This is a genomic window from Chryseobacterium sp. 1B4 (genome assembly GCF_036631475.1).
In the GTDB taxonomy this organism is placed as follows: Bacteria; Bacteroidota; Bacteroidia; order Flavobacteriales; family Weeksellaceae; genus Chryseobacterium.
In genome coordinates this window covers 288,358-346,028 of sequence record NZ_JAPNUF010000006.1, presented here as the reverse complement: position 1 = coordinate 346,028, position 57,671 = coordinate 288,358, and the positions used below count along the sequence as shown (strand labels likewise).

Here is a 57,671-nt window from a genome sequence, read left to right as displayed (position 1 = left end):
GGGAAATATTGTTTCCTTTTGAAGCTGCCTGCGTTACAAAAATACTCAGATAAGCATTTCTTGCAAAGTCTCCGGAACCTCCGATTCCGTTCATAATTTTTGTTCCACCGATATGGGTAGAATTTACATTTCCATAGATATCAAATTCAATAGCAGTATTGATGGCAATTACTCCCAATCTTCTGATTAATCCGGGAGTATTGGAAATGTTCTGAGGTCTTAAAACAAACTTTTCCTTATATTTTGAGAGGTTTCCTAAAACTCTTTCGTAGCATTCCTGGGAAACGGTAATGGAAGATGCTGAGGCAAAGCTTAGCTTACCGGAATCGATCAGATCAAAGGTACTGTCCTGAAGTACTTCGGAAAACATGGTAAGATCATAAAAATTACTGTCTTTGAAACCTGTGAGAACAGCATTGGCTACTTTACCAATACCTGCCTGAAGGGGAAGTAATCTGTCTGTAAGACGCCCCAAACGTACTTCATTTTCAAAGAATGCAAGAAGATGTTTAGCGATAGCGGTAGTTTTTTCATCCGGTTCTGCAATATCTGCCGGGCTGTCTTTGCGGTTAGTAAAAACAATGGCTTCAATTTTATTGGGGTCAACGGGAATGCTTTTTCTTCCGATTTTATTCCATGGAGCTACAATAGGAATGACATTTCTGTAAGGATAATCTTCTGCCTGGTAAATGTCATGGATTCCGTAGACTTCTTCCGGAACTTCTGTATTGATTTCAATGATGATTTTTTTAGCCAAAGCCCCAAAGGTTACCGAATTTCCTACCGATGTAGTAGGGACAATACTTCCGTCTCTTTCAATATAGGCCGCTTCAATAATCGCTACGTCAATACTTTGAAGATTTTTAGTGTGAAGAAGTTCGGCACTTTCGCTCAAATGCTGGTCGATGAAGAGAATTTCACCATTGTTGATTTTGTTTCTTAATACAGGATCTACCTGGAAGGGCATTCTTTTTTCAGGACGTTGGCTTCTGCCAGTTTTCCGTCGGTACCGTGGCCTAGTGAAGCTCCTGTCATTAAAGTAACTTTAAGGTCTTCGGTTTTTCCTCTTTCCGCCAGTGCCGGCAAAACGGCTTTGCTGTCACCTGCTTTTGTAAAGCCGCTGGACCCAATGGTCATGCCGTCTTTGATAATCTTTACTGCATTTTCCGCGGTGGTTACTTTGTCGCGTAGGCTTTCTAATCTGATTCTTTCTAACATGTAATATTGATTTTGTTTTAAACCACCATTACTTAGGATGCGTCATGAAAAATAATGATGGTCAATATGTTAACCATACCTCACAAATTTACGAAAAAAGACGCTTTAAATAAAGGATTTAAAGCGTCTTTTGTATGTATTCAGCAATACTTTTCTGATGATTGTACTGTTTTATTCCAGCCAAGAAGTTTTATAAGAAGGATCTTCCACTTTTAAAGCTTCTTCTGTAATTTTCAAAGGACGGAAAGGGTCAACCATAACAGCATATTCTTCCGTGAACTTTTTACCGATACTTCTTTCCATAGCACCTGGGTGTGGTCCGTGTACAATTCCTCCGGGGTGAAGCGTAAAATCCATCAAATCAATATGATTACGGCTCATGAAATCACCTTCCGTGTAGAATAATACCTCATCAGAGTCAATATTGGAGTGGTTATAAGGTGCCGGGATCGCCTGTGGATGGTAATCATACATTCTTGCACAGAATGAGCAGACTACGAAATTGTGTCCCTCGAAATTCTGGTGAACCGGCGGCGGTTGATGAATTCTTCCTGTAATCGGTTCAAAGTTTTTAATATTGAATTTATAAGGATAAAAATATCCGTCCCAGCCCACAACATCAAACGGGTGTGTTGCGTAGATGAAATCTGTAATCTGGTTTTCTTTTTTTACTTTAATCAGGAATTCTCCTTTTTCATCAACGGGTTCTTTGAAAACAGGAGCCATCATATCTCTCTCACAGAATGGAGAATGCTCCAGAAGCTGCCCGAATTCATTTCTGTATCTTTTCGGAGTATAAATAGGAGAGTGGCTTTCCAGTACGAAAAATACAGTATCGTCAGATGTTAATTCTACCTGATAAATGGTTCCTCTCGGAATAATAAGATAATCTCCGGTTACGAATTCAAGGTCTCCTACAAATGTTTTCAGAATTCCGGCTCCCTGATGAACGTACAAAAGCTCATCACATTCTGCATTTTTGTAGAAATAATCCATCGAATTTCTTGGTTTTGCCAATCCCATTTTCAGGTCGTTGTTCATCAAGAGAATTTTCCGGCTGTCCAGGAAATCGTTTTCAGGAGTAACATTCATCCCCTTAAACATTCTGGGAGTAATGTTTTTTTCCACAGCTATCTTAGGAGTGACATCTTTCGGCTCACCGATCGATTTGATCTGTGTGGGGCGGTGGATATGATATAACAGAGAAGAAATACCATGGAAGCCTTCCGTACCGAAAAGCTGTTCATAGTAAAATTTATCTTCAGGAGACTTAAAGATCGTATGCCTTTTTGGTGGGATATTTCCCGATTGATGATATCTCATTTTACTTTCGTATGTAGTTTCTCAAATTTAATCATTTTTCATGAATTGACTCAATCTATATTTTTAAGCAAAGTTTTGTATTTGAAAAATAATTGTTAGATTTGTCTAACAATTTTAATTTCATGAAGCGAATATTATTTTCTATTACTTTTTTATCAACTTACTGTTTTGCACAGGAGGCAGATAGTTTGAGTCTCCAACAATTTAAAGATCCTGACTCTGCAGGCGTTACAAAAAGTGGAATCAAAACAAGTAATATAGAAGATGTAGTGGTTACAGGAACCATAAAACCAATGAGCAGATCGAAAAGTCCTGTGGCAGTAGAGATCTACAGTCAGAAATTTTTCCAGAAAAATCCTACGCCCAGCATTTTTGAGGCCATTGCCATGGTGAATGGAGTAAAACCTCAGCTGAACTGTTCGGTATGCAATACGGGAGACATCCACATCAACGGGCTGGAAGGACCTTACACGATGATTTTGATTGACGGAATGCCGATTGTAAGCTCACTTTCCACCGTATACGGATTAAGCGGAATCCCTAATAGCCTGGTGGATAGAATAGAGGTGGTAAAAGGTCCTGCGTCTTCTATATATGGTTCTGAAGCGATGGGAGGAGTGATCAATATTATTACCAAAAATGCTTTGACTGCCCCTAAACTGAGTGTTGATATGATGACCAGTACCTGGAGTGAAAATAATCTGGATCTTTCCACAAAATTCAATGTTGGAAAAAAGGCCGCTTCATTATTAAGTTTAAATTATTTCAGCTTTCAGGAAAGGATAGATCAGAATAAAGATAATTTTACGGACGCTACGCTGCAAAGCAGGATTTCGGTTTTCAACAAATGGAATTTTAAAAGAAAGGAAAACAGACAGGCAAGTTTTGCGATGAGGTACCTGTATGAAGACCGTTTTGGAGGTGAAATGCAATGGAATAAGTCTTTCCGTGGCAGTGATAACGTATACGGAGAAAGTATTTATACCAACAGGGCAGAGATTTTCGGTTTATATGAATGGCCCATGAAAGAGCATATTGTGACTCAGTTTTCTTATAACTATCATGACCAGAATTCATTTTACGGATCCAATCCGTTCAATGCCACGCAAAAGGTAGCTTTTGTGCAGACGTATTGGGACAGAAGCCTCGGGAAACATGATATTACTGCCGGACTTACATTTAAAAGAACATTTTATGATGATAATACTCCGGGAACATTAGCCGCAGACGGGATCACCAATGCACCGATGAAATCCCCGATCTGGGGTGCCTTTATCCAGGATCAGTGGGAGATCAATGATAAAAATACTTTGCTGCTTGGGTACAGATATGATTATGATAAAGTCCACCATTCGGTACATTCACCGAGATTTGCATGGAAATTCAATCCTAATCCATATCACACATTGCGTTTCAATTTTGGAACAGGGTTCAGAGTGGTTAATTTGTTTACGGAAGATCATGCAGCTTTGACAGGCTCAAGAGAAGTCGTGGTAAAATCAGACCTGAAGCCGGAAAGATCTGTTAACGGGAACCTGAATTATATCTGGAAAATTCCGGTAGGAAACCGTTTGCTGAATCTTGATGCTTCTGCATTTTATACCTATTTCAGCAATAAAATTGTAGGTGATTTCGATTCTGATCCGAATAAAATTATTTACGATAATCTTCACGGTTATGGAATTTCAAGAGGAGCTTCCCTGAATGTGGATTTTAGCTTTAATTTTCCTCTGAGTGTCAATCTGGGAGTAACGTATCTTGATGTTTATCAGAAATTTGATAATGAAAACCAGAAAACACAGCAGCTTCATGCTCCAAAATGGAGTGGTACTTATAACCTGACTTATAAGTTTCAGGCAATCTGACCATCGATTTTACAGGACAGTTCTATGGACCTATGAGGCTTCCTGTTCTGATAAACGATTACCGCCCTGAATATTCACCGTTTTATTCTCTGGCTAATATTCAGGTGTCTAAGAGCTTTACATCCGGATTTGAAGTGTATTGCGGAATAAAAAACCTATTCAATTTCAGACCCAAAGACCCTTTGATGAGACCGTTTGACCCGTTTGATAAATATGTTGATGATCCTGTTAACAATCCTAATCATTATACTTTTGATACGGCATACGGCTATGCACCGATGCAGGGAATCAGAGGTTTCCTGGGTGTAAAATATACTTTAAAATGAAAAAATTAGCTTTATTTTTAATGTTAGTGCCCTGTTTTTATCTGTCTCAGATGAAGGCAGGCACTTTTTCTGATCTTGAGATACGGCAGAAAGAAAATCCTAGACCAATTGTGATCCATCTATATACAGATTGGTGTGCGGTCTGTAAGATTGAGTCTTATCGTTTGAGCCAGGATAAAGAGCTGGTTCATTTGATGAATGATCATTTTTATTTTGTTAATTTTGAAGCAGAGAAGACGAAGGAAAAGATTTATTTCCAGAATCAGACATTTGAATATCTGCAGAATGGAAATTCCGGAATTCATGAATTGGCACTGGCATTATCAAAGAATAAAAATCAGCCGGTTTATCCTTTGTGGATATTTCTGGATAAACATCAGAATCTGGTGTATTATCAGGAAGGGCAGATGACGTCTGAAAAAATGAAGGACAAACTGAAGGAGGTTTCTGGTTTGTAAGTTGAGAAGTTTTTGTTGGAAAACCCAAAGGCGCTAAGGTATTTCTTTTTAATCTGTTTATAAGACGCAAGGGATTTTAACTGCGATAAAATTGTATGTTCCTAATACTATTAATCTTTGCTGAAAATCTTTGATTTTCTTGCACCACAAAACAACTTATTGTTTGTTTTTCTTGCGCCTTTGCGTTTTCCCAACTTTAAAAATCTTTTTATTTCCCACAGATCGCACAGATTACGCAGATCTCTGTAAAATTTGCTGCATCTACATGAATTTTTATCTGTGGGATTTGTGGGAAATTTTTTACTATTAAATTTTTGCATCAATCAAAACCGCCAGCTGAACACACGGCTCATCAGAACGGTTGCTCCATGCATGATTAGTTCCTCTCTGAATGACGATGTCTCCCGGTTTCAGAAGCGTTTCACCATCTTCCATGACGAGATAGAGCTCACCGGAAAGGATGATGATGTAATCCAGTGTAGGAGTCTGGTGCATCATCGGATGAGGTTCGTTCTTTTTCCATTCTATGCCTAAATTTTTATCCGGCGGAACTACTACATATCTGAAATAAGTACCGTTTTTAGGCGTTTGCGGAAATCCTGTATTGGGAATTCCGGTTTCAAAATCCAGACTTGCCGGCATTGTTTGCGTATTCCATACATCAGAAATAATAAGCCCCGGAAAATGTTCCACAGCGTTTTCTACTTGCTGATCCTCTATAATAACAGACTTTCCGTCTTTCAATCCTGTAACAATTCGTCTTGGTATTTTATTCATCATTTCTCATGATAAGTTTATGACCCTGGGTCTGATTATTTTTTAACATAGAGTGAGCTTTCATAACAGTTTCCAGAGAAAGATTTCCTATAATTTTGTGCTGAGGAGGAAGGATTGTTCCGTTTTCAATAAGTTTTTTTATTTCCAGTAAACTGTTTTTATAATAGTCATATTTTTTAGTCATACCATAAGTGTAATTGGAGATATTCATGATCAAAGTTCCTTTGTTGAACAATGTTTCATGGGCATCTTTTGTTACCAAAGCAGTAACATCTACATAGGTACCGTTGATTGTTAAAACTTCAGCCGTTACTTCTGACATATAGTTTCCTACGAGATCAATTCCATATTCGAAAGGCTGGTCATTATTGGCTTTCAGAATATTTTCAATAAGATTTTCCTCTCTGTAATTAACGATCTGATGACTTTTTTAATCCTAAACTGAGAAGCATCTGCCTGTTTTCTTCACTGCCAGCGGTTGCTGTGATCTGCCGGATATTATAGGCTAATAAAAGTTTAATCAGGAATGAACCCACCCCTCCGGCAGCGCCTGTCACAAGGACAGTATTTTCCGGATTTAATTTCAAACGGTTAAAGATCTGCAAAGAGGTAAGCCCTGCAGAAGGAATAGCAGCCGCCTGCTCAAATGAAATATTCTCAGGCTTAAAAGAAACAATGGCTTCAGGAACGCTTATGTATTCTGCATACGTGCCGTTGCTTCCCATAGAACCGCTGCCGCAGTACACTTCATCACCAATGTTGAATGCTGTAACTTCGGAGCCTTTATCCACAACAATTCCGGATAATTCTCTTCCTAATATCGGGGAACTGATCAGTTTTCGCTCCAGTTCATTTTCCAGCATCTGATGGTCGATGGGATTGAAACCGCTTGCTTTAATCTGAATCAAAACTTCATTACTTTGGGGCTGGGGCTGTTCTGCGAATCCGTCTTCCAGCTTTCCGTTTTTATTTAAAATAACTGCTTTCATATGATTAATTTGATATACAAATGTAAAGAGGGAATAGTTTATATTTGCTACCAGTTAACCAATGGTAACTAGTTACCTTCACGAAACTATTATGGCAAAAATTATTGAAAACGGCATCGAAAGAGAAGCGAGCTGTACAGAAGAATTGTTCGCGATGCGGGACAGTCTGGATGTTTTAGGAGGAAAATGGAAACTGATGATCCTGCGTTACCTTACGAACAGACCGGATCAGATGATTCATTTTAAAAAGCTGGAACGCAGTATTGAAGGAATCTCGGCCAAAATGCTGAGTAAAGAATTGAAAGAACTGGAAATGAATCTTCTGATCACCAGAACCATTCAGGATACAAAACCGATTACGGTGACCTATGCTGTGACAGAATATGGAAAATCTGTATTTCCGGTGACCGAAACGTTGGTGAATTGGGGAATCCTTCATCGTGAAAAAATCAAAGAATCAATGAGTTCTTCTGCATAATAGATCAAAAAATCCTCAGGCCCATATAGAGTTGAGGATTTTTAAATAATACCAAATTGATTATTAATTTTTGTTTAACCACGACCGTACCAGTTCCGGGTGATCTTTCACCCACGCTTTGGCAGTGGCTTCTTTGTTTTTAGTCTGTTCCATTTTCATTAAAAGATCAGACATGTTTTCATCATCAAAATGAAGCTTTGAAAAGAATCTGGCCAGCTCCGATGATCTTTTGAAAAGCTTTTCCTGGAATAAGTCTTAATCTGTTCCGCTTCACCATAAATCTTTTTGGGATCATCCAGAAACTTAAGCTTCATCTTACCAAACATCCAGTGGGGCTGCCATCCCGTTACCACAATCCATTGTTTGTGCTGTATGGCATTCTGTAATTCGGTGATCATAGCAATGGTAGAGGAGTTGATCTGCTGATAATCCAGTTTATACTCTATGATTGCTTTGTCTGTTCCGGTGGTTAATCCGGCTCCTTTTTCAATTCCTATAATTCTTTGATTGAATTGATTTTTATGCTGATTGAGTTCTTCAATGGAGTTCACAGGAACATATTCCGGAACGACCAAACCTATACGGCCGTTGTCATAATTGGTTCCAAGATGTATTAATCCCGGAAATTTAGCCAGCTTTTTTGCGTGGGTGTAAGGAAGCCATACTCCCATGAAAAGATCCGTATCTTCATTATTCATAGAAGCCAGAATCATATCCGTAGAGGCTTTTTGAATAATAACATGATATCCCTGCTCGTCCAGAATGGCTTTAGCCACGTGCGTCATCGCAACATCTTCTGCCCAGCCATCTACCATTCCGATGGTAATATACTTAGAGTTTTTTATGTTTTCGCACGAATGTAATGTGGAAAATACCAACATTAAAACGGGGAAAAACAGATATTTTAATTGTTTCATCTTATTGCTTTTTCTTTACAAATCCCTGGGTAATCCTGTCGAGGATAACGGCTAAAATCACCACGGATAATCCACTTTCAAATCCTAAACCGATATCCAGATTATTAATTCCTTCCAGTACTTTTTCCCCAAACCGCCTGCAGCAATCATTCCTGCAATCACAACCATGGATAAGGATAACAATATAGTTTGATTAATCCCTGTTAAAATTGTTTTTATCGCTAAAGGAAGCTCTACTTTGAACAAAATCTGCCGGCCGGTAGCTCCAAAAGCCCTGGCTGCTTCTACAATATCTTTCGGAACAGCTTCAATTCCTAATGACGTTAACCGTACTGCAGGAGGCATGGCAAAAATAATGGTGGCAAAAGCACCGGGTACTTTACCGATACTGAAAAACAGCACCGCAGGAATCAGGTAGACAAACGCCGGCATAGTCTGCATCAGATCCAGTAAAGGGCGGATGATTTTGTCCGCTATTTTGCTTTTCGCAGCCAGAATTCCCAGAGGAATAGAAAGTACAAGGGCTGTAATAGTAGAAACAAAAATAAGGGCCAGCGTTTCCATGGTTTCTGTCCATAATCCCATTAAAAATATTAAGCTTAATCCGGCTGCGGTTACTACAGCGATGGCTTTTCCGGCTTTCCACAGTGCCAAAAGGGTAAAAAAGAGAATGATTACATAAAAGGAGTGTTTGTTAATACCCATTCAATCCCCATAATAGAGGCATTTCCTAAGTGTTTGATAACATCGAATACAGGTTTTCCGTTTTCTGTGAGCCAATTGATTGCAGTTTCTACATATTGACCTATATCTATAGTTTTATTCATCTTATTGGTTGTTTGCGATTTCTTTTAATTCAATAATTTCTTCTTCGTTAAACTTTGTGGCTTCTATGACAAGAGATAACTGGGTAACAAGACCTAAAAATTTATTGTCTTCATCAATCACGGCAATGGACGATTTATTTTCGGAGATCAACGGCAGCATTTCCTCTACCGTCACTTCAGGATATACCGAAGGAACATTACTGTTGATAATGGATTCCACCGTAGGTTCTTTCTTTTTGGCAATTCTGACCACATCGTTAAGGGTAACAAATCCCAGGAATTTATTTTGAAAATCGACCACAGGTAAGTTTTCCAGACCTGTAGCTCTCATTTTTCTTAAAGCACCCTCGGGACCATCTTTTCTGAATCTTACCACTGTGGCTTTATCAAACATTAAAGATCTGGCGGTAATAATGGTTTTACGATCTACTTTTTCCACAAACGCTTTTACATAGTCGCTTGCAGGATTGGTTAAAATTTCTTCGGCTGTTCCTATCTGTTCTATGACACCATCTTTCATGATGACGATACGGTCTCCGATTTTAATGGCTTCGTCCAGGTCATGGGTAATAAAGACGATGGTTTTCTGTAAGGTATTCTGCAGTTCAAGCATCTGATCCTGCATTTCAGACTTTATCAGTGGGTCCAGAGCTGAGAAAGCTTCGTCCATCAGCAATACTTCGGGATCATTGGCCAAAGCTCTTGCCAATCCTACTCTCTGCTGCATTCCTCCTGAAAGTTGCGAAGGATATTGGTTTTCGAAACCGGTTAATCCTACGATATCCAGTGCTTTGCGCTTTTTTATCCCGGGAAGCCTTGCGTTCTCCTCTGATTTCCAGCCCGAATCCCGCATTGTCTAAAACGGTGTGATGTGGAAGCAATCCGAATTTCTGGAATACCATGCTCATTTCCGTTCTTCTTACTTCTAAAAGCTCCTTGTTGTTTTTACCAGTAATATCATCGTCATTGATATATACTTTTCCTGAAGTGGGTTCATTTAATCTGTTTAGGCAGCGCAGCAAAGTAGATTTTCCGCTTCCGGAAAGCCCCATGATCACAAAGAATTCTTCATAGATTTCAAAACTGGCCTTGTTGATTCCTATGGTACAGCCTGTTTTTTCAAGAATTTTTTTGGAAAAACCTTTGTCTAAAAGTTCCTGTGCTTTTTCTTTGTTTTTGCCAAAGATGATGGTCAGGTCTTCAACCTTAAGTTTTACTTTTCGAGTGTTTTCATTTTTTTCCATATTCAGAATTTTTCAATTAATAATTTGATATAAAAACTGTACACCGGTTTATATATACATTTAGCTTTAGTTGTTCTGCTGATGACGATAGAATAAAATAACTTGCCGGGCCTTTAGTGATAAAAGCTTCAAACAAAAAAATAACAGCATAAAGACCTGAAGGCCTTATGTTTATTTTAAATATTTCAATAGATTATACTCTAGAAAAGAGTGTATTATGCAAAAGAAATTAATCTTTTACATAGATTCTACAATTAAATTACTGATGAGGTAATTACAGATATGTGTACTGAACAACTTGAATGGCTACATTTAATCAAAATGCCTGCCAGCATCAAAAAACTGTATATCAATTTTTATGACGGTGCAAATTTACGAAATTTATATTAAATCGATTTCGTGTTGCATAAGCTGTTGATTTTCAAAAGTTTTTAAAGAAGTGTTTTTATGACGAATTTTCTCTTATCATTAATGTTAAGAGAATTGATTTGAAAGGTTTAGGAATAGTTTATAAAATTATTTCAGTAAAACGGCAATAATTGCAAGGATAGCGGGTAATGCCTGAACGAAAAATATTTTTTAGTAGCAGAAACAGCTCCATAGATTCCGGCTATGGCAACACATCCTAAGAAGAATAAAGCTACATTTGTCTGCCACTGAGAATCTTTAATTAAAAATGACCAGATCAGTCCGGCAGACAGAAAGCCGTTGTAAAGCCCCTGATTGGCAGCAAGTCCCTTGGTAGGCTTAAACATTTCCGGAGGCAGGGCTGCTTTAAACACTTCTTTCCCTTTGGTTTCCCAGGCAAACATTTCCATCCAGAGAATATAAAGGTGTTCCAGTGCAACGACAGCGATCAGAATTTTAGCAACGATTTCCATGATTCAATATTTTTCTCATTGTAAAACTAAAAATAAAGTTAAGTTTGAGCATTAATTCTTACAATGAACCCGTTCAAAGCACATTTAAATAAATTCATTACCGTAACCGATGAGGAATATCCTTCTATTGTATCATTTTTCAGGGTGATGGAGGTAAGGAAGAAGCAGAATCTGATGCTTGAAGGGGAGATATGCCGGAATATGTTTTTTGTGATAAAAGGCTGTCTGAGGAAGTTTTTTATCAATGAAAAAGGAGTGGAGAATACTACTCAGTTCGCCATAGAAAACTGGTGGATTACAGATACTTTTGCCTATGAAAGGCAGCTGCAGACGGATTTTAATATTCAGGCGGTGGAGCATTCTACTATTTTGGTGATTGATTTTAAAAGTCTGGAATTATTGTTTGCAAAACATCCTGTAATGGAGCGTTATTTCCGGATTATTTATCAAAGGGCTTATGCTGCTTCAGAAAGAAAACTCCGCTACTTGTCTGAATTTTCAAGAGAAGAGCTGTACATCCATTTCAGCACGATGTACCCATGGTTTATTCAAAGGATTCCCCAATATCTTGTTGCTTCATTTCTAGGATTTACACCGGAATATTTAAGTGAAATTAAAGCAAAATTACGATCTTAAACCAGTTTAAGTTTTTTACGGATCATAAGCCGGAAATTTGTCATGTAATTAAAAGCCAATGCAATGACAGATACAAAAGATCAATTTCCGCAGCTATTTTTAAGACTGGCTCTTGCCGTGACGATGCTTTCTGCTGTTGCAGACCGGTTCGGCTGGTGGAGCAAAGAAAATTCATCATGGGGAAATATGGAAAGTTTCAAAGAATATACAAGACAGCTTACCTATTTCCTTCCGGAATCTCTGAGTACATTCTCAGCGTATGCCGCTACTTTTTTAGAAATTTTTCCCTCTGATGCTGATTCTTGGATTTAAAACCAGAATTGCAGCGTATGGAAGCAGTATTCTGCTGCTGATTTTTGCGGTAACCATGACCGTTGCATCAGGATCAAAAGCCCCACTCAATTACTCGGTATGGGTAGGAAGTGCCTCCGCTCTTTTACTGGCGGTTCAGCAACATTATTCTTTAAGTATAGATCAATTAACCAAAAAATAATACATATTATGAGCGCAAGATTAAATATTGCAACAGTAGATTCAGCAGCTTACAAAGCGATGATGGGATTGGAAGGATATTTACAAACTATTTCCTTGACACCCATTCAGAAAGAATTAATTAAAATCAGAGCTTCACAGATCAATAAATGTGCTTTCTGCCTTGATATGCACACCAAAGATGCCATCAAATACGGTGAAACCCCTCAGAGAATTTTTATTCTGAACGGATGGACGGAAGCAAAAGAATTCTTTACAGAAGAAGAGCAGGTACTTTTGGCAATGACAGAGGAAATTACACTGATCAGCCAAAACGGATTAACAGAAGAAACCTTCCAAAAGGCGAAAAAATTCTTTGATGATAACCAGATCGCTCAGATCATCATGGCGATCATAACCATCAATGCCTGGAACAGAATTGCAGTAAGTACTCATCTTCCGATTGCAAAATAGTGAAATCCGGGAGCGGGGGATGGAAGATGGAAGTTGATGAAGACGGTATCATTTACGGATGTTTACTTTATTTAAAACACGGCCTTTCAATTTGAAAGGCCGTGTTTTAATATATAAGATTCAAAGTGACAATGTAGCACCGTTTGGGTATTAATTCTAAAATAAATTCTAAGGTTAATTTTATTTTTTTAACGGAATTACATTGTCACTTTATTTCCCAGATATAAAAGCCGGTTAAACTTTACCAATCCCAAAGTCACAAAAGGGTTCAATTTAAAACACTTGCGTTCACTTAAGTAAGTTTAAAATGATACCGCAGACAAGTTCACACAAGATGAAAATCAAAGATTTTCACAAAACTTAGGTGTACTTATTACGTATAAGGCTTAGTTCTGAAAATACTTAAGTGTTTAAAACTTTTGTTCCTCTTGTGGTTAAAATAATGAATATAAAAGTTTAAACAATCTCATTCTGTAAGTATTTAAATTAATAAATCGCCACAGGATTTACATTCACCTGGGTAGAGCCTACATATAAAGGCTGTCCCAATACAAATAAAAATTCCCAGATTTTTTGCTTCACCAATGGGCGGCTGTCGATCAGTTCCAGGTTATAAATTCCTTTTTTGGCCAGCATAAACTGATTGATGGGAAATTCTTCTTTACTTTTTGGATTTGGATATACTTCAGAAGCCCAGGTGTCCCCGCCAAAAGCTACGATTCCCTGATCGGCAAGCCATTTTGCGGCATCCATTCCGATTCCAGGCTCTGTTTCAAGGAATTGCTGGTTGTTTTTACCAATCAATTCAAGCCATCCGGTATTGAAAAGTATGATATCTCCTTTTCTCAGAGTAAGCCCCTGCTTCTTTAAAACAGATTTAATGTCTTCTACCGTAAATTCTGTTCCTCCCGGCACCATTGATTTTCCATAATGAGCAGTCATATCAAGCACTACACCACGGGTTACAAAAGGTGGTACTTTTTCAACACCCAGCTTTTACCCCTTCTACCGTTACAAAGTCTGTTGCTTTATTTCCGTTGTAGTATCTATTATCAATTCCGATGTGCCCGATTCCATTCAGCTGTGTTCCCACTCCGGTCCATCCGTTGACCAATTCATCATTGAAGGTAAATTTATTCGGACCAATACTTTTTCCACCCTGTTCTCCGGGCTGGATATTATATAAATTAAAACTTCTGTGTCTGAAAGCAGGAAGGTTTTTATCAATGGGAACAGCAAGTGCTAACGTTTTACCTTGTTTCACCAGTCCTAATGCCTGTTTTACAACTTCAGGAGTTAAAAGATTGGCTGCTCCGATCTCATCTTTTGAACCATAGGCAGAAGGATACCATGATTGATCTTCCGGATTAACTAATGTTTGAGCCTTTAAGCTAATGCTGTTGATAGCCAATAGTGTCACTAACCCGAACACTTTGATCAGATTATTTTTCATTTTTATAAGGATTGAGGTTAAAAGAAAGGAAGCCGGAAGCTGGGAGAGGGAAGTTATTGTTGCCGGATAATCAATGCAATCTCTTTGTTCCATGCAGAATAGGGCAATAGAGGCCGCCTGATTATCAGTATACTAATAGAATTTCCATCTTCCAGCCTCCTTCTTCCGGCTTTATATTATAGCTCGCTCAGTGCTGAATTGATGAAGTTCAATTCTTCCTGGGAAAGGTTAATAGACATTGCTTTTGCATTTTCGATGGCTTGCTGAGCATTTCTTGCTCCTGCCAATACTACGGTAATTGCCGGCTGTAAAGTTGTCCATCTTAGTACCAGTTGAGAAAGGCTGGCTCCTTTTTCCTGAGCAATAGGTTCGATTTTTTCTAGGAAAGTTTTTACCTTATTCAAATCAAACTGAGAGAAATATCCGTTTCTGTGGTCGTTATCTTTCAATTGGGTTTCTTTGAAATATTTACCGGTTAAAAGACCTCTTTCCATCGGACTGTACACGATAATTCCCGAATTGTTTTCCAAAGAATAAGGAACAAGATCGTTTTCAATGGCACGGTTCAGCATACTGTAAGAAACCTGGTTGCTGGCAAGTTTTAAAGTCCTGTTAGCTTCTTCCATTTGAGCCACACTGTAGTTGCTTACCCCTGCAGCACGGATTTTTCCCTGTTGGATCAATAGTTCCATAGCTTCCATAGTTTCACAGATTGGCGTAGTGCTGTCCGGCCAGTGAAGCTGTAACAGGTCGATATAATCTGTCCCTAATCTTTTTAAACTTTCTTCCACTTCCTTGATGATGTTCTCTTTTGAAGCCAGTTTATAAACCGGAAGCGTTTTTCCTTCGTCTTCAGCATCAAAGAAAAATTCTCCTTTGCCATTATTGCTTCCGTCCCATACCAATCCGAATTTTGTTAAAAGCTGGATTTTTGAACGGTCCTTTCCTTTGATAGCTTCACCGATCATTTCTTCGCTCAGCCCGAAACCATAGAATGGTGCGGTATCTATAGACGTTACACCATGATCTAATGATGCATGAATAGAGTTGATAGAATCCTGCTTTTCATTACCGCCCCACATGTTTCCACCAATGGCAAAAGCTCCGTGTGTGATTGCTGATAATTCTAGATCTGTGTTTCCTAATTTTCTGTATTCCATTTTGTTTTAATTGTTATGTGTAAACCACCCCGTCAAAAATTCTTTGAATTTTTGCCACCCCTCCGGAGGAGGGGAATTCTCGCCGTCTCAATGGTGACACTTTTAAGAAATTTTCGATTTAAAAAGACCTTAAATGTTCTTCTTCTCTGTATTCTGATTAGAAACTTCTTTTTATTAAGTGTCTGAAACTTTGGTGACTTTTGTGGTTAAAATTATTTGTTATTTAATTCCTTTAAAATTGCTTCTCCCACGCTCTTTGCAGATTGTGGATTTTGTCCTGTAATCACTCTCTGATCTGTTACCACATGATTCTGCCAGAGTCCTGATTTTTCAAATTTTGCTCCTCTTTCTTTCAGCTTATCTTCCAGTAAGAAAGGAACAACATCTGTTAATTTTACTTCAGATTCCTCTTCATTGGTGAAAGCATTGATTTTCTTTCCGTCTACAAGATATTTTCCATTATTGAGCTTGATATTTACCAAACCTGCAGGACCATGGCATACGCCGGCTACAATACCTCCGTTTTCATAGATTTTGGAAGCGATGTTTGCCAGTTCTTGGTTATCTGCAAAATCCCACATCGCTCCATGTCCTCCTGCATAAAAAATGGTTGAATATTCTTTCGGATTTACCTGTGATGGCGTCATAGAATGATCAATCTTGTTTTTGTATTCTGTGTTTTCCCAGAATTCTTTGTTTACAGGATCTTTCAAATCGAAACCATCTACCGGAGGAGTTCCGCCTTTAGGGCTTACAAAGTCGATTTCATATCCTGCCTTGTGAAGAACTTCCCACGGGTGAGAAACTTCTCCCAGATAATATCCTGTATCTTCTCCGGTATTGCCTTTTTTATCATGGCTGGTTACGACGAATAAAATTTTCTTTTTCACATTCTTTGATTTTTTGGTTTGTGCCTGTACGAAGCCTATGGTAAAGACTGCAAGCATTAAAAACGCTAATCTTTTCATAATTATATGATATAGGTGGTATAAATCTGTGGTTTTTCCTGAAGCTTTTCATCCACCAAAGCTCCGAAAGCCTGGATATAAGGCTGCTGGTTGTGCTGATCCAGTCCTTCTTTGTTTTTCCAGATTTCGTAGAAAACAAACTCATTTTTGTCTTCAATTCCCTGATGTAAGCTGTAAAGCTCACATGCTTCTTCTTTTCTTGTTTCTTTTACCATATTCTGAAGAACTTCCAATACTTCTGGCTGATGTTCTTCTTTGGCTTTTATAATGGCTGTTAAATGAATTTTCATAATTAAATATAATTTTCAATTGAAGTATAGATGGGTTTCCAGCCCAGTTCTGTTCTGGCTTTATCTGCACTGCATATGCTGCTGGATGCAAAACCGAAATAGCCGCCTGCAGGCCCGAAATTGTCAACAGCATCCTGTACGCTTAAAGATATGGCGGGTTCCAGGTGATATTTTTTACTGATGATTTCTGCAATGTTTTTCAAAGAAGATGAACCATTTTCTGCATAATACATAGAGCCTTCTTTTGCTTTTTCCAAAGCCAGCACATACAGGTCTGCCAGATCTTCAATGTGTAAATTGGACCAGACATTTTCACCTTCACCGAAATAAACACCGTGCCCCTTTTTCCGGGAAAAATTAATCAGGGCGGGAATCTGGATGCTGTCCTTTTTTATTCCCAGACCTTCTCCATACACCATCGTAGGAACAATAACGATACTTCTTATACTTTTTTTAACAGATTGAAGTACATAATTATTGATCAGTACTCTTGAAGCCATTTCCAGTCTTGGAGTCAAAGGAAAATCTTCCGTATACACAAAATCACTTCTTTTACCATCTTCTTTACCTCCAAAAATGGCAGAACCTGAAGTAAAAATAAAGGTTTTATGGCTTCCTTCCAGAGCTTTGATAAAGTTGTCCACAGCATAAGCATCATCAGCAGAATCAGCATTGTGAATGACCGCATCAACATCGGCAACGGCTGCTTTGATAAGGTCTTCATTGTGGATGTTACCAATAATTGTTCGGATTCCCGATGATTCCAGTTCCTGTAGGTGAGCTTCATTACGAACCAGGCCTGTCACTTCATAATTCCTCTCAAGGAGCTTTTGGGCAATACTACCGCCAATATAGCCGGTAATCCCTGTGATCAGTATTTTTTTCATGATACCAGTTCAGATGTTAATTCTTTTTCAAAAACATTTCTTACATGTTCTCTGTAAAGCTTCATATCGCGCTCTATATTGGCGTTTTTCTCCACATCGTGGAAGTGGAAGCTTTCCATTTTTTCCATAGAAACAAAAGCATTCATTCTGTGGAATCCAAATAATGGTCCTTCATCCACGCTTTTTTCATTAAAGAACTCTCCGGGCAGCGTGAAAGCGGTTGCAGGAGCATTCCAGCTTGTAGTAAGCATGTATTTTCTGCCGCCAAGCATTCCTCCTGTACCATAATTGATTTCAGGGTTCTCAGCCTTTCTTCCGTCACTCATGTAAATTCCTTTTGCATGACCTGCGGTGAATACTTCATCGATATATTTTTTCAATCCGTTCGGAAGCTGGAACCACCAGATCGGAGTGTGGTAAATAATATAATCTGCCCATACAAACTTTTGAACTTCTTCGTGTTTGTCATAATTTTCGCTTACATTGGTGATCTTTACCTCTACGTTGTCAAATTCTTTAAGAACTGCCAATGTATTTTCTGCGATAGTCTGATTATATTTTCCTCCGGAATGTCCGAAATTCTGTCCTCCGTTGATGATTAATACTTTTTTCATTTTTTTATGATTGTTTAAATTTTACTCTGCAAAGTTAGGATGGATGTTTGTATAATAAAAATAATATAAATTATAGGAAAGTATTATTTAAATTATACTATTTAATATTCAAGGTTTTAGGTTTAAAGTTTAAAGTTGGGAGTGAATGGCCAATCCGCTTCATTTGTGAATTTTTAAGGTTACGAGATTCCGGATCCCGAGCAATTGATGCTATGTGGAAGTTTTCTAACCTGCAGTTCATCATTCACTATTCACTTTGCGAGGCAAAAATTTACCATTAACCATTTCCTTTTCATGGTTAAATGTCATACTATATCCGGACTGAAATTTCTTTTCGTCATGTAAATTTGTAACAAATTGAAGGACAATGATACAGATAGCTGTTTTTAGCGATGTGCATGGAAATCTTCCTGCATTGGAAGTAGTGTTGAAGGATATTGAACAGAGAGGAATCAGGCAGAAATTCTGCTTAGGAGATCTGGTAGATTTTGCACCCTGGGGAAATGAAGTGATTGAAAAAATAAGAAGTTTGAACATTCCTTGTCTGATGGGAAATCATGATGAAAGAATTGCTTTTGATATTCCTGTTGTCCCTTTGTCCAAACACTCAGAAGAAGAGACAAATGCCCGCTTCATTGCGATAGAACATTCTAAAAAACATATTACAATACAGAATAAAAAATTTCTCGCTGAACTTCCTTTTCATTTAAAACTGAATTATAAGACAGGAAAAAGGCACTGGAATATTCAGCTGGTTCACTCGAGCCTTGAGAGTAACGATACTTACCTGTACGAATCAGAAAATGATCAGGTTTTCAGAACGATGCTGGAAAGTGCGGATGCTGATCTGGTTGTGATGGGACATACTCATTTATCATTTAAAAAGCTGTTTGATGACCAAACATGGGCTGTCAACTGCGGCTCTGTAGGCCGCTCCAAAGAAGAAAACAGACTGGCTTCTTATCTGGTATTGACTTTGGACGAAGAAAAGATTACCCCTGAAATTGTACAGTTACCTTATCCGGTTGATGAAACGGTCCGTCAGATACAGGAAAGCGGGATTCCTGATTATTATGCTTCCTTTCTGGAGAATAAGCATGCATCAATATTATAATTATTTTGTAAATTTGCATCAGAATATTAATAATTAAGTCATGGTTAATTTAGAATGGTACCGCACTTTTAAGGCGATCTACAAAACCGGGACGTTGACAGGTGCAGCAGATGCTTTATTCATATCACAGCCGGGAGTTAGCTTGCATTTAAGCTCTTTGGAAGCTTATGTAGGATATAAACTGTTTGACAGAACCGGTAGAAAAATGATTCCAACAGAGCGAGGGAAGGTGCTGTTCAATGCGGTTGCCGAACCTCTTACCAAACTGGAAGATGTAGAGAAAAATTTTCAGAAATCCACAGAAAAGCTTACGCCTACAATCAGTGTGGGAATGTGTTTCGAGACTTTTCAGACTACGCTTGAACAATATGTTTCATCACTGCCTTTTAACCTGATTATCAGTTTTGGTGAATATCCCGAAATGCTGGATCAGCTGGATAAAGGAATTCTGGACCTTATCATTACTCCTAAAAAAGGCTCTTCACCCAATATAGAACATGAAGCATTTTCTTCTGAGCAGATCATTCTGGTTGGAGGGAAGGATGTAGATACTGCCGCTTTCAATAAAGTTTTAAAAACAAAAGATGCTGAACAGATAGAGGAATGGCTGAAGAACGAAAAATGGTACGGGACTACCGGAGATATGGAACATCTTTTCCAGTTCTGGACCTTAAATTTTGGGCATAAACCGAATTTCCGGCCTAATTATATCGTTCCTAACCTGAATTCAATTATCCGATGTCTGAAAGGAGGAACAGGATTGGCTGTTGTCCCTGATTTCCTATGTAAAAACGACATTGAAAGCGGTGACGTGAAAATGATCTGGGAAGGAAAGAAAAAGCTGGAAAACACACTATATTTCGGATGTCGCAAGAAAACGAATTATCAGGCCGAGATAGAGCATATTAAAGGCTTATTCCGTCAGGTAATGAGTAAGTAAAACCATATCCCGCATCTGTAAACCGTTTTCAAAAATGGGTGACGGATAATGTTCAATAAAGAAATTTTTCCGGATTCCGGTTTTTATGAAGCCGTTTTTCTCATAAAACCTGATCTGTTGGAAGCCGGTATCCGATGTTCCGACAGTCAGTGTTTTATAATGATTTTCTTTGGCAATTTCTTTTGCTTTATCCATCAGAATACTTCCGGTTCCTTTGCTTCTGTAGCTTTCAATCACAGCAACATTTTTTATTTCCAGTTCGGTCTCACTGATTTTGCATAATGCCATTACAGCAATATCTTCTATGCCGTCATGCAAAAGATAGATGTCAGATTTGAAAATATACTGATCAATGGCTTCTTTGGTTTCATCAGCCAATAATAAAAGTGGATAAGGTATTTCCGAATCGGAACTTAATTGATGAAAAATAAAATCTTCCATTTACAGACTCATATGAATAAGCGGATAATCTTTTCCAGAACCATCCTTTTCAGATCTTCCGATTTTTTTGAAACCCATCTTTTCGTAAAACCCGATGGCCTGAGGATTCTGCTCATTCACATCCACTTTAGTTAATCCGGTTTTCTCTTTCATAAACTGATAAAGTGTTTTTCCGTAGCCTTTTCCACGGGTATCATGATGAATAAAAAGCATTTCCAGGTTGCCTTCTGCCACGGATGCAAAACCTTTAGCTTCATTATTTTCGGTAATTAAATAAACATCAAGGTTAGGAAGGTAGTCTCTTGGAATCACTTCTTTAAAATAGCTGAAATCTTCTTCCGAAAGAAAATCGTGGGTTGCTTTTACGGCAGATTCCCAAATTTCCATGATTCTTGGATAATCTTCTGCATGAGCCAGTCTGATGTGTTGTGACATGATTTAAATTTTAAGCAAAAATAGGGAAAATAGAGGTGAGATGCTAGGAGAAGGTGAACTTTGGGGCTGGAAGATGGAAGATGGAAGTTAGAAGTTAGAAGTTAGAAGTTAGAAGTGGACATAGTAGGTTTTATCGACTACAGAGATTCCCCTTCTCTGAAGGGGTGAATTTTTGTGAAGCAAAAAGACGGGGTAGTTTATACATCATCTTAAACCTTTTGAATAAGAATTTTTTAACTGAAACAGTAAAAATGGTAGGCAGGATTTTCAATTTTTTATTGCAAATTTGTTTATCACTTTATATTAATCATTAAAATAAAGACTTATGCAAAAGAAAACCTATCCAGGACAGCCTGTGGTAACTTTAAATAATGGAGTGGATATTCCGGCTTTAGGCTTTGGAGTATGGCAGATGGATGATCTGAAAGAATGCGAAAATGCAGTCATCAAAGCTATCCAGACAGGATACAGAATGATTGATACTGCTGCTATTTACCAGAATGAAACTGCAGTAGGAGCAGCCGTAAAAAATAGTGGTGTCCACAGGGATGAACTGTTTATCACCTCCAAAGTATGGGTTCAGGATCACGGATATGAAAAGGCTAAAAGAGCTTTTCAGAGAACATTGGACAGACTGCAGATGGATTATCTTGATATGTATCTGATCCATTGGCCTTATGGAGATTTCCTGGGAACATGGAAAGCTTTGGAAGAACTCTATCAGGAGGGGAAAATCAAAGCTATCGGAGTATGTAATTTTACAGTTGAGAAATTGGAAGAATTGAAAGCAAATTCAACAGTTTTACCGGTAATCAACCAGATTGAACTGCACCCTGTATTTCAGCAAAAAGAACTGCAGGTATATGACAGGGAAAATAATATTATAACACAGCCATGGAGCCCGCTTGGGAATGGTAATGCGAATCTTTTAAGCAATCCTGATCTGAAAGCAATTGCAGAAAAATATGGTAAAACCGTCGCACAGGTCATTCTGAGATGGCATCTGCAGGAAGGATTTGTGGTGATTCCAAAATCTGTGACTCCGTCCAGAATTGAGGAAAATTTTAATGTATTTGATTTTGAGCTCACAGAAGATGAGATGAATGTTGTCCGTTCTTTAGATACAGGAAAAAGACTGTTCTTCGATCCTAAAGACCCGGCATGGGAACAGAAAATGTTGAATTCCGTAGCAGATATTTAATTAAAAAACAGAAGGTAAGAGTATTCCCGCAGCTTTCACTGTTTCACAGATTACAATCTGTGTTTTCTGTGCGATCTGTGGGAATTGTATTTTTATTCAGGGTGAGGAATATCATATCCTGTTGAAAATGAGCTGTTCCTATTTTTTGTACCTTTTAATTAAAATAATTTTTATGTTTTGGCCGGATACAATCAGTAAAAAACTGGGGATAAAATATCCAGTAGTTCAGGCTCCGATGTTTGGAGTCAGCACGATACAAATGGCGGCAGCAGCGGCTAAGGCAGGCTGTCTGGGGTCATTGGCATTGGCTGATCTTTCTGCAGATCAGTCTTTGGAATTAATCTGGGAAATGAAAAAACTGACCGATAAGCCTTTTGCTGTCAATATTTTTGTCCATCATATTCCGGATGTGACAGATGATCTAAAAAGGAATTTATTAAAGCCAGGCAGTTTATCGGACAGCTGGCCAGAGAAAATAATATAGAAGTAAGTCTTCCGGACTTTGATGCGATCGGTATTAACAGTTATCATGAACAGGTGGATGCTGTTATTCGGGAAGGATGTAAGATTCTGAGTTTTACATTTGGAAATCTGGATAACCAGAGTATTCAGAAATTAAAAGAAAACGATGTTGCCCTTATCGGTACGTGTACTTCCGTAAATGAAGCTTTAATTCTTGAAAAATCCGGTATTGATATTATTTGTGTTCAGGGAATAGAAGCCGGAGGTCACAGAGGAAGTTTCGAAGCAGAAAATATTCCGCAGATCGGAGGTTTATCTTTATTGTCACAGATATATGATCAGGTAAATGTTCCTTTGATTTATGCAGGAGGAATTTATGGCTCAAGAACATTGCAGGCTGTTAAAGATTTGGGAGCACAGGGTTTTCAGGTAGGTAATCTTTTATTGGCTTCTCAGGAAAGTGCTTTACTGCCATTTGAAAAAGAAAGATTGAAAAAAGTAAGAGAAGAAGAAATTGTCTTAACGAAGAGCTTCTCCGGAAGATATGCCAGAGGGGTAAAAAATAAATTTATAGAAACCGTTGAAAACTCAGAATATATTTTACCGTATCCATATCAGAATAAACTGACCAATGCCTTACGCAAAGCTGCAAAATCTCTGCAAAATCCGGAGTTTGTGGGGATCTGGGTTGGACAGTCTATTCATCAGTATAGTGAACGTTCTACAGAAGACATTCTGAAGAAACTGATCAAAGAGTGTGAAAGATGAATCTGTAGGCATAAATTTGATGATAATTTTATATTTTAGTACATCAATAAGTCGGTACCGGGGAGCAGGGTTCTTACCTTCAGTTCTCCGTTGATGTCATAGGAAAACCCTCTCTTATTTATAATATATTTCAGAGATATATATGCACCGGAACGCTATTCATTGAATTCTATAATAAGCTGGTTCATAACTACTCCTCCAAGGGTTGTAGATATTCCATTCAGATCATTCCATTTTCTATCTGGATAATATCCTGAATATATATGAACTGAACCTTCGGCTCCCTGATAGTTATTGGGTTCTCCCGGATTAAACCAGTTTTCCGTGGTGGCAGGATTGGTCGCCCAGTTGATGATAAATTCTTCCCCGGTAATCCACTGGAGTCTGTCCGGATTTCCTGGTCTCTGGATTTTATTAAAGCCAATCCATATATTGTTTTGCAGGTTGTAACCTGTACCTGTAGCTACAATATTAGTGTTAACCCAGGCTCTTTCCGCATCACTGGGCATGGTGACCAGATAGCCTCCCATAAGCTTTCCGAAGATGAAGGCATTAAACCAGTTGATCGCTTGTGAAAGCTGATAGGCACAGTAGGTATGATGATTTCCTGACCATTTTTTGCATCCGAGTTCTGTCGCGGTGCCTCCGCCAGGCAGGGGTACAGGAGGTTGTGGTCTTGCAGCGACGGGCTTTGGTTCATAGCCCAGAATTGTATTGCTGAAGCCTGATGGAGGATTGCCCAGATCGCTTTTTGGAATCTTACGGATATTTCCCTCTGAATCTGCCGAGAGTATATCGTCTGAGTCGCTACCGGAGTTCAGGGTTCTTACCCTCAGTTCACCGTTGATGTCAAGGGTTTTTGTAGGGGTTAATGTATTGATCCCCACTTTACCCGTTTGCCCCTGCATCCATAGGGTAGGGAAAAAGAAAGCGATAAAGAGAATAGTCAGGTCTGGAATTATACCGGACAGGATATTTTCCTTTGGAAAAAGATTTTTCAAATTTTTTTTAACATAATTGTGTTTTTTATGGTCTGCAGTTTTAAAAGTCCGCAGTTCTTTTTAATTTTCAACCCATTGTGGGATATGGGATTATGCTCAGTTTCCTGATATCGGCGCTGTCTGTAAGGAGCTTCAATTACTTTTCTCAGCGTGTGTTGCAGCCTGTTTTTCCTCACGTAGCTTCCGGGACTGCTTGGCTACTGTTTTGTTTTTCATATCTTTGCTTTATAGCATTTTAGCAAATATATAGCCTTTTTTCTATTTACAAAATAAAAAATATACTTTTTTCTATTTTTATTATGAAAGCTATCGAAAGGATTTATGAATATATCGATTATAAGGGGATTAAAGCTATTTCTTTTGAAAGGTCTATTGGATTGTCTAACGGATATCTGGGGAAACAGTTAAAAAGAAAAGCAGATCTGGGCGAAAGTATTCTTATTAAAATAATAGACAATTGTCCTGATATAAATCCATTGTGGCTTATTACCGGAAGCGGAAAAATGCTTGAAACCGGGAATACCCACTTTTCACAGGGAATCAGTGAGGCGAATCATTCCAATATCAGGCTACCTTTTGAAAAGACAATCGCTCCTCCGGAAACCGTTGCAGAAAAAGAGGCTGTATATGGAAAAACGCAGACCGATCCTTTGCTGGTTCACGCTTTGAATGAACATTTAAATGAACAAAAATTACTGTATATTAGACAAATACAGTTGCTGAATGTTCAAATTGAGATGCTGACAAAGGATAAAGAAGAAAGAATTCAGGAATACAGAGACAGGATATCAGAACTTAAAGAGTATATAGAAATCCTAAAAAATATGCCACCGCCGGATGTTATTCATTAGGGGTTGAGATAAGGCCGGAACTCATCTGCTTACTGCTGTGTTTTTGAAAATCTGTAAAGCTGTTTTTAATTTATTATGTTTTTTGAAATAAATAGGTGATTATTAGGATGTCGAGTGGGTGTGAGTATGAAGGAGCTGTTCACTTATTGAGAATGACTAAATAGATGTTGTCATTGTTTTTTATATTAGATAATAGTCCCCTCCTTATAGCGAACCTGAAAATAGTAAAGACTTACAATAAATCCTTTCCTGCATACAGGAAAGGATTTTGTTTTGTAAAACTGGAGATTACGATCTTATTTCGTTAGATTCAGTCCTCCGAAATTTCCGGAACTCATCATTAAATAAACGCCATCCGTTTTATCTAATGTGTTCCAGTATGCATGAAGATCTTCAGCATTGGTGAAAACCTTTACATTGTCATTCCTGAACTTTTCCTTGATGAACTCAGGAGAAATAGGCTCCATTCTTTTAATCTTCAAAGCTTCTTCAGAATAGAAAACTACAGCCTCGTCCAGACCATCCATAGCGTGGTCATACTGCTCAAGGAAAGCAGGATTTAAGCTTGAATAGGTGTGAAGTTCAAGAAACCCATGCTTCTTATCATTTTTAAACTGTTCTACGAATGCTTTTACGGCAGCCTTTACCTTACTTGGTGCATGGGCAAAATCTTTGTAAAGGATTCCTTTATCTTCTCTTTCCACTTTTTCAAGGCGTTTGGAAGCGCCTTTGAAGCTCATGATCGCCTCATAGAAATCTTCATCCATGATGCCAAGCTGCTGGCAGATATGTCTTGCTCCTTCAAGGTTTAACAGGTTATGTGCTCCAAAAACAGAAAGCGGAACATCTCCCATTTCAGTTTTTAAATATACTTTACCGTTACTGATTTCATATTCAGGAGTTTTGTAAGGGATCTTTCTGAAATAATTTTCAGCATTTTCCACTACTTTCACTACTTCCGGGTCTTCTTCATTGTATACAAGAACTCCACCTGCAGTAATGCTTGCCACAAACTTTCTGAACTGCTCAATATAATCATCAAAAGTTTTGAATACATTGATGTGATCCCATGCAATACCGCTCATTAAAGCAATATTCGGTTGATACAGTAAAAATTTTGAGCGCAGGTCAATAGGAGAGGAAAGATATTCGTCACCTTCCAGCACCATGAAGTCATTATCCTGGGTCAGTTTTACCATACAGTCAAAACCTTCAAGCTGGGCACCCACCATAAAATCCACATCTTTATGATGAAAATTCAGCACATGAAGAATCATTGAGGTAATGGTTGTTTTACCATGTGATCCCGCAATGACGACTCTGGTTTTATTTTTAGACTGTTCGTAAAGGAATTCCGGGTAAGAATATATTTTCAGGCCCAGTTCTTTTGCTCTTGCCAGCTCAGGATTATCCTGATGTGCATGCATCCCGAGAATGACAGCATCAATATCCGGAGTGATCTTTTCCGGGAACCAGCCCATTTCCTGGGGCATTATTCCCTTCTTTTCAAGTCGGGATTTTGAAGGTTCAAAAATAGCATCATCAGAACCAGTTACCTGATATCCTTTGTCTTTTAATGCGATGGCAAGATTATGCATGGCGCTTCCGCCAATGGCAATGAAGTGGGTTTTCAATTGTCTTTACTGTTTTTTAACATTAATATTAATGATCTGCTGGAAAGCTTCAAGAATATTGTTCCAGTTGGTCTGGTAATTCGGAATAATCATGCTGGCATCCGTTTTACTGCCTTCATTGGGACCTTTCTTAACATTGATGGAAGTCGAAATATTGTCATACAATTTTTTACGGTCTTCCTGTATCCTCCTGAAATTATTCTGAGAAAGAACCTGGTCCAGTTTCTTTAAATCTTCATCAGAAATTTTAAAATCCTGTTTGTATTTTTTTCCCTGGCCTTCAAAAGAATAGTGTGCATTATTCCCTTTTATAAGCAGGTTTTCATAAACAGGAGCATAGCCTCCGCTTTTCGAATAGCTGATGTCAAAATCCGAATATACCTTCTGGCTGTTGCATGAAACTAATACTATGATTGCGAATAATATTCCAAGTATTTTGTTCATAATTTTTAATTTACTTAATTATTTGAATCCTTTTGTTCTAATTTTTTAGCTTTAAGTTCTTCATCATAATTGTGTAAAAGATTGAAATCTTCTGTCTGCTCAATAGCAGTCATGATTTTCAACAGGATTTCCGGTGCTTTTTCGTTATCATAATCGATATCCAAAGGAGCTTTGAATTCCATCGTAGGTTTCACACCGGTTACCTTCACGCGGAGTCCTTTCTTGTCAAAAGCTCTTCTGAATCCGTTTATTTTGATTGGAATCACAATAGGACGCTGGTTTTTTACCAATTTGGCCGTTCCTCTTCGTCCCTGTGCAAAAGCTGATGTAGTACCCTGAGGGAAAGTAGCTACCCAGCCATTGTCCAATGCTTTCATAATATTGTCTACCTCACTCATGTCTACCATTCTGTTGACATTTTTTCCTTCGGATCTCCAGGTTCTTTTTACCGTTACAGCCCCTGCAATTTTAAAAATCTTGGGAAGAATACCTTTATTCATGGTTTCTTCGGCTGCAACATAGTAAAAATCGATCTTTGGATTTAGCAGATAGATCGGGTTTTTTATCGTGTTTAAATATCCGTTGTTTACAGCACAGAAAGCATGATACATCGCTGCTACGTCTGCAAAATAGGTCTGGTGGTTAGACACAAACAATACATTGGAATCCGGAAGATCCACAAGATGTTCTGTGCCGGTAATCTTCAGTTTATTAAAGCCATTGAACCTTCTGTAGGATACAATACCTAAAATAAAAATAATAAACCTTTTCAAAAAATAAGGTGTTCCGAATGCATCGGTGAAAATATTTTTCTTCGCCATTTCTCAATTAAACACGGTAGTGCAAAGTTACATTTTTTCAGTAACTGGCTGAATTCACTTAATATCATTGCTGTAGCGCCCCAGATAATGTATCCGTTGAAATTAATGACCGGAACCTCATGTCCGCCTGCACTCGGCAGAGCCATAATTTCAGGCGTGTCTGAAAGATTGAGAAAGGATGTGATCGGAAATTCTATCGTTTCCACTGCTTCCGTCTGCTGAAGAACGAAGGCAGGATTTTTTTTAGTATAGGAAATATAAGGATACACGTAAAAATTGCTTGGCGGAATATAAATAGGGGACATTTCTCTGATGATTCTTACATAATGTTTATCTATCCCTATTTCCTCAGAGGTTTCCCGAACCGCCGTTTCTGCAAAGTCTCTGTCCATTTCCTCACGCTTTCCTCCGGGCAACGATATCTGTCCGCTGTGTCTGTCGTGCTCGTTAATAGTCCTTTGAATCAATGGAAAATACCACTCGTTGTCTTTCAGATATAAAACAATATTGACTGCTGCAAATTTGGGATTCTTTGCCAATACTTCATCATAAGTAAAAACGGGACGGTAGGGAGGTGAGAAGACTCCATGGGCGTGCTCACCGGGAAGTTCCACACTTTTTATTTTTCTCAATAAATCTTTTCCAAAATTTTCCATAGCTCAAATTTAGCAATATATCTTGAAGAAATAAGGGCCTTAACATTAATTAACCAATAGGAAAAGTTTATCAATAGTGAATTTTGCTTCGCAAGTGAATAGTGAATTGTTATGGGTCACAACAATTGACAAATGAAGCAAATTAGCTATGCAGCAATAGTTATTATTACTGGATTTTCAATTTTACTGGTATTTTTGAATTTATTTTTCTGATTTAACTAACACTGCAGGAATATGTTTTACCGGAAAATTAACCGAATTGGCAATGAAGCAATATTCATTCGCTTTATGATGAAGCTGTTCTGCTTTTTCAGTCATTGATGCTTCTGTAACCGTCACCCTGGGATGTAAGGTCACTTCTGTAAAATAACCGCTTCCGCTGGCTGTTTCTGCCATTATGCCGGAAGCTTCATCTGTATATTCTGTTACAATAATGCCGGCTTCAGAACAGAAGTGCAGATACCAGAGCATGTGACAGGAGGAAAGAGAAGATAAAAGCATTTCTTCCGGGTTATATTTTGTGCTGTCACCACGGAATGCCGGATCAGATGATCCTTCAATAACAGGTTTGTTTTCTGCTGAAATGGTATGGCTTCTTTCATAGGCTCTGTAACCGCTGGTTCCGGTACCTTTGTTTCCTGTCCATTGGATGGTGGTTTTGTAATGGTGAGTTTTCATATTTAAAATGTAAAATGTAAAATGTAAAATGTAAAATGTCTTTTTTGTTAAAATTCAATAGGGTGGTTTTAACCGACCTGCCAAGAAAAATTATCCATTGGCTTCAGCCACACTTAAATTGTCAATCATATTCTGTTCTTATAAATAAATTATAAAATGAAAAAAACCTCCAGTACAACTGAAGGTCTTAAATTTTTTAATTGGAGAATTCTATTAATTCTTCTTTTTTAGCATTGTAAATTTTGTATTCTAAATATTTAAAAGAATCTCTTGGAACGATGGTTACCCATTTTTTGTATTTGATAAACCACTTCATCTGGATACTTTTAATGCCTTTTGTAAGGTAGGCTTCCACAAATGGGTGTACATGCAGGTATACTTTTCCTTTTTCCTTCTGCAGGATGTTTCTTAAAGTTTCACCCATTCTTTCCACGATAACAATAGGAGCTACAATTTCTCCGTCTTTGTTCGGGTTTTCTTCTTTGGTTTCGATCTGCTTTTCCGGACGGTTTCTTTGTCTGGTGATCTGGATCAGACCAAATTTACTTGGAGGAAGTATTTTGTGGCGGGCTTTGTCGCGCTTCATTTCCTCTTTGAGATGCTCGTAAAGATCTCTTCTGTGATCAGAATTCGGCATGTCTATGAAATCGATAACGATGATCCCTCCCATATCGCGGAGGCGAAGTTGTCTTGCGATTTCAGTAGCCGCCATTTTGTTCACTTTCAGTGCGTGTTCTTTATTGACAGCCGTTCCGGTAGTAATATTGTTTCCGGAGTTGACGTCAACGACGTGAAGGGCTTCTGTGTGCTCAATAACAAGATAGGCTCCTTTAGAACTTGGGATGTTTACGTGCTTTCCAAAGCTCTGTTTAAGCTGTTTTTCAACATTGTAATATTCCAGAAGCGGAATATGAGAATCATAAAACTGGACAATATTTTTCTTTTCAGGAGCAATTACTTCAATGTAATTCTTCATTTCGTTCACCATCTGTTCATCGTCACAGATGATATTCACGAAGTCCTGGTTAAAATTGTCTCTTAAAATAGCTGAAGCTTTGTCTTCTTCGCTTAAAACTTTAGACGGAACTTTATTTCTCTGGATATTTTTAAAAGTGCTTTCCCATTTCTGAACCAGCTGGTTCATGTCATTATGAAGATCGGCTACTTTTTTCCTTCTGCTACTGTTCTGATGATCACCCCGAATCCTTCAGGCTTAATGCTGTCGATAAGGGTTCGCAGTCTTTCTTTTTCCTCAGAGCTTCTGATTTTTTTGGAAATAGAAACTTTATTGTCAAAAGGAATTAAAACCAGAAAGCGTCCTGTTAATGAAATCTGGGTAGAAATCCTGGGACCTTTGGTAGAAATTGGTTCTTTGGTAATCTGTAGCAGAACCAGATCGTCTTTGACGATTACTTTGTCTACTGTTCCGTTTTTGTCTATTTCGGGTTGTATCTCGAAATTTTTTAAGCTCGAAGTGCTTTGTTTTTTGGAAATAGTATCTTTTAAAAACTTTCTGTACGTAAGGTACTGCGGTCCCAGATCCTGATAATGCAGGAATGCATCCTTATCATATCCGATATTGACAAATGCCGCATTCAGATTGGGTGCCAGTTTTTTTACTTTTCCTATAAACAGATCTCCAACTATAAAATCGCTTTTGTCTTCTTGCTCATGAAGTTCACATAGTCTTCCGTCTTCCAGCAGCGCAATCTTTGTAAGATCATCTTCATGCGAAACTATTAGTTCTTTCTTCATTTTTTAATAAGATAAAATTGTTAAGATTATAGGAAGTGGATGTTTTTTTCGATTTATTCATCTATTAAATATAAGGATTTTGAATGAAAACCATTATATGTTTGTTAAAATAATATTTGAAACCATCCGTTTTCCGCGGAATCTTATAGTTGCAAACAAAAATATAGTCAGTGAACTTTAAAAATTTAAATCCACCAACTATATTATTATATTGTAAATCTCGGGAAAAAGAGATTATTTTTTCTTATGTCTGTTTGCTCTTCTTCTTTTCTTTCTTTTGTGAGTCGCAACCTTGTGTCTTTTTCTTTTCTTTCCGCTTGGCATAATTTTAATTTTTTAGTAACTAGTTAATATTCAGTTAATGTTCTTATTTTACTGCAACTTTAGTTTTTACTTTCTCAACAAAAGATTTTGAAGGTTTGAAAGCAGGAATGTTATGAGCAGGAATCTCAATTGCAGTGTTTTTAGAAATATTTCTTCCTGTTTTAGCAGCTCTTGTTTTAATGATAAAAGATCCAAAACCTCTTAGATAAACGTTATCCCCATTATACATAGAAGTTCTGATCTCCTGCATAAAAGCTTCTACAACTTTCTGTGTTTCATTCTTTTCTGTTCCCAACTTATTTGAGATGGTGTTTACCAATTCTGCCTTTGTCATTTCCTTATTTTAATTTTAAATTTTAGGTGTGCAAATTTAGTTAAAAAAATTGAATACTAGCAAATTAGTGACAAAATATTTTTATTCAAAGAGCAGGACTTTTTATATATACACTATATTAAGGCAGGGTTGTAATAATTTAACAATAAAATAATGTAGCGGGATAAGGGTGCAGAAAAAACCTGAACAAAACTTAATAAATAGCGGATCTGGATGGCTCTGCAGGGGTTTGTAGTCTTATAAAAGACACTAACAGAATGCCTGCTTACCTCTTTTGTTAGCCGGAATTAAAAAAAATGCTGAATCGGAATTTTACAGACTGGAATTATAATATCCGTTTTCTACGCAGAATCTTATGAGGTGAAGCTTGGTTTTTAATCCCAGCTTTTCTGTAAGACGGTTGATATAGGTGTCAATAGTTCTGGTACTCAGGTTAAGTTTTTCTGCAATTTCCTTATTGCTGAATCCTTCATAACAGAACCTCATAAGCTGTATTTCAGCCGGTGAAAGCTCTTCCTGTCCTTTCTTCTGCCTGTCCATATATTCCTGTACGGCAAGGGGCTGCTGCTCCCATTCTTTGGAATAAGCCTGATAATCGAAGTCATCAGAAGCAATACTTCCTTTAATAATATCCTTTATAATGGTACTTTTTTCTGACAGTAGTATATATTGGGAATCTTTGAAAGGATTTCGGCCATATCTTCCTGATAAGTGCCGGAGTAGGTGATAATAGGAGTTTCAGTATTGTTTTTTCTGATATACTTGATTGCTTCAATCCCGCTTAATACCGGCATGAAGAGTTCAATAATGAACACGTCTTCCTGTCTTCTGTAGATTCTGTTTACCAGTTCATGTCCGTTATTACAATCATTCAGAAGCATATAGAAAGGGTTTTCCATAAGTGTTTTGATCATTATTTTCTTAAAATAAAAATCACTGTCAGCAATGGAAAAACGTACGGTATTAGATAATATTTTGCTCATTCTTAATATCGATTTGGCGAATGATATTTAAAATTCAGAGGTCTAATTTATGAAAAACTTATCAAAGTGAAAATTAATATTAATTTAATCAGGGTTTTCACGAAACAGGGTTGGGGAAATTACGTATTGTGCATGAATTTTTTTTTATATTTTCACAGGCCAAACAAATCGCAAATTATGTCTTCTAACAGGGAAAAAAATTGAACAAATCTGACGTCAGAATGGGCATTTGGAAGTTTATTCTGTCATTTGTTGTTTTGTCGGTTGTATCTTTTGCTTGCTTATTTCTCTTCTTTAAGAGTTATGATATACAGCGGGAAGGGATCAGCCGTGAAGCTGAAGCCTATAAAGAACTGATGCTTCGAAGTGACGTACTGAAAGATCACATTGATGATATTTACGACAAAATGAACCAGCTTAGTATTAATAAGGTGGAAAATGAAGTGTTTCTCAGAACCAATATTATGGATAATGTGAGAGATGCCAAAAACATTATGGGTAAAGACAGTGTGGAAAGCTTTAAGCATTATGCCGTACTCATGAAGCAGATTGTACCTATGATGAACTTAAAAGCTAAGATCATTGAGGTAGAGTATCAGAAGAAAAGTATTATAAGGGATCTGGATGAATGTATGGGTAAGATAAAAGTGACCAACAATGAGCTTAGAAAAGATCCTACAAGAAATTTCACAGGAAGTAAAAGAAGAAGATAAAAAGGAAAGATATGCAAGGACAAATCACATTATCTAAGAAAGAAAGGCATTATCAGTTTTTTTATTTAATACTGATGCTGGTGACTGCCATGTTATTTTTGGGAGTGATCTTTTTAAAAGGATTCCAGTCTCCCTTTTCTGATGAAGATGTAAGAGGCATTCAGAATCTTGAACAGAAAGCTGCGTTTGAAAAACACCAGAAAATTGTTCTTCCTATTATGGACAGTACTTATACCATGATCAGCAAACTTACCGATGACGGACCACAGCCTTTCATGGAAAACAATATTCAGCTGGGCGTTAATGACCTTAACAGCTATTTCAACAGTACAGATGTTGTGGATATCCGTAAGGATGCCTATCCTCAGATCGCAAAATTCTATAAAATGTATTTTGAAGACAAAAAGTTCTTTCAACAGCCTCTGAAGACATTAAAATTTTCCAGAAGCAGGTAGATGAATGCAGAATCGGATTTAAAGATAAACAGAATAAGCTCTATCAGCGCGAGCAGGATCTGAAAGCAAGAATGCAGTAAGCAAATAAATACTAGGAACATAAATAAAACACATCACAATTACTAACTATGAATTATTTTCAAAAGAACAAGAAAAACATTATTATCGGTGTTATTGCAACTTTGCTGATCGCAGCATTGGTTGCTCTGTGGCTGCAGAAAAAGGTAATACATTCGGCAGATGATATTGTTGGGGTGGTTTATCCGTCTTCACTGGCGGTAGGAGACACGCTTTTATTCGAAGATAAAACCCAGTTTGCCAAAACCAAAAGATGGAATTTCGGAGATGGGACAACTTCAGATAAAAACAGTGGTATTCACTTCTATAATAAACCGGGATATTATCAGGTGAGTTTGATCGTCGACAATAAGTATACGAAATCTTTCCCTGTAATGGTAAGCGCAAGAAGCGTTCAGAAGCCAAAGGATACAGCCAAGATTACAACAACAATTGAAGCTCCTGCACAGGCTATGCAAAATGAAAATGTACCTTTCCGTGCTGTTTCTGAGGCAAAGCGTTTTGCATGGAAATTCGGAGAAACCGGAAACACGGATGCTAAAGATAAATTTACAATCTATTCCTATAAAAAGCCCGGTGATTATCTTGTAACGCTTTACACAGAAGAAAGCGAAGATCCTGTTTATCACCGTATTAAAATTCTTCCTGCTTATGATGCTCTTGCAGAAGATGAGATTTCTGTGGAAGATTCTTATGCAAAAGTAGACAACGATTTCAAATATCACCTGCAGCAGATTGCTAACGGAAACAGTTTCAATATGCATTACAATTACCTGTTGAAAACTTACCTGTGTAACAATGAAAATACAGTGGTAAAAGTAAATGACAGTAAAGTAAATAACTTCTACATGTATTGTGCAGGCCTTCAGTTTGACAAGAATACGGTGATCCAGACTGTAAAAGTAAACCTGGATGATACCCAGAACTGTGTAACGAAAGTAGATATCAATCAAAGCAAATAATTTTGTCCGGTCTTACGGATGTACCAATCATAAAAAGATTAAATAGGATGAAAAATAAATTTCCTCTAGCAGCATATTATATAGGGTTATCAGTATTATTGACGAGTTGCCAGGTAAAACTGCCGTCCAAGAAAACCCCGGAGCCATCACAGTATGGGCAGGTGGATGCTTCCCCTGTCGTTAACGGATATCCAAAAAAATCAGTTCCATGGATCGTCATTTCAGACAGATCAAGAAATACGGCTTACCTGGATAAAGATGATGAGAAGTCTTACAAAGAAGTCAAATTCCTTGAACCTTTAATGGTTCTGAAACATAGAGACGGAATGGTAAAAGTAGCGGAATATGTTCCGGATGCTTTAATGAAAAAAGTTTCGTCAAAATCAGTTAAGACATATGGCTGGATTCCGGAATCTGACCTTCTTCTCTGGAATAACGCTTTAAAAAGTGAAAAAACAGGGTATCCTGTAAGAGTAGCAGTAGTACCCAATAACAGCGAAGTCATCAGAAATGCTGAAAGATACTATAAAAATGACTCTATTATGGTGTTTAACTCACCGAGTCTTATTGAAACAGCCAATGTGAAAATCCCTAACGGACAGATTGTATACGTTTACAAGATGGCTGAAAATAACAAACGTTTCCTGGTAGGTAAAAAACCTTCTGTTGATATGGACAGTATCAGCAAGGGACTTTACGGATGGGTAAGCTCAAATGTAATTTCTACCTGGGGAGAGCGTTCTGCCATCAAACTTAAAAATACAACAGGGATTAACGATACAACACTGGGAATCCATGAAGGGCATCCTGGCGGATCAGCATCAGATGCAACTAATAAAACAGCAATTCTTCTTACCGACGTAAACAAGAGAACACCTCTGGAAAATATTTACCCGGTAAATCTTCCTTTAGAAGAAACTCCGACTCCCGATACCAAGACAAAATATTTCACCAATATTTTAGACTACAGCAAAAACTTTGTATCCAACGTATTGGGAGAGCCTATCTATTTTGACCGCTACAGAGAGATCACGGAAAAAGATAAAAATATCAATATTGTGTTTGCATTGGATGTGAGTGCTGCCAATGCGCCTTATGCACCTATTGTAAAATCATTGCTGCAGGATCTTCAGCTTAGATTCGAAAAACCATCATATTTTAACAATGTTAAATATGGAGCGGTTTTATACAAGAATAATCCTTGTGGGGATAATGTGGCAGTATCCACCTTAAGTACAGACTACAGTAAGATCACTGCATTTATTGATCAGAAAACGAATGAAATGAACTGCGCAAGCAATAACGGTTATCAGCCGGTAGGAGAAGCTCTTACTGCAGCCGGAAACCTTCTTTCCAATGTTCCTGATGAAACCAATATTGTTGTAACTGTGGGAACTTCTGCCAACCAAAGCGGGAATATGTACAGCGTGATCAGTTCACTGACTCAGGCTCAGGCAAGACTGATCATGTTCCAGACCAGTGCAAGATCTGCAGATACCTACAATGATTTTGTACTGATGGCGGAAAACGTGGTTACCAATACAGCTAAAAATATTGCTGAACTCAAAAAACAAAAGATCATCGACCAAAATGATGTTTTGACCAAAAATAATTTCAGCCTTGTGGAAGGTGATTCGGGATTCTTTTCTTTAGCTTACCCTAAACAGAGTATGTCCCAGGGATTCGTTATCTTCCCTAAAAAAGGAGATATTACGACTCCGGGATTCCTGAAAAAATCGGTTGACAGCCTTATTGCACAGGTTACTTTGGACAATCAGACGGTTGATAAATCCCTTAATGAATATTTCCATTCGTCAGTAGGCGCAGGAAGAACAGATGTTGATCTGAAATATAAATATCTGTATCCGGGACTTACCAATCCTGTTTCTGCAGGCATTGCAGCACAGCTGATCAATTACGGAAGCCCGTTCCTTGTGAAAGGATATATTCCAAAAGATCTGAAAGAATTTACACCGGCAATAGAAAAGGGAATCCTTATTTCCGAATCGGAATATGATAACCTGAAAGCTTTCTACACGGAAGTATACAGAAATACCCAGGCTGACCGTGCAGATTTCAACCAGGCAAGAGCTGTCAAAGAGTACGTTAAGCTGCTTAAGAAATATAATCCTACGATAAAATTCCTAGATAAAGGAGCGCTTTATGAGCTGCCTATGTCTTACGCTATCGGAATGAGTACAGGATTTGATCTTTCTGAAGAAGAATTGATGGCTAAATATAAACTGAAAGGCTGGAAGAAATCAAAAGTTGTTCCTAATGAAACGGTGAAAAACTATTTTTACCACTATAAAAACCTGGCAGACAGAATGCTGGCCAACAGAAATAACCCAGCTGTAAAAATTCAGCAGAACGGACAGACTTTCTATTGGCTTAATGAATACTTTACCCCGTCAAGAATTCCAACAGAACAGCCGGAATATACAAAACATTAAGAATCTTATTTTAATGATATCAAAAGCAGGAGGATTTACTTCTGCTTTTTTTGTGTTGTAATGAACCTTCCCAGTTTTAAAATAAGCTTGAATTTTATACTTTGAAATTAATTTTCAGTCTCATTATTTCTCTTTTATGTGTAAAAATAGTATTTGTCTTAAAAACGGGATTTAACTTAAAATGCTTCATTGGTGGGAGTTATAAGGTAGGGTTTAAATCCATTGTCGTAGAATTACTACAACAAATCGTAGAACTACTACAATTTCTGAGATTTGTACTGAAAAGTTTTTTTAGCGGAAAAGAGCCTCTATCTTTGCTATACAATCACTGAATCACAAAATATTACTAACGATTAAAATTTACTAATCATGGCCGAAAGAAATTCAAGAGGAATCTTAAAATTCAATAATGGAGAAGGACAGAAGCTGTTAAAAATGAATTACAGCGTTTCCCGATCTACAGACGTATCAGGACGTGTAGCGTCAGACCCTTCCAACGCACTTATCAAGGTTACGGTAGAAGCTACTGAAAAATCAGACATCCTTGAAAGCCTGTTAAACGGTAAATACAAACCGACAGTAGGAGAAATCACCTTCAACAAATCTCACGAGGAAGGAACACTGATCACCCTGAAATGGGAAAACGGATATGTAATCCAGCATCAGGTAGACTTCGATGCTATTGACAGCAACAGTATGCTGATCAGCTTCGTAGTAAGTGCTGAAACCATTGACTACGGTACTTCTCAGTATGCGGGACTATGGCCGTCAAGCTAATATTACACACATTATCAACATTCATAAGAAAAAAGACTGTCCCTATTAAAGGCGGTCTTTTTTTGCCTGAATAAAAACTAATTCAAAGGATTTTTATTCTACAACAGGCTTATATAATGTCTGTTATGTAAAATATTGTTATCTTTAATACCAACACAAACACAAAGCATATGAAAACCGAATCAAAGACAAAAGGATCTTCTTTCCGTCCGTCACAGAATGCAGACGGAATATCCGAGAATCATCATACGGGCATCAACCGGCTGGTTAAATTGTCACTGGTTGTAGAAGGCAAAATTATTAAGTACTATAAACATTTCACTCTCAAACAAAAAGCGGGTCACCACCACGAATTCAATCTTATCCTTGCTCATGATGCACTGGGAGACAGACAAAGCCATACTCTTGAAGAAGCTAATAAATTCCTTGGAAAACGTCTGACAGCTGTTATGTCGTACAAAGATATTGAGAATAGTCCTGAAAGAAATTTCGTTGGGGTTATTACCAAAGTAGGATTCAGCCAGGAAAAGATGAGTCTTGGCAATATCGTGCTTTCAGGATACAGTCCGACCATTTTGCTGGATGGAGCTCCTCATATTCAGAGTTTTGGCGGTGGAAAGCCTGTGAATATGGGAATCATTGCAGAAGAAGTAATCAAACAGGGATTAGATAAAGAACGGTTTGACATAAGAGTGGATACCAATGATTATTCTCAGATTATTTACAGCAGCCAGTATAACGAAACCCATTACAATTATCTGGCGAGAATGGCAGAAGCGTATGGAGAACAATTCTATTACGATGGTGAGGTATTGCATTTTGGAAAACTTCCGCCACAGAATAAACCTATAAAGCTGATGTACGGAAGTAATGCAGACAACATCAGAGTGGAGTTAAAAGCTGTTCATACAAAACCTCAATATTACGGGTATAACAGCAGTAAAAATGAAAAACTGACTTCAGGTGAAACGCCGGTCAGCCATTTGGGGGATCTGGCCCGTACGGCATATAGCCATAACGATAAAATATATAAAACTCCGGCATTACAGGTTGCCCCAATCAAGGCAACCACACATCTGGATGTAGAGCATTCCCAGAGAAGTACATCAGGCAGCGAAGCTGTCAATGTATTTTCTGTTTCAGGATCTACAACCGTTCCGTTTTTGCATCCGGGATGCGTTGCAGATATCCATATGAGAAAGCCGGATAGCAATGAAACTTCCTATTTTACAAAGGTGATGGTTACTGAAGCTGTTCATGAGATTGATACAATTGGCCATTACACAGGCACTTTTGAATCCATAGCGGCTGATACAGGCTTTTTACCCAAACCGGAATTTACAGTACCTGCTGCCCAGCCGCAGATTGCAACAGTAATCTCGAACACCGATCCGGAAGGTCAGGGCAGGGTTCAGGTAAGATTTGACTGGCAGATGAATGATACCACCCACTTTGTCCGGGTAATGAGTCCGGATGCAGGAGGAACCGATCAGATCACACAAAACCGTGGTTATGTTGCCATTCCGGAAGTGGGTGATCAGGTAATGGTCAACTTTGTCCACAGTCATCCCGACAGGCCCTTCGTGATGGGAGGAATGTTCCATGGAGGAATAGGCCTTGGCGGCGGGGCCGACAACCGGGTAAAATCTATCCAGACAAGAAGCGGCCACAGAATAGTTTTCACTGAAGATGAAAGTATCATTATTACAGACAAAAGCGGCAATGAGATCCATCTGGATACTACAGGAAGCAATATCAATATTACAGCACCGGAAACCATGACCCTGAACTGTAAGAATATGAACATCAATGTGGGGGAGAATATGACTACGACGGTGGGAATGAACAAATCAGACAGTATCGGATTAAATAATACCGAGACTGTAGGCGCTATGAAACTTACTTCGGTTATAGGAAATGTAAGTACATTCATTACGGGTAAACTTACTGAGATCATTGAGGGAGATGTACACAGTGAAACAAAGAAGGAAAGAAATGAAATTTCGGAGAAGGAAATCAACATTACTTCCAACGCTTCCATTAACAAACATGCCCAGCAGGAAGTTCAAAATAACAGCGGTGAGAAATCTAAAGCACATTAGCCATGAGCAGAACGAGAATTGTAAAAGGCACCTACAACAAAATCTCACATGAAAATCATAATATGTATTCTCAGGAGAGTATTATTTCACGTGCCATGAAATGGATTTCTGAAAAGGGTAATGCTAAAGGGGTGAGCCATAATACGCCGCAATCTCCACCACTACAGCAGCTTATACAATTGATTGTACAATTCAGACCGAATAAAAACTGGAAAGGAGAGTTTGGCTTTGATTGGATGAGAATAGGAGATACGGCCCTTTTTAATGATCAGAAATTTGAGGATATTGTAGCTTATCAGTATGAAGATGCCAAGTTTACGACAAAAGTAAAAAACGGCAATAAATATGATGGATACTTTGAGGTCGACGAAACAATGTTTAATAACCTGAAAAAAGAGTATAATCCTTTCTCTGTTGCATGGAAAACGAAAAAAGATAAAACAGGAAAAGATGTTCCTGAAGAATACTTTATACCATGGCTATCTATCCTAAAAGATAAAGAAGTTAAGATTACTTTTTTTGCAGAAATACAACATGAAGCTGATTATTTGGAGTTTACCAAATCTGATTATTTTACTTTTACTCCTGATAAAATTGAAATAAAAGGTAAAAAGAAAATAGCTTTGAACGATTATGAAGTGACGGTCAAATGCATAAAAGAGTTTACAGGTAATCAGACTATAGAGTTAAAAGCTTTTAAAACTGAAGCAGGTGCAACCGTTGAGTCAATTGCCGGAAAAATAAATGTCTGGGCAAATGATAATACAAAACAGAAGAAAAAAGATGTTGTGTTTGTTGAAATAAAAACTCCGGAATTGTCAACCGGATCAGGGAAGAATAAACCTAATATTAATGATGAAAAAAATAGGATTAATCAATACCTTGAGCAGGCATATATCAAATTATCGGATGATTCTGATATTGTTGAATTAGATTTAACAGCAGATAAAAATTTTATTGATTTCGTAACCAGTGGTGAGGTAGATCCTGGTAAAATGAGCGGCGGAAAAGAACTGCAGGATTATTTGAAAGTTCAATTGGAAAAGGCTTATCCTAAGAAATACACAAAGCATTTCAAAGCATTTTATTTTGCTGAGCATGGTTACGATGCAAGAGGACATGTTTCCGGATATTCAAATTATGGAGCAGATTATGTGGTCGTATTTAAAAGTAAAAACGAGCAGACTGCAGCACATGAATTTCTTCATTCTATGAATTTAGCCCATACCTTTGCAAATAAGGAGGCATCTTCTCATGCATTGTATACGTATGAGTATAGAAAGACAGATAATTTATTAGATTATTCGCATCATGGAGGGAATGACAATAAACGATGTTCATTATATTATTGGCAATGGAAAAAAGCCAATTCATCTATAAAATAGGTAGTTATGAATAAAATAATAGTGTTAATGTGGTTGAGTATGTTTATACAATGCCAATCTCAAAAAATAGATAAATATATGATACCAATTGTTGATAATAAGTATGAAAAATTTGATATTGAAAATTTCCAAAAGAAATCAGTAAGAGGCTACTTGAAAGTGCGGGAAGGTAGCAATACCTACATTCAGGATTTTCAATCACCAGGTTATAGAGAAATAATTTATAATGATAATCTGTTGTATAAGGTTACTAAATTTTTCTATGATAGTGGTAATATTGAGAAAAAAGGATGCTTGTTCAATGAAGGTTCAGTAGTTGGTATTTGGTATCACTTTGACAAATCTGGTAAGCTCCTTAAAGAGGAAAACATGGATGAAGGCTACGACTTTAAACCTGCAGATGTTATTACATACTGTGAAAAGAATAAAATTGATCTGCCTAAAGGCTACCATGATTCTGGTTACCAGACTAGAGTATTAAAACAGGATTTTGAAGGCAAAAAGTATGGAGAATTTCTCATCAAATTGCAGGCGACAAAATAGAAGAAATCATTCTGGATGGTAAAACAGGAAAAGAGCTTCAGAAAAAAACAGTACCTTTTTATAACCCATAATTCATGATTGATAAAAGATTTATAGAAAAACTATTTCTTGTTGGGTCGTTTTCTACAATGCCGATCTCAGGAATTAAAATAAATGTATAAGAATTGGAAAAATAGAAAGTGAATATCAGGAATATGGGCATAAAGAAGAGGAAAAAACAGACAATACCATTTAAAAAAAATGAACAGAGAATTCGTTTTTGATTATGAAGTAGATAGGGTTAATTCAATAATTCAGCAATATAAATAGCCTCTTTCGTTATAAACCGGGTAAAGGTCACTGGAGGTAAAAAAATCATGCTTTCTTCTCTATTTGAAGAATTAACTATCTTTATATCATTTGGAATAAAATAACTAATTTTAGCATCACAAAAAGAACAATTTTTTATACCCTGATAAAAGGGATGGAAAATATGGATCGAAACCATCAAATCAGCATAATAAACAGAATGCAAATATATTAATATAAGAAAATTATAAATGGGAGTACTAGTAACCAACGAAACAGTAAAGCAACTATTTCATATTGCTCAGTCGATAGCGAAGGAAAATTATAATGGAACTTATGGTGGCCCGCACATCCTGCAGGCTTTAATGCATAAAGATATCGGACTTAATGAATTCCTGAAAAGTATAGATAAAGATCCGGGATACTTCTATGAATGGGCAGATGTCCGTATTGAAGAATACCCGAAAACCAGCCATCTTCCGGATGAAGTAGGACAGGATGATGCAGTGGATACCCTTATTGAAGAGGCTGACGATATCCGCTTAAAATTAGGACTGGATGAGATTACTCCGATCTGCATCCTTACAGCCATTGTAAAACCACAGGTTGTATTCTCTCTTCAGCAGTTAAAATCACTTCCGTTGAGGGAACATGAAATCTTTAATCTGTACAGAAAAGATACTCCGTTTACTGTTTCAGAAGATGGGAACTTCTCGTCATTATTTTCAAATGGTTCAGACTATTCAGATGCTTCCTTTCCTTCCATTAAAAGCTACTGTGTAGACAGAACGGCGCAGGCAAGAAAAGGAGAAATCGAAAATATCATCGGCAGGGATAAAGAGCTCAGAATGCTGGTGGAAATTCTTTGCCGCAGAAGCAAACCGAATGTGATTATCATCGGGGAGCCGGGAGTTGGAAAAACTGCTTTGGTAGAAGGTTTTGCCACTGAAATTATTAAAGGAAATGTTCCTGAAATGCTTAAAAACGGTACCCTTTTAGAACTGGATACCGGAGCATTACTGGCAGGAACCTCTTATAAAGGTGAAATTGAAGACCGCCTGAAAAAAGTCATCAATGAATGTAAGAAAATTGAAAAAGCCATTCTTTTCATTGATGAAATTCATACCCTTTTAGACCCGAAAGGAAGCATCGGAAACGTTGCCAATCTCCTGAAGCCCGAGCTTGCAAGAGGTGAAATTACCGTAATCGGAGCGACGACACAGGAAGAATACAGAAAAATTATTGAACCGGAGCAGGCTTTCAACCGTCGTTTTGAAGTGTTAACCGTTCTTGAACCGGACGAGAAAACCTGTGTCAGAATGATAGATGTACTTCTTGAAGGGTATAAAAAACATCATGGAATTGAAGTAGAAAAAACAGCCCTTCCGGAATGCGTACGCCTGGCAAAAAGATATGCCAAAGGTAAAAAATTACCGGACGCTGCTATTGATTTGTTGGACAGAACAATGGCAGCCATCAAAATGCTTGATGAACTTTCCGAAAAAGAACTTGAAAGCTGGAAAGAAAGTTATGATGCAATTTTGAAGGAAGAATATGCAGACAGCAAAGATAAAGCGGATGAACTGATCTGGACTTACAACCTGTTGAGAGATAAAATAAGTCCGATTCTGTGGGGATCACTGAGTGAACAGCCTTCGATTGACAACTCTATGCCCGTAGATCAGATTCAGAAGATCATTGAAGATACCTACGCAGAGCTTTTACAGCATGCAGCTAAGAAAAGAGAAAAGTAGACAGATTGGAACTGGCTGCGGTAATGGCTGCCAAAACCAATATTCCAATCGGGAAAATCCAGGCCCAGGAAAAAGAAAAACTTCTGAATATGGAATCCCTTCTGTTGAACAGAGTGGTAGGACAGGACCATGCATTGAAAATCCTTTCCGATGCCATTGTTGAAAACCGAAGCGGATTGAATAAGCCGGGACAGCCCATCGGATCCTTCTTCCTTCTGGGACCTACGGGAACCGGTAAAACAGAGCTGGCAAAATCAATGGCAGAATTACTTTTCAACGACGAAAAGGCAATGGTACGCTTTGATATGTCAGAATTTAAAGAAGAGCATTCCGCAGCATTGCTATATGGAGCGCCTCCGGGATATGTAGGATATGAAGAAGGAGGAATGCTGGTAAATAAAATCAGACAACAGCCTTATACTGTTGTATTATTTGATGAAATTGAAAAGGCCCACCATTCCGTTTTTGATGTTTTCCTTCAGATTATGGATGAAGGAAAAGTTCATGATAAATTAGGTAAAGAAGGAGATTTCAGCAATGCACTGATCCTGTTTACCTCCAATATCGGAAGTGAAGAAATTGTAAAACAGTTTGAAGAAGGGAAAATTCCGGAATCATCTTCACTGATGCAGATTATGTCAAATTCAGGACGGTTCAGACCTGAGTTCCTGGCAAGAATTACGGAGATCATTCCTTTTGCACCGATCACAGAATCCATTGCAGAAAGAATCTTTAATATTCAGCTGAAATCACTTCATACGTCATTAACAAGGCTGGGTATCACTTTAAAAATAAGTGATGAGGCTGTAAGAAACCTTGCACTAGGAGGATTCAGCAGTAAGTACGGGGCAAGGCAGATTTCAGGAGTAATCCGTGCACAGCTTGCAAGACCTATCTCTAAAATGATTGTCAGAGAAGAAGTGAAATCCGGACAGACTATACTTGTAGATTGGAATAAAGACGAAGAAAAACTAAGCTGGAAAGTAGATTAAGTATACAGTAAAAAGGCAGATCTGCAATCCGCTTTTTTTGCCTTTTTGCTTATAAATAAAATTAAAATGAAAACGATTGTCAGAAATATCTTTACAGGTTTTCTATTATTAGGATCCGTTATCATGATCAACGGACAGTTTCTTGCCGCTTCCGATACTTCGGAAAGCAGCGTGAAAAAGTACAGGAGTATCATTAATGCCAATAAAGATCTGGTAGAATTTATTGAGCAGTTACTTCTTCAGAAAGGACTTCCCAAACATTTGAGAAACCTGGCTCTGATTGAGTCTAATTTTGACAGAAATATCACTTCAGGAGCCGGAGCAGTAGGGGTTTGGCAGTTTATGACCGCACATGCCAATCAGTACGGGCTTACTGAGCAGGGACGTACGGATCTTTATAAAAGTACCAAAACAGCAGCGATTTCTTTAAGCAACCTCTATAAAAAGTATAATAATTGGGTGACAGTAGTTGTTGCTTACAACTGTGGCGAAGGAAATATAGCCAAAGCAATGGAAGCTGCAGGTTCCTCTCAATATCATGAATTTTATAAATATCTTCCAGGGGAAACCATTAATCATGTAAAGAAATACCTGAATGCATGTTATGCTACCGGAGAACTTCAGAGTGTCTTGAATAACTATAATTCATCAAGAATCAATAAGGTTTTTTTTGAAGGAGACCGGAAAGAGACTGCTGCTGCACTTTCAGAAACAGAAATCAATGCCGGATTCAATCTGAATGTTGTTGCGGCTGAACTGAATATAGGAGTAGATAAAATTCTTGCCTGGAATCCGGGAATTGTAGAAGAACTGCAGAAAAAAGGGGAAAGCCCTTTCTATCTTCCGGTTGATCTGATGCCTGATTTTCTGCTGAGAAAAAATAAAATATTGGTTCGTTCCATAAAAGAAGGCGGAAAGGCTCAACAGTAGATATTATCAAATAGATAAAAAGACGCAGCAGGTTTCTTACTTGCTGCGTTTTTTATTACCTGTTAAAAATATATTAATTTTATTAAAAGAATCTTAATATTTCTCAATAATGTGGAAAATTGTTGATTTTATTTATCCTTTTAAATGTGTTGAAATCCTTTAGTAATCGTATATTGGATAGATTTATTAAATCCAATGTCGTAGAATTACGACAACAAATCGTAGAACTACTACACTTTTTCAGATTTATATTCAAAAGTTTTTTTAGCGATAAAGAGCTTCTATATTTGTTAACACAATCACTGAATCACAAAATATTAACGATTAAAATTTACAATCATGGCCGAAAGAAATTCAAGAGGAATCTTAAAATTCAACAACGGAGAAGGACAGAAGCTGTTAAAAATGAATTACAGCGTATCAAGATCTACAGACGTATCAGGACGTGTAGCATCAGACCCTTCCAACGCATTAATCAAGGTTACGGTAGAAGCTACTGAAAAATCAGACATCCTTGAAAGCCTGTTAAACGGTAAATACAAACCGACAGTAGGAGAAATCACCTTCAACAAATCTCACGAGGAAGGAACACTGATCACCCTGAAATGGGAAAACGGATATGTAATCCAGCACGAAGTAGACTTCGATGCTATTGACAGCAACAGTATGCTGATCAGCTTCGTAGTAAGCGCTGAAACCATTGACTACGGTACTTCTCAGTACGCAGGACTATGGCCTTCAGCAGGTAAATAAGCCTATTCATCATCTTAGTAAAAATAAAATTGGTACAGAACAGCGGGCAAGAGACGCTGTTCTGTTTTCTGCTTTAAAATAAGTTTCAGATAAATAATCACTAAACAGAAACCAATATCTGGAATTTACAGAGCCGGTAATAATACCTACAGTTTCAATTCAATATTTATTAACTTAAACACACAACACCATGTTTCAAGATGATAAAATTAAAGTAAAGAATTCTCAACAATCTATCAGCCAGGATACAGAGACGATCAAAAAAACGGCACAGGAAAATGCGGTTGCAAAAGCAGAAGAAAAGGTAAACAAAGCAGGGGATAAAATAAAAAAAACAGCAGAAACCACGCAGCATTCAAACCCGGTACAAGAAACAGGTAAGTTTCTGAATCAAACGCTGGTTTCCAATGATCCTTCCGTTGTTGAGACAAAAGTGTGGGCCAAGCAGCCTACTTCAAAAATACATAATGCAGAAGCTATCTCTCAGAGTTATATAGCAGGAATCAACCGGGTTATCAAGCTCGATGTAATTATTGAAGGACAGATCATTAATCATTTCAAGCACTTTAAGTTGGTGCAGAGTGCTACCAGGCACCATGAATTCAGTCTGATGCTGGCCCATGATACTTTGGGTAAACCGGAAAACCACAATCTGGAAGAAGCTCAGAAATTTTTAGGAAAAAGAATCACAGTTGTTTTCAAATATAAAGATATTGAGAAAGGAGCAGAACGTAATTTTGTAGGAGTGGTTACAGAAGTGGGATTCAGCCAGGAAAAAGGAAGTCTTGGAAATATTATGATCAAAGGGTACAGCCCAACTGTACTTTTGGATGCTGCCCCTCATATTCAGAGCTTTGGAGGAAGTCAGCCTGTAAGTCTGAACAGTATTGCCGATCAGGTAATTAAAGAAGGGCTGGGACAGCATAAATTTGATTTCCGAGTAGATGCCCAGCATGGAAATATATCGTACAGCTCACAATATGAGGAAACCCATTATAATTATCTCGCCAGAATGGCCGAAGCCTATGGAGAGCAGTTTTATTATGATGGGGAAGTTCTGCACTTCGGCAAACTGCCGCCTCAGGAGAAACCCGTCAGGCTTACTTATGGAAGCAGTGTAAGTGATATTGCCATCAAAATGAAAGCCCAGCATGTAAGTCCAACTTTTTATGGCTATAACAGCAGTAAAAATGAGAAGCTGACAGCTGGCAGCTCAAAATTAACCATACATCAGATATTGCAAGACGTGCTTACGAAATATCAGAAAAAACTTTTACAACCCCTTCTTTGAGAGTTGCCCCTATTAAAGCTTCTTCCTTTATGGATATTGATGCTTCCCAGAAGGGTACCGCAGGAAGCAAAGCTTCAGAGGTTTTCGTTACTTCGGGAACTACAACAGTTCCTTTCTTATATCCGGGATGTACCGCAGATATTGAAATGCGTAAATCAGAGAGTAATGAAACCGCTTATTTTACAAAGCTGATGATTATTGAAGTCACTCACGAAGTAGATGCCAGAGGTTATTATGATGGCAAATTTGAAGCGATTGCCGCAGATACAGGATTTATCCCACGTCCCGAATTTCAGATGCCAAAAGCAGAAGCCCAGTTTGGAAAAGTAATTTCAAATACAGATCCTTTAAATCAGGGAAGAGTACGGGTGCAGTTCGATTGGCAAAGCGGACCGGATACTACTGAATTTATCCGCGTAATGACCCCGGATGCAGGAAGTAGTGATAAAGTAAGTAAGAACAGAGGATTTATGGCTGTTCCGGAAGTGGGAGACCAGGTTATTGTGAATTTTGTACATCAACACCCGGACCGTCCGTTTGTGATGGGAGGAATGTTCCACGGTGGAATAGGTGGCGGTGGCGGAACTGGTAACAATATTAAAAGCCTGAGCAGCAGAAGTGGAAATAAATTAGAATTAAATGATGGTGAAGGCTCTGTATTTCTAACGGATCAGGGCGGAGCCAATATGAAGTTTGACGGGGCAGGAAATGTCCAGACCAATGCCAATAACAATAAAACGGTAAACGTAGGAAATAATAATACGGTAAATGCCGGCAGTACAAATTCCATTAATGTCGGAGGAAAAGAAGGTGGGGCAGCCAATTCAGTCCTGACAATGGATGCAGACGGAAATATTTCTCTGGAAGGAAAAACAAAAATTGAATTAAGGGTAGGTCAAAACAGTATCACAATTACTAAAGAAGGCATTACTATATCCGCCAAAGAAGGAATGCTGGATTTGAATTCATTAAAAAATGCATTACTGGTAACACAGGATAATCTGAGTATTCACAGTAAAGCAGTCACTTCAATGAATGCTACGGGAGATATATTTATTACCGGAAGTAATGTTGATATTAACTGATGCCGCGAATGTATTCTAAAACGTATTAAAACATGACTTTGGACCCGAATAAAGTTGAAAAAATGACCAGTTGTCAGGATTTAAATATGCCTGGTATAAAAAAGGAGAATATAATATCAATATCAGATCCTATCTTACTTTAGGAACAGGGAAGGCTAACGAGACAGAAATAGAAGAAGACTGGGTCGTAACACCCGGAGAATACAATCATATTAGCATACATTCTTCTACCCAGAGATATATTCAGGCAGACGGACAGATGCAGCCGTTTTATGAAATCCTTGAAAAATAAATAAAGCGACGGAGGTTGTTGAATTATCTTTAAATACTGATAAAAGTATTCATGAAGTAACCAATAAAAATGAAATTGTAAGCAGGTGGGAAGAGATAAAAAAGGATCTTCATTTTTTTGAGCTGGTAAAAGAAAGTTATAAGGTATTTATTCAGATCTATGATCAAGAATTTAACAATATAGATCGTAATATCAGACAAAACTTTTTGTATCAGATCATGTTTTATCCTTTACCTGTATTCAGCGGAGGAAGTTTTACAGATGAAATTCCTGTAAGAACAACGTTGTCAACCCTTTTCCCGGGGGAAGAACTTGAGTACAGTTCCTTATACAGAATTTCAAACAATAAAGAAGGAGGTTTCACTGTTAAACTGGATGGCAAAAGTAAAGGGAACCAGTCCCGTTTTGAAAGTATTTATAAAGATAAATATCAGAGAACACTTGGAAATGCTCTGGAATATAAGTACGCCATTGAGGGCGAATATACTTATAATGAAGATTCTGTATTATCAGAGGTTATATTTCATGTGAAAGAAGAACTCAATGAAAAGATGATCTATGTTTGCAGATACCATATAAAGTTAAATAAAAAATAACAATTAATACCATCACTATGAGTCAATTATATATCGCACAGGATACTCCGCTTACTTGTAGTAAAGGCCGAAGACTTATAGGAATTGGAGTCAGTTCCCAGTCTTCAGTAAAATTGAAGAAAGGAGCTAAGCTGATGGCTACGGAAAAGGACCGGTTTAAAGATAATTTTATTTGTCCTGAAATGATGATGGCAGGAGCATTAGCAGGTGTGGCAGTAGCAGCAGCTTTCTCCGGCGGACTTTTTGTTTTGGCTGCGGCAGCCTGGGCAGGAAGTGCCCTCATAGATGACTGCCTCAATATCTGTTCATTTTTATGCAAGGGAAGCGACTGGCAAAATACCCATCCTAAAGTAAAAATTGAAAATAAAAAACCTCTGTTGCAAAATTCCAGTTTACACTGTTTCATAGGAGGTAAAATTACCTTTCATTTACCTGTTGCCCAGCTGCAGGAGGCCTCTATTGCCAGTAGAATGGCCCAGGATTCTTACGAAGATAACGGGAAGAATACCAGTATTGAGGGATATACACGAATCAATACAGATGATCAGGCTGAGCTGGATAAGCTGTTCGGTCCCGGAGCTTTAACCAGCAAAGATTTCAACACCAATAAAGATAACGGTTTCTTTTCCTCTTTATATTATAATAAAGAAACAGGAGATTATTTTGTAGCGTTCAGGGGTTCCGAGCCTAAAGGAATGCAGTTTTATCATGACTGGCTTATTGAAGATGGAGGGCAGGCTCTTGGTTTTGCAACCCCTCAGATAGAAAAACGAGAATGCTCGCTGAAAAAATGGATAATGCAACCGGAGGAAAAGTGAAATTTACCGGACATTCACTAGGAGGAGGAAACAGTGCCATGGCTTCCTATTATACTGGGCTTCCGGGATATACCTTCAATGCAAGAGGAGTACATGGCAATACACTCGATTATCTTGATAAAAAAGGAGCTGTAAAATCAACTTCAAGCATTATCAATTACAGTACAAGTAATGATATTCTTAACGGGCTGCAAAATAACAGGGAAGGCCTGCTCTCTACATTGGCTTTATCCAGAATTCCGGGGCTTAACAAAATTGCAATTTTCGGAGGTCTTACGGGAGGAGTTCCAAGGGCTTTAGGACAACAGCATGAAATCTTCGGATATATTGATGATAATGAAGGGCTTGGAATCAAAACCATTGGAAGCGGACATAGCGCATATAATGATGCGTTCCAGGCAATGCTGGCCACTATTAATACTGATGTTGTAGCTAATAATATATAATATGAAACCAATTATTTTAATAATATTTTCCATCATGACACTTTTTTCCTGTTCAGATTTTAATCTTAGGTCGCGTAAAAACGAAAATAGAAATCAATATCCTCCTTCAAGAATGTTTACGGGAGACGCTTCATCAGCTGCCCAGAAAATGTTTGATGGAGATCTTAAAGGCATGGAAGATCTGATTAAGGAAAAAAATATTGATATCAATAAATTGCAGGAAAATACAGGATATACCTTACTGATGTATGCTTCTATTATTGAAGATTTAAAAGCAATGGAAAAGCTTTTAGAGCTGGGAGCTGATCCCGATATCATAGTGCCTCATGAAGGTCTTGAATCTCCTTTGAATCATGCTGTAGCACTTAATAATTACGAAATGCTGCAATTGCTTTTCAAATATAAAGCCAATCCTAACCCGGCCGTAGGGAATTCCCTTTATCCGATGCAATGACCCTTGGAGGTGATGAAGGTACCGAAAAGAAAATGATTGATTACTTACTTCAGAATGGAGCTGACATCAATAATGTTTCTTATAATGGAAGCAACATTATGGAAAGTGCTGCCCGGGACGACCTGGATATGGCTGAATACTTTTTAACTAAAGGAGGATTGCCTAAAATTAAAGGAACGAACCTTTGCCCAATCGCAGATTATATTCAGTATAAGGAAAAACAGAAAAATGAACGTAACCTGCCTGACTCTCCTTACTATGAAAAATTATTCAGAATTAAAAAACAGCTGGTTGAGAAATATAATGTATCGTTCCCATATAAGAAGGACACATTAGAAGAAGCAAAGCTCAGAATAAAACAGTATGAATCGTTAAGCTCCAAAGATAAGCTATCAGTGAATTTCAAAAAAATTACGGAGAAAACCTTTATCAGGAAGATTTAAACAGAATTAAAGGAAAATAGCATCGTAAAAAGGTTAATAAATGCTTATTCAGGATGTTATTTATCTTTAATTTGTGAAATGTTTTATTTTTATAATTCTTCTTTTGGTTATGTAACATGCTCATAGATAGCGTATTATTTTGACATGTAAATCTAATGTCGTAGAATTACGACAACAAATCGTAGAACTACTACACTTTTTCAGATTTATATTCAAAAGTTTTTTTTAGCGATAAAGAGCTTCTATATTTGTTAACACAATCACTGAATCACAAAATATTAACGATTAAAATTTACAATCATGGCCGAAAGAAATTCAAGAGGAATCTTAAAATTCAACAACGGAGAAGGACAGAAGCTGTTAAAAATGAATTACAGCGTATCAAGATCTACAGACGTATCAGGACGTGTAGCATCAGACCCTTCCAACGCACTTATCAAGGTTACGGTAGAAGCTACTGAAAAATCAGACATCCTTGAAAGCCTGTTAAACGGTAAATACAAACCGACAGTAGGAGAAATTACCTTCAACAAATCTCACGAGGAAGGAACACTGATTACCCTGAAATGGGAAAACGGATATGTAATCCAGCACGAAGTAGACTTCGATGCTATTGACAGCAACAGTATGCTGATCAGCTTCGTAGTAAGTGCTGAAACCATTGACTACGGTACTTCTCAGTACGCAGGACTATGGCCTTCAGCAGGTAAATAAGCCTATTCATCATCTTAGTAAAAATAAAATTGGTACAGAACAGCGGGCAAGAGACGCTGTTCTGTTTTTTTAACACCATTAGACTTTTCGGAACAATTTCAGGTATAATATATCTCTTTATGGTGTAATAATAGATATTCCTACCTGCTTTTAATGTATTTGTTATAAGTTGTTGATGTGTTGTTTTTAAATCTAATGTCGTAGAATTACGACAATAAATCGTAGAACTACGACATCAAATCGTACAATTACGACACTTTTTCAGATTTACATTCAAATGCTTTTTTTCAAAAACAAGGGTTTTATCTTTGTATATAATTATTGAATTACAATTTATTACTAACGATTAAAATTTACAATCATGGCCGAAAGAAATTCAAGAGGAATCTTAAAATTCAACAACGGAGAAGGACAGAAGCTGTTAAAAATGAATTACAGCGTATCAAGATCTACAGACGTATCAGGACGTGTAGCGTCAGACCCTTCCAACGCATTAATCAAGGTTACGGTAGAAGCTACTGAAAAATCAGACATCCTTGAAAGCCTGTTAAACGGTAAATACAAACCGACAGTAGGAGAAATTACCTTCAACAAATCTCACGAGGAAGGAACACTGATTACCCTGAAATGGGAAAACGGATATGTAATCCAGCACGAAGTAGACTTCGATGCTATTGACAGCAACAGTATGCTGATCAGCTTCGTAGTAAGTGCTGAAACCATTGACTATGGTAATTCTCAGTACGCAGGACTATGGCCTACATCTGGTAAATAATCCCATAACTTAAATAAAAAAGAAACAGTATGCCTTTGGGTATGCTGTTTTGTTTTATAAAAATAGCTGTCATAAGAATGGAAAGCTGTTGAATAAGAATGAACAAATAAGTTTTGAAAACAATAGCTGCTAAACGGGATTGTAATATCATAAGTCCGAAATCCTAGCCCTGCATCCAGTAATCCGCATCCTCAAACCCCGGATACCCATTCCCGAAACTCTTCCTCAAACTATCAACTTTTACTCCTATTTTCTTATATTTGTTCATTATAGATAATATGGACGCAACACAAGATAAAAGGCTGTTTCTCATCGATGCGTATGCGATGATTTTCAGAGGATATTACGCATTAATCAGGAATCCGAGACTCACCAGCAAAGGGCTGGATACTTCTGCTATTTTTGGTTTTACCAATTCTTTGATTGAACTGATCAGAAGAGAAAACCTACTCATCTGGCCGTAGTTTTTGACGTAGGACAAGCCAGTGTAAGAACGGATGATTTCTCAGATTATAAAGCCAACAGAAGCGAAACTCCTGAAGCAATCAAGATTGCTGTTCCATACATCCACAGAATTCTGGAAGCAATGCATATTCCTATTCTTGGAGTAGAAGGATATGAAGCTGATGATGTAATAGGTACCATTGCCTGTAAAGCAGAAAAAGAAGGATATACCACCTATATGGTGACACCAGATAAAGACTTTGCACAGCTGGTTACCGATAAAATTAAAATTTATAAACCGGGGCTGAAAGGAGGTGATATCGAAATTCTCGGAGTAGAAGAAGTAAAGGCAAAATATGAAATTGAAGACCCAAAACAGGTTATTGATTTTCTTGCCATGATGGGAGATGCGGTAGATAATATTCCGGGACTGGAAGGAGTAGGTGAAAAAACGGCGATGAAGTTCCTTAAAGAATTCGGAAGCATTGAAAACCTGTTAGCCAATACTGATAAACTGAAAGGAAAACTGAAGGAAAAAGTAGAAGCCTCCGCAGAACGTGGGATTTTGTCTAAAAAACTGGCAACCATTATCTGTGACGCTCCGGTAGAATTCCATCAGGAACAATATGATCTTGAGACTCCCGATTTTGAAAAAGTAAAAGAAGTCTTTGATGAAATAGAATTCAGAAGGCTGTATGAAAACCTTTACAGGGCTTTTGCACCTGCACCGGCAGAAACTATTGTAGTAAGCGAGGTAGAAGTAAAACAGACCCCGGCTGGAACAGAAGTCAAGGGACAGGTAATGCAGCTTGACCTTTTCGCGAATTTTGAAGAACTGGAACAGGCTACCTCTACAAAATCAACCATTGAGCATAACGATCATCTGTATCAGTTTATCAATAACCCGAAAGCTCAGAAAAACTGGTAGATAATCTTTTACAGCAAAAAGTGGTTTGTTTTGATACGGAAACCACTTCATTGAACGAGCTGGAAGCTGAATTGGTAGGAATGAGCTTTTCTTATAAAAAAGGGCTTGCCTATTACATTCCGCTTTCTGAAGACCGGGCAGAGGTTTTGCAGACCCTGGAGATCTTCAGACCGTTTTTTGAAAAGGAAGACCTGCTGAAAGTGGCGCACAATCTCAAATTTGATTATAAAGTTTTAAAACAATACGATATTACGGTGAAAGGGGCCATGTTTGATACCATGATTGCCCATTACCTGCTGAATCCTGACGGAAGACACGGGATGGATTATCTTTCCGAAGTATACCTGAATTACAAGCCTGTATCCATTGAAACCATCATTGGAAAGAAAGGTAAAAAACAAGGGAACTTCAGAGATGCAGACCTCAGAACCCAGACAGATTATGCGGCAGAAGATGCAGATGTAACATTCCAGTTGTACGAACTTTTTGCACCACAGCTTAAAAAAGAAAACCTGGAAGAACTTTTCTACAATATCGAAATGCCTCTGATGGAAGTACTTGCCAAAATGGAACTGGCCGGTATTTCCCTGGATGAAAAATGGCTGGCACAGGAAAGTGTGGACCTTGAAAACGACCTGAAAGGATTAGAAGCAAAAATCTTCGAACTTTCAGGAGAAGAGTTCAACATGAATTCACCAAGGCAGCTGGGAGAAATCCTGTTTGAAAAAATGCAGCTGGATCCGAAAGCAAAGAAAACAAAGACCGGGCAGTATGCAACCTCAGAAGATGTTCTTCAGAAGCTTTCTTCAAAACATGAGATCATCAAACATATTCTGGAATACAGAACTTACCAGAAACTGAAATCAACCTATGTAGATGCCTTACCGTCGCAGATCGATAAAGACGATAACAGGGTGCATACCAATTTCTCACAGACTACAGCCGCAACAGGCCGTCTGGCGAGTGTAAACCCGAACCTGCAGAACATCCCGATCCGGACGCTGAGAGGACAGCAGATTCGTGGAGCTTTTGTTTCAGGAGAAGGAAAAAGATTATCTCAGCCGATTATTCACAGATTGAACTTCGTCTGATTGCTGAAATTTCAGGAGAAGAAAACATGATTAAAGCCTTCCAGGATGGAGAGGATATTCACGCTTCCACAGCCGCGAAACTGTTTAAAATTCCATTAGCTGAAGTTTCCAAAACCCAGAGAAGCCAGGCCAAAACCGTCAACTTTGGGATCATCTACGGACAGGGTGCTTTTGCATTGGCAGAACAAACCGGATTATCCCGTACAGAAGCCAAGCAGATGATTGAAGCCTACTTCGAGACTTACCCGAAGCTGAAGGAATATATGGCAGAACAGGTGAATAAAGCACGTCAGTTAGGCTATGTAGAAACAATATTGGGCAGAAAACGCCATTTGAAAGATATCAACTCAAACAACTTTGTGGTTAGAGGCCATGCTGAAAGGAATGCTGTAAATGCGCCGGTTCAGGGAAGCGCAGCAGATATTGTTAAGATTGCTATGATTAAAATTGACAGAGAATTGGAAGAGCAGCAGCTGAAAACAAAAATGCTTCTTCAGGTACATGATGAATTGGTATTTGAAGCCCCGGCGGATGAAATTGAATCTGCTTCCCAACTGATCAGAACAGAAATGGAAAATGCCTTAAAAACACAGGTTCCGTTACTGGTGGAAATTGGAGTAGGCGATAACTGGCTGGAAGCACACTAATCAGACTAAAAATAATACCGTAAATAAAAAACTTCCGTCTTGTAGGCGGAAGTTTTATTTGTTAAGACTGGGAAAGCTTATTCTTGTTCTACAGAATTGTAAATATTGGTAACAATATCATCAGGAGAAACGTTTTCAAATAAGAATCTTTCTTTCTTCACGATTACCTTTTTAGTTTCTGACGGCATTTCTTCTTCCATAGTATTTACCGTTTCAAGTGTTACTTTACCTTTCATTGGTTCATAATAGAGGGCAGAGTGAGAACCCGCCCCCATATTATAAGTTTCAATATAAGTGAGAACCAGGTTGTTGTCATTCATATATTTGAATTTGCTAAACTGATTGCCATTAGGCCCGATGTCAT

The 57,671-nt window shown here is 37.9% G+C and carries 57 protein-coding genes and 8 pseudogenes (2 of these 65 only partly in view); 34 read left to right on the top strand and 31 right to left on the bottom strand.

What is annotated here, in order from left to right; translation table 11 throughout:
• Positions 1-1,218 (bottom strand): annotated as a pseudogene (gene scpC, locus OWR28_RS07620) (succinyl-CoA:acetate CoA-transferase ScpC) (it extends 293 nt beyond the left edge of the window).
• A gap of 171 nt (positions 1,219-1,389) precedes the next feature.
• Complete coding sequence (locus OWR28_RS07615) at positions 1,390-2,541, bottom strand: homogentisate 1,2-dioxygenase (protein ID WP_332386119.1); 1,152 nt, start codon at positions 2,539-2,541, stop codon at positions 1,390-1,392.
• 122 nt (positions 2,542-2,663) lie between these two features.
• Between OWR28_RS07615 and OWR28_RS07610 the strand changes: the two are divergent.
• Positions 2,664-4,732: pseudogene (locus tag OWR28_RS07610) on the top strand (TonB-dependent receptor plug domain-containing protein).
• On the top strand, positions 4,729-5,190 hold the full coding sequence (locus tag OWR28_RS07605) for a thioredoxin fold domain-containing protein (protein ID WP_332386118.1): 462 nt from the start codon (positions 4,729-4,731) through the stop codon (positions 5,188-5,190). The pseudogene OWR28_RS07610 and the gene OWR28_RS07605 overlap by 4 nt, the downstream one beginning before the upstream one ends.
• A 306-nt stretch (positions 5,191-5,496) precedes the next feature.
• On the opposite strand, the gene OWR28_RS07600 is transcribed toward OWR28_RS07605, so the two are convergent.
• The 3 genes from OWR28_RS07600 to OWR28_RS07590 are packed head-to-tail and all read right to left on the bottom strand — an operon-like array spanning position 5,497 to position 6,956.
• Entirely contained in the window at positions 5,497-5,970 is a 474-nt protein-coding gene (locus OWR28_RS07600) for a cupin domain-containing protein (RefSeq protein WP_332386117.1), read from the bottom strand.
• Entirely contained in the window at positions 5,960-6,346 is a 387-nt protein-coding gene (locus tag OWR28_RS07595) for a hypothetical protein (protein WP_332386352.1), read from the bottom strand. The genes OWR28_RS07600 and OWR28_RS07595 overlap by 11 nt, the downstream gene beginning before the upstream one ends.
• Positions 6,347-6,377: 31 nt before the next feature.
• Positions 6,378-6,956, bottom strand: a complete 579-nt coding sequence (locus OWR28_RS07590) for an NADP-dependent oxidoreductase (protein ID WP_332386116.1) — start codon at positions 6,954-6,956, stop codon at positions 6,378-6,380.
• Between the two features lie 91 nt (positions 6,957-7,047).
• On the opposite strand from OWR28_RS07590, the gene OWR28_RS07585 reads away from it, so the two are divergent.
• Positions 7,048-7,434 (top strand): winged helix-turn-helix transcriptional regulator, encoded by a 387-nt coding sequence (locus OWR28_RS07585; protein ID WP_332386351.1) that lies wholly within the window; start codon positions 7,048-7,050, stop codon positions 7,432-7,434.
• Between the two features lie 63 nt (positions 7,435-7,497).
• On the opposite strand, the pseudogene OWR28_RS07580 reads toward OWR28_RS07585, so the two are convergent.
• The 6 genes and pseudogenes from OWR28_RS07580 to OWR28_RS07555 form a co-directional block, all read right to left on the bottom strand.
• A pseudogene (locus OWR28_RS07580) lies at positions 7,498-8,219 on the bottom strand (glycine betaine ABC transporter substrate-binding protein).
• A 216-nt stretch (positions 8,220-8,435) separates the two neighbouring features.
• Positions 8,436-9,005 (bottom strand): ABC transporter permease subunit, encoded by a 570-nt coding sequence (locus OWR28_RS07575; RefSeq protein ID WP_332386115.1) that lies wholly within the window; start codon positions 9,003-9,005, stop codon positions 8,436-8,438.
• Positions 9,006-9,025: 20 nt separating this feature from the next.
• Positions 9,026-9,178, bottom strand: coding sequence for a hypothetical protein (locus OWR28_RS07570; protein ID WP_332386114.1), 153 nt, complete (start codon positions 9,176-9,178; stop codon positions 9,026-9,028).
• Position 9,179: 1 nt separating this feature from the next.
• Positions 9,180-9,959, bottom strand: a complete 780-nt coding sequence (locus OWR28_RS07565; RefSeq protein WP_332386350.1) for a CBS domain-containing protein — start codon at positions 9,957-9,959, stop codon at positions 9,180-9,182.
• Positions 9,865-10,422 (bottom strand): ATP-binding cassette domain-containing protein, encoded by a 558-nt coding sequence (locus tag OWR28_RS07560; protein WP_332386113.1) that lies wholly within the window; start codon positions 10,420-10,422, stop codon positions 9,865-9,867. The genes OWR28_RS07565 and OWR28_RS07560 overlap by 95 nt, the downstream gene beginning before the upstream one ends.
• Positions 10,423-10,938: 516 nt before the next feature.
• Positions 10,939-11,303, bottom strand: a pseudogene (locus OWR28_RS07555) (DUF1304 domain-containing protein).
• 63 nt (positions 11,304-11,366) lie between these two features.
• Here OWR28_RS07555 and OWR28_RS07550 point away from each other — a divergent pair.
• The 4 genes from OWR28_RS07550 (at position 11,367) to OWR28_RS07535 (ending at position 12,884) form a co-directional block, all read left to right on the top strand.
• Positions 11,367-11,939, top strand: a complete 573-nt coding sequence (locus OWR28_RS07550) for a Crp/Fnr family transcriptional regulator (RefSeq protein ID WP_332386112.1) — start codon at positions 11,367-11,369, stop codon at positions 11,937-11,939.
• A gap of 63 nt (positions 11,940-12,002) precedes the next feature.
• A complete protein-coding gene (locus tag OWR28_RS07545) occupies positions 12,003-12,251 on the top strand; it encodes a hypothetical protein (protein ID WP_332386111.1) in 249 nt (82 codons plus the stop codon).
• The gene (locus OWR28_RS07540; RefSeq protein ID WP_332386110.1) at positions 12,232-12,432 is read left to right on the top strand and encodes a hypothetical protein; all 201 of its coding nucleotides are present in this window, start codon (positions 12,232-12,234) and stop codon (positions 12,430-12,432) included. The genes OWR28_RS07545 and OWR28_RS07540 overlap by 20 nt, the downstream gene beginning before the upstream one ends.
• Before the next feature lie 8 nt (positions 12,433-12,440).
• Entirely contained in the window at positions 12,441-12,884 is a 444-nt protein-coding gene (locus OWR28_RS07535; RefSeq protein WP_332386109.1) for a carboxymuconolactone decarboxylase family protein, read from the top strand.
• A 486-nt stretch (positions 12,885-13,370) separates the two neighbouring features.
• Here the strand turns inward: OWR28_RS07535 and OWR28_RS07530 are convergent, their stop codons facing one another.
• The 7 genes from OWR28_RS07530 to OWR28_RS07500 form a co-directional block, all read right to left on the bottom strand.
• Positions 13,371-13,826, bottom strand: a complete 456-nt coding sequence (locus OWR28_RS07530; protein WP_332386349.1) for a cyclase family protein — start codon at positions 13,824-13,826, stop codon at positions 13,371-13,373.
• 40 nt (positions 13,827-13,866) lie between these two features.
• The gene (locus OWR28_RS07525; protein ID WP_332386108.1) at positions 13,867-14,337 is read right to left on the bottom strand and encodes a hypothetical protein; all 471 of its coding nucleotides are present in this window, start codon (positions 14,335-14,337) and stop codon (positions 13,867-13,869) included.
• A 176-nt stretch (positions 14,338-14,513) separates the two neighbouring features.
• Positions 14,514-15,497 (bottom strand): aldo/keto reductase, encoded by a 984-nt coding sequence (locus OWR28_RS07520; RefSeq protein ID WP_332386107.1) that lies wholly within the window; start codon positions 15,495-15,497, stop codon positions 14,514-14,516.
• 212 nt (positions 15,498-15,709) lie between these two features.
• The gene (locus OWR28_RS07515; protein ID WP_332386106.1) at positions 15,710-16,465 is read right to left on the bottom strand and encodes a type 1 glutamine amidotransferase domain-containing protein; all 756 of its coding nucleotides are present in this window, start codon (positions 16,463-16,465) and stop codon (positions 15,710-15,712) included.
• A gap of 2 nt (positions 16,466-16,467) precedes the next feature.
• Entirely contained in the window at positions 16,468-16,755 is a 288-nt protein-coding gene (locus OWR28_RS07510) for a putative quinol monooxygenase (protein WP_332386105.1), read from the bottom strand.
• A 2-nt stretch (positions 16,756-16,757) separates the two neighbouring features.
• A complete protein-coding gene (locus OWR28_RS07505) occupies positions 16,758-17,642 on the bottom strand; it encodes an NAD-dependent epimerase/dehydratase family protein (protein WP_332386104.1) in 885 nt (294 codons plus the stop codon).
• Entirely contained in the window at positions 17,639-18,256 is a 618-nt protein-coding gene (locus tag OWR28_RS07500) for an NAD(P)H-dependent oxidoreductase (protein ID WP_332386103.1), read from the bottom strand. The genes OWR28_RS07505 and OWR28_RS07500 overlap by 4 nt, the downstream gene beginning before the upstream one ends.
• 367 nt (positions 18,257-18,623) lie before the next feature.
• Here OWR28_RS07500 and OWR28_RS07495 point away from each other — a divergent pair, with 367 nt between their 5' ends.
• Both OWR28_RS07495 and OWR28_RS07490 read left to right on the top strand, forming a co-directional pair.
• The gene (locus tag OWR28_RS07495; protein ID WP_332386102.1) at positions 18,624-19,370 is read left to right on the top strand and encodes a metallophosphoesterase; all 747 of its coding nucleotides are present in this window, start codon (positions 18,624-18,626) and stop codon (positions 19,368-19,370) included.
• Positions 19,371-19,410: 40 nt separating this feature from the next.
• Positions 19,411-20,310: a LysR family transcriptional regulator gene (locus tag OWR28_RS07490; RefSeq protein ID WP_332386101.1), complete on the top strand. Its 900-nt coding sequence runs from the start codon at positions 19,411-19,413 to the stop codon at positions 20,308-20,310.
• Here the strand turns inward: OWR28_RS07490 and OWR28_RS07485 are convergent.
• Positions 20,284-20,751 carry a GNAT family N-acetyltransferase gene (locus OWR28_RS07485; RefSeq protein ID WP_332386100.1) on the bottom strand — a complete coding sequence of 156 codons (468 nt, stop codon included), beginning with the start codon at positions 20,749-20,751 and terminating at the stop codon, positions 20,284-20,286. The two genes, OWR28_RS07490 and OWR28_RS07485, sit on opposite strands and share 27 nt — an antisense overlap.
• Positions 20,752-21,186 (bottom strand): GNAT family N-acetyltransferase, encoded by a 435-nt coding sequence (locus OWR28_RS07480; RefSeq protein ID WP_332386099.1) that lies wholly within the window; start codon positions 21,184-21,186, stop codon positions 20,752-20,754.
• Positions 21,187-21,511: 325 nt separating this feature from the next.
• On the opposite strand from OWR28_RS07480, the gene OWR28_RS07475 reads away from it, so the two are divergent.
• The 3 genes from OWR28_RS07475 to OWR28_RS07465 all read left to right on the top strand — a co-directional run bounded on the left by OWR28_RS07475 (position 21,512) and on the right by OWR28_RS07465 (position 23,617).
• Complete coding sequence (locus tag OWR28_RS07475) at positions 21,512-22,387, top strand: aldo/keto reductase (protein ID WP_332386098.1); 876 nt, start codon at positions 21,512-21,514, stop codon at positions 22,385-22,387.
• A gap of 172 nt (positions 22,388-22,559) precedes the next feature.
• Complete coding sequence (locus tag OWR28_RS07470; protein WP_332386097.1) at positions 22,560-22,871, top strand: nitronate monooxygenase; 312 nt, start codon at positions 22,560-22,562, stop codon at positions 22,869-22,871.
• Entirely contained in the window at positions 22,823-23,617 is a 795-nt protein-coding gene (locus OWR28_RS07465) for a nitronate monooxygenase (RefSeq protein ID WP_332386348.1), read from the top strand. The genes OWR28_RS07470 and OWR28_RS07465 overlap by 49 nt, the downstream gene beginning before the upstream one ends.
• A gap of 155 nt (positions 23,618-23,772) precedes the next feature.
• Here OWR28_RS07465 and OWR28_RS07460 read toward each other — a convergent pair whose 3' ends face one another.
• Positions 23,773-24,618 carry a lectin-like protein gene (locus OWR28_RS07460; RefSeq protein ID WP_332386096.1) on the bottom strand — a complete coding sequence of 282 codons (846 nt, stop codon included), beginning with the start codon at positions 24,616-24,618 and terminating at the stop codon, positions 23,773-23,775.
• A gap of 299 nt (positions 24,619-24,917) precedes the next feature.
• Here OWR28_RS07460 and OWR28_RS07455 point away from each other — a divergent pair, with 299 nt between their 5' ends.
• A complete protein-coding gene (locus OWR28_RS07455) occupies positions 24,918-25,469 on the top strand; it encodes a hypothetical protein (protein WP_332386095.1) in 552 nt (183 codons plus the stop codon).
• A 296-nt stretch (positions 25,470-25,765) separates the two neighbouring features.
• Here OWR28_RS07455 and OWR28_RS07450 read toward each other — a convergent pair whose 3' ends face one another.
• From OWR28_RS07450 to OWR28_RS07410, 9 genes and pseudogenes are all read right to left on the bottom strand, one after another.
• Positions 25,766-27,103: a Mur ligase family protein gene (locus OWR28_RS07450; RefSeq protein WP_332386094.1), complete on the bottom strand. Its 1,338-nt coding sequence runs from the start codon at positions 27,101-27,103 to the stop codon at positions 25,766-25,768.
• A gap of 6 nt (positions 27,104-27,109) precedes the next feature.
• Entirely contained in the window at positions 27,110-27,547 is a 438-nt protein-coding gene (locus OWR28_RS07445) for a hypothetical protein (protein ID WP_332386093.1), read from the bottom strand.
• A 14-nt stretch (positions 27,548-27,561) separates the two neighbouring features.
• Entirely contained in the window at positions 27,562-28,368 is an 807-nt protein-coding gene (locus tag OWR28_RS07440) for a lysophospholipid acyltransferase family protein (protein ID WP_002984229.1), read from the bottom strand.
• The gene (locus OWR28_RS07435) at positions 28,317-29,024 is read right to left on the bottom strand and encodes a CoA pyrophosphatase (protein WP_332386092.1); all 708 of its coding nucleotides are present in this window, start codon (positions 29,022-29,024) and stop codon (positions 28,317-28,319) included. The genes OWR28_RS07440 and OWR28_RS07435 overlap by 52 nt, the downstream gene beginning before the upstream one ends.
• Before the next feature lie 201 nt (positions 29,025-29,225).
• Positions 29,226-29,702 (bottom strand): OsmC family protein, encoded by a 477-nt coding sequence (locus OWR28_RS07430; RefSeq protein WP_332386091.1) that lies wholly within the window; start codon positions 29,700-29,702, stop codon positions 29,226-29,228.
• A 196-nt stretch (positions 29,703-29,898) separates the two neighbouring features.
• Positions 29,899-31,457 (bottom strand): annotated as a pseudogene (locus tag OWR28_RS07425) (Rne/Rng family ribonuclease).
• A 367-nt stretch (positions 31,458-31,824) separates the two neighbouring features.
• Positions 31,825-32,115: an HU family DNA-binding protein gene (locus OWR28_RS07420; RefSeq protein WP_002984212.1), complete on the bottom strand. Its 291-nt coding sequence runs from the start codon at positions 32,113-32,115 to the stop codon at positions 31,825-31,827.
• Positions 32,116-32,427: 312 nt separating this feature from the next.
• Positions 32,428-32,655, bottom strand: coding sequence for a helix-turn-helix transcriptional regulator (locus OWR28_RS07415; protein ID WP_332386089.1), 228 nt, complete (start codon positions 32,653-32,655; stop codon positions 32,428-32,430).
• Positions 32,656-32,750: 95 nt separating this feature from the next.
• The gene (locus tag OWR28_RS07410; RefSeq protein ID WP_332386088.1) at positions 32,751-33,098 is read right to left on the bottom strand and encodes a response regulator; all 348 of its coding nucleotides are present in this window, start codon (positions 33,096-33,098) and stop codon (positions 32,751-32,753) included.
• A 200-nt stretch (positions 33,099-33,298) separates the two neighbouring features.
• Between OWR28_RS07410 and tssO the strand changes: the two genes are divergently transcribed.
• From tssO to polA, 21 genes and pseudogenes are all read left to right on the top strand, one after another.
• Positions 33,299-33,811 (top strand): type VI secretion system TssO, encoded by a 513-nt coding sequence (gene tssO, locus OWR28_RS07405; protein ID WP_332386087.1) that lies wholly within the window; start codon positions 33,299-33,301, stop codon positions 33,809-33,811.
• An 11-nt stretch (positions 33,812-33,822) separates the two neighbouring features.
• A complete protein-coding gene (locus OWR28_RS07400; RefSeq protein WP_332386086.1) occupies positions 33,823-34,266 on the top strand; it encodes a type VI secretion system transmembrane protein TssO in 444 nt (147 codons plus the stop codon).
• A 128-nt stretch (positions 34,267-34,394) separates the two neighbouring features.
• Positions 34,395-35,306, top strand: a complete 912-nt coding sequence (locus OWR28_RS07395) for a PKD domain-containing protein (RefSeq protein WP_002984201.1) — start codon at positions 34,395-34,397, stop codon at positions 35,304-35,306.
• A 47-nt stretch (positions 35,307-35,353) separates the two neighbouring features.
• Positions 35,354-37,759 (top strand): type VI secretion system protein TssR domain-containing protein, encoded by a 2,406-nt coding sequence (gene tssR, locus OWR28_RS07390; protein WP_332386085.1) that lies wholly within the window; start codon positions 35,354-35,356, stop codon positions 37,757-37,759.
• Between the two features lie 369 nt (positions 37,760-38,128).
• Entirely contained in the window at positions 38,129-38,536 is a 408-nt protein-coding gene (tssD, locus tag OWR28_RS07385) for a type VI secretion system tube protein TssD (protein WP_002984198.1), read from the top strand.
• Positions 38,537-38,706: 170 nt separating this feature from the next.
• Positions 38,707-40,638: a type VI secretion system Vgr family protein gene (locus OWR28_RS07380; protein ID WP_332386084.1), complete on the top strand. Its 1,932-nt coding sequence runs from the start codon at positions 38,707-38,709 to the stop codon at positions 40,636-40,638.
• A gap of 2 nt (positions 40,639-40,640) precedes the next feature.
• On the top strand, positions 40,641-42,023 hold the full coding sequence (locus OWR28_RS07375) for a hypothetical protein (protein WP_332386083.1): 1,383 nt from the start codon (positions 40,641-40,643) through the stop codon (positions 42,021-42,023).
• A gap of 6 nt (positions 42,024-42,029) precedes the next feature.
• Entirely contained in the window at positions 42,030-42,566 is a 537-nt protein-coding gene (locus OWR28_RS07370; protein ID WP_332386082.1) for a hypothetical protein, read from the top strand.
• Positions 42,567-43,105: 539 nt separating this feature from the next.
• Positions 43,106-45,600: pseudogene (locus OWR28_RS26900) on the top strand (ATP-dependent Clp protease ATP-binding subunit).
• 66 nt (positions 45,601-45,666) lie between these two features.
• The gene (locus OWR28_RS07355; RefSeq protein ID WP_332386079.1) at positions 45,667-46,530 is read left to right on the top strand and encodes a lytic transglycosylase domain-containing protein; all 864 of its coding nucleotides are present in this window, start codon (positions 45,667-45,669) and stop codon (positions 46,528-46,530) included.
• Between the two features lie 339 nt (positions 46,531-46,869).
• Complete coding sequence (gene tssD / locus OWR28_RS07350; protein ID WP_053328223.1) at positions 46,870-47,283, top strand: type VI secretion system tube protein TssD; 414 nt, start codon at positions 46,870-46,872, stop codon at positions 47,281-47,283.
• Between the two features lie 190 nt (positions 47,284-47,473).
• Positions 47,474-49,659: pseudogene (locus tag OWR28_RS07345) on the top strand (type VI secretion system Vgr family protein).
• Between the two features lie 70 nt (positions 49,660-49,729).
• Positions 49,730-49,951, top strand: coding sequence for a hypothetical protein (locus OWR28_RS07340; RefSeq protein WP_332386078.1), 222 nt, complete (start codon positions 49,730-49,732; stop codon positions 49,949-49,951).
• 218 nt (positions 49,952-50,169) lie between these two features.
• Positions 50,170-50,547 (top strand): hypothetical protein, encoded by a 378-nt coding sequence (locus tag OWR28_RS07335; RefSeq protein WP_332386077.1) that lies wholly within the window; start codon positions 50,170-50,172, stop codon positions 50,545-50,547.
• A 17-nt stretch (positions 50,548-50,564) separates the two neighbouring features.
• Positions 50,565-51,365: a PAAR-like protein gene (locus OWR28_RS07330; protein WP_332386076.1), complete on the top strand. Its 801-nt coding sequence runs from the start codon at positions 50,565-50,567 to the stop codon at positions 51,363-51,365.
• On the top strand, positions 51,338-51,811 hold the full coding sequence (locus OWR28_RS07325; RefSeq protein ID WP_332386075.1) for a Tle-like phospholipase domain-containing protein: 474 nt from the start codon (positions 51,338-51,340) through the stop codon (positions 51,809-51,811). The genes OWR28_RS07330 and OWR28_RS07325 overlap by 28 nt, the downstream gene beginning before the upstream one ends.
• A gap of 112 nt (positions 51,812-51,923) precedes the next feature.
• Positions 51,924-52,265 carry an ankyrin repeat domain-containing protein gene (locus tag OWR28_RS07320; RefSeq protein WP_332386074.1) on the top strand — a complete coding sequence of 114 codons (342 nt, stop codon included), beginning with the start codon at positions 51,924-51,926 and terminating at the stop codon, positions 52,263-52,265.
• Complete coding sequence (locus OWR28_RS07315; RefSeq protein WP_332386073.1) at positions 52,262-52,708, top strand: ankyrin repeat domain-containing protein; 447 nt, start codon at positions 52,262-52,264, stop codon at positions 52,706-52,708. Before OWR28_RS07320 ends, OWR28_RS07315 begins: the two co-directional genes overlap by 4 nt.
• A 300-nt stretch (positions 52,709-53,008) precedes the next feature.
• Positions 53,009-53,422, top strand: coding sequence for a type VI secretion system tube protein TssD (gene tssD / locus OWR28_RS07310; RefSeq protein WP_053328223.1), 414 nt, complete (start codon positions 53,009-53,011; stop codon positions 53,420-53,422).
• Between the two features lie 361 nt (positions 53,423-53,783).
• Positions 53,784-54,197, top strand: coding sequence for a type VI secretion system tube protein TssD (gene tssD / locus OWR28_RS07305; RefSeq protein ID WP_002984162.1), 414 nt, complete (start codon positions 53,784-53,786; stop codon positions 54,195-54,197).
• A 278-nt stretch (positions 54,198-54,475) separates the two neighbouring features.
• Positions 54,476-57,307: pseudogene (polA, locus tag OWR28_RS07300) on the top strand (DNA polymerase I).
• Between the two features lie 77 nt (positions 57,308-57,384).
• On the opposite strand, the gene OWR28_RS07295 reads toward polA, so the two are convergent.
• Positions 57,385-57,671 carry the 3' portion of a hypothetical protein gene (locus OWR28_RS07295; RefSeq protein WP_332386071.1) on the bottom strand. 151 nt of this gene lie beyond the right edge of the window, so 287 of the gene's 438 nt are visible here — the last part of the coding sequence; its start codon lies beyond the right edge, outside the window; the stop codon is at positions 57,385-57,387.

Bases quoted from the DNA above. Each gene is read 5' to 3' on its own strand.
- OWR28_RS07615 (WP_332386119.1), bottom strand. From the start codon at position 2,541: ATGAGATATCATCAATCGGGAAATATCCCACCAAAAAGGCATACGATC.
- OWR28_RS07605 (WP_332386118.1), top strand. From the start codon at position 4,729: ATGAAAAAATTAGCTTTATTTTTAATGTTAGTGCCCTGTTTTTATCTG.
- OWR28_RS07600 (WP_332386117.1), bottom strand. From the start codon at position 5,970: ATGATGAATAAAATACCAAGACGAATTGTTACAGGATTGAAAGACGGA.
- OWR28_RS07590 (WP_332386116.1), bottom strand. From the start codon at position 6,956: ATGAAAGCAGTTATTTTAAATAAAAACGGAAAGCTGGAAGACGGATTC.
- OWR28_RS07585 (WP_332386351.1), top strand. From the start codon at position 7,048: ATGGCAAAAATTATTGAAAACGGCATCGAAAGAGAAGCGAGCTGTACA.
- OWR28_RS07570 (WP_332386114.1), bottom strand. From the start codon at position 9,178: ATGAATAAAACTATAGATATAGGTCAATATGTAGAAACTGCAATCAAT.
- OWR28_RS07560 (WP_332386113.1), bottom strand. From the start codon at position 10,422: ATGGAAAAAAATGAAAACACTCGAAAAGTAAAACTTAAGGTTGAAGAC.
- OWR28_RS07550 (WP_332386112.1), top strand. From the start codon at position 11,367: ATGAACCCGTTCAAAGCACATTTAAATAAATTCATTACCGTAACCGAT.
- OWR28_RS07545 (WP_332386111.1), top strand. From the start codon at position 12,003: ATGACAGATACAAAAGATCAATTTCCGCAGCTATTTTTAAGACTGGCT.
- OWR28_RS07540 (WP_332386110.1), top strand. From the start codon at position 12,232: ATGCTGATTCTTGGATTTAAAACCAGAATTGCAGCGTATGGAAGCAGT.
- OWR28_RS07535 (WP_332386109.1), top strand. From the start codon at position 12,441: ATGAGCGCAAGATTAAATATTGCAACAGTAGATTCAGCAGCTTACAAA.
- OWR28_RS07530 (WP_332386349.1), bottom strand. From the start codon at position 13,826: ATGACTGCTCATTATGGAAAATCAATGGTGCCGGGAGGAACAGAATTT.
- OWR28_RS07525 (WP_332386108.1), bottom strand. From the start codon at position 14,337: ATGAAAAATAATCTGATCAAAGTGTTCGGGTTAGTGACACTATTGGCT.
- OWR28_RS07520 (WP_332386107.1), bottom strand. From the start codon at position 15,497: ATGGAATACAGAAAATTAGGAAACACAGATCTAGAATTATCAGCAATC.
- OWR28_RS07515 (WP_332386106.1), bottom strand. From the start codon at position 16,465: ATGAAAAGATTAGCGTTTTTAATGCTTGCAGTCTTTACCATAGGCTTC.
- OWR28_RS07510 (WP_332386105.1), bottom strand. From the start codon at position 16,755: ATGAAAATTCATTTAACAGCCATTATAAAAGCCAAAGAAGAACATCAG.
- OWR28_RS07505 (WP_332386104.1), bottom strand. From the start codon at position 17,642: ATGAAAAAAATACTGATCACAGGGATTACCGGCTATATTGGCGGTAGT.
- OWR28_RS07500 (WP_332386103.1), bottom strand. From the start codon at position 18,256: ATGAAAAAAGTATTAATCATCAACGGAGGACAGAATTTCGGACATTCC.
- OWR28_RS07495 (WP_332386102.1), top strand. From the start codon at position 18,624: ATGATACAGATAGCTGTTTTTAGCGATGTGCATGGAAATCTTCCTGCA.
- OWR28_RS07490 (WP_332386101.1), top strand. From the start codon at position 19,411: ATGGTTAATTTAGAATGGTACCGCACTTTTAAGGCGATCTACAAAACC.
- OWR28_RS07485 (WP_332386100.1), bottom strand. From the start codon at position 20,751: ATGGAAGATTTTATTTTTCATCAATTAAGTTCCGATTCGGAAATACCT.
- OWR28_RS07480 (WP_332386099.1), bottom strand. From the start codon at position 21,186: ATGTCACAACACATCAGACTGGCTCATGCAGAAGATTATCCAAGAATC.
- OWR28_RS07475 (WP_332386098.1), top strand. From the start codon at position 21,512: ATGCAAAAGAAAACCTATCCAGGACAGCCTGTGGTAACTTTAAATAAT.
- OWR28_RS07470 (WP_332386097.1), top strand. From the start codon at position 22,560: ATGTTTTGGCCGGATACAATCAGTAAAAAACTGGGGATAAAATATCCA.
- OWR28_RS07455 (WP_332386095.1), top strand. From the start codon at position 24,918: ATGAAAGCTATCGAAAGGATTTATGAATATATCGATTATAAGGGGATT.
- OWR28_RS07445 (WP_332386093.1), bottom strand. From the start codon at position 27,547: ATGAACAAAATACTTGGAATATTATTCGCAATCATAGTATTAGTTTCA.
- OWR28_RS07440 (WP_002984229.1), bottom strand. From the start codon at position 28,368: ATGGCGAAGAAAAATATTTTCACCGATGCATTCGGAACACCTTATTTT.
- OWR28_RS07435 (WP_332386092.1), bottom strand. From the start codon at position 29,024: ATGGAAAATTTTGGAAAAGATTTATTGAGAAAAATAAAAAGTGTGGAA.
- OWR28_RS07430 (WP_332386091.1), bottom strand. From the start codon at position 29,702: ATGAAAACTCACCATTACAAAACCACCATCCAATGGACAGGAAACAAA.
- OWR28_RS07420 (WP_002984212.1), bottom strand. From the start codon at position 32,115: ATGACAAAGGCAGAATTGGTAAACACCATCTCAAATAAGTTGGGAACA.
- OWR28_RS07415 (WP_332386089.1), bottom strand. From the start codon at position 32,655: ATGGACAGGCAGAAGAAAGGACAGGAAGAGCTTTCACCGGCTGAAATA.
- OWR28_RS07410 (WP_332386088.1), bottom strand. From the start codon at position 33,098: ATGAGCAAAATATTATCTAATACCGTACGTTTTTCCATTGCTGACAGT.
- OWR28_RS07400 (WP_332386086.1), top strand. From the start codon at position 33,823: ATGCAAGGACAAATCACATTATCTAAGAAAGAAAGGCATTATCAGTTT.
- OWR28_RS07395 (WP_002984201.1), top strand. From the start codon at position 34,395: ATGAATTATTTTCAAAAGAACAAGAAAAACATTATTATCGGTGTTATT.
- tssR (WP_332386085.1), top strand. From the start codon at position 35,354: ATGAAAAATAAATTTCCTCTAGCAGCATATTATATAGGGTTATCAGTA.
- tssD (WP_002984198.1), top strand. From the start codon at position 38,129: ATGGCCGAAAGAAATTCAAGAGGAATCTTAAAATTCAATAATGGAGAA.
- OWR28_RS07380 (WP_332386084.1), top strand. From the start codon at position 38,707: ATGAAAACCGAATCAAAGACAAAAGGATCTTCTTTCCGTCCGTCACAG.
- OWR28_RS07375 (WP_332386083.1), top strand. From the start codon at position 40,641: ATGAGCAGAACGAGAATTGTAAAAGGCACCTACAACAAAATCTCACAT.
- OWR28_RS07370 (WP_332386082.1), top strand. From the start codon at position 42,030: ATGAATAAAATAATAGTGTTAATGTGGTTGAGTATGTTTATACAATGC.
- OWR28_RS07355 (WP_332386079.1), top strand. From the start codon at position 45,667: ATGAAAACGATTGTCAGAAATATCTTTACAGGTTTTCTATTATTAGGA.
- tssD (WP_053328223.1), top strand. From the start codon at position 46,870: ATGGCCGAAAGAAATTCAAGAGGAATCTTAAAATTCAACAACGGAGAA.
- OWR28_RS07335 (WP_332386077.1), top strand. From the start codon at position 50,170: ATGTTTTATCCTTTACCTGTATTCAGCGGAGGAAGTTTTACAGATGAA.
- OWR28_RS07330 (WP_332386076.1), top strand. From the start codon at position 50,565: ATGAGTCAATTATATATCGCACAGGATACTCCGCTTACTTGTAGTAAA.
- OWR28_RS07325 (WP_332386075.1), top strand. From the start codon at position 51,338: ATGGATAATGCAACCGGAGGAAAAGTGAAATTTACCGGACATTCACTA.
- OWR28_RS07320 (WP_332386074.1), top strand. From the start codon at position 51,924: ATGTTTACGGGAGACGCTTCATCAGCTGCCCAGAAAATGTTTGATGGA.
- OWR28_RS07315 (WP_332386073.1), top strand. From the start codon at position 52,262: ATGACCCTTGGAGGTGATGAAGGTACCGAAAAGAAAATGATTGATTAC.
- tssD (WP_053328223.1), top strand. From the start codon at position 53,009: ATGGCCGAAAGAAATTCAAGAGGAATCTTAAAATTCAACAACGGAGAA.
- tssD (WP_002984162.1), top strand. From the start codon at position 53,784: ATGGCCGAAAGAAATTCAAGAGGAATCTTAAAATTCAACAACGGAGAA.